Origin of the sequence: Colwellia psychrerythraea 34H, assembly GCF_000012325.1 — a bacterium.
Lineage (GTDB): Bacteria > Pseudomonadota > Gammaproteobacteria > Enterobacterales > Alteromonadaceae > Colwellia > Colwellia psychrerythraea_A.
This window is the reverse complement of sequence record NC_003910.7, coordinates 403,701-461,371: the sequence shown is the minus strand read 5'-3', so window position 1 is coordinate 461,371 and position 57,671 is coordinate 403,701. Positions and strand designations below refer to the sequence as shown.

Below are 57,671 nucleotides of genomic sequence, written 5' to 3'. Positions count from 1 at the left end.
TTCGACATAAGTATTTTCTCTCAATATTCCTATAAAACGCTTTGATGATAACCGCTGTACTTAGTTAGGTTGGATTTGTGTGCCAACACCATGACCATCAAGTAATTGGGTAATTTGCTCTGGCGATTGCCAGCTGGCAACCGCGATACTTCGTCGTAATTGTTGTGCTGCGTGCAAGGCAGCATTTACTTTCGCTGTCATACCACCTGCAATAACACCTTGCTCTATTAGCTTTTGCGCTTGTTCAGCATTAAGTGACGATAAATACTCACCGTCTGCATCTTTAACACCATTCACATCCGTTAGTAACAAGAGTTCAGCATTGAGTAACTGACAAATAGCAACAGCAGCATCGTCAGCATTAACATTAACTAAATCACCATTGTCTAGCGCACCAATAGAAGAAATTACCGGTAGAAATTTGGCTTTTAATAAACAGTCTAATAATTTACTGTTATTAGTTTGTGGAACACCCACTTGACCTAAGTCTTGAGTAGATAGCGTACAACTGATCATATCACCATCATTTAACGATAAACCTACGGCGGCTAAATCCATACTATTAGCGGTGCCAACAATAGCTTTATTAACCGTGCCAGCAAGAGCACCACTTATCAAGCCTACCTGCTCTTTTGGGGTTACACGTAAACCGTGTTTTTTCTCGGTAGTAAAACCAGCTTGAGCCAACATTTCATCAACGACACAACCACCGCCATGGACCAAAACCACTTGTTTATTTTTCAGCTGTGAAATTACGTTTAGTAAGGCATTAAGCGCGGATTCTTTTTCAAGAATGGCGCCGCCAATTTTAATGACTAATGGTTTCAATACTGGGTTATTCATTACTATTCCTTAACTCGGTGCTATCGCTAATTTTTTACGTTTTGCTTCATGAGTATTTATTAATAGGTATATATTAACAAGTGCTGATTAATGAGTATTCGCTGGCCAAGCCAAGTGAAATATTAAAACATTGTACGGCTTGTGAAGCGGCGCCTTTTAGTAGGTTATCTATAGCACAACTCGCCACCACAACTTGCTTGTCTTCATCAAACTGCCAGTGCACATCAGCAAATGGTGTATGAGCAACATTACCTATTTCTGGCCAACTTGCTACTAATCTGACTAAAGGCTTATCACTATATGCCTGTTGAAAAGCCTGCTGTACTTGCGCAGTAGTAACCCCAGCTTTAAGTTGCAAAGTGACCGTTGCTAAAAGCCCTCTTTTGTAGGGCGCTAAATGCGGACTGAAAATAACATCTATAGCGGCTTCTTGTGATATTTCTGGCTGATGTCTGTGCTGTAATACGTTATACGCTTTTAAACTCACTTCATTAAAGTTAGTCGCTAATGATGCGTTTCTTCCTGCACCACTCACTCCGCTTATACCATTAACCACAACCAATGAATTTTCTACCACTAAATTGTTACTGGTAAGCGGTTTTAAACAAAGTAAACTTGCCGTTGGATAACAACCAGGAACAGCAACTAAATTTGTATTAGCAATCTCATCGTGTTGCCATTCAGCTAAGCCATACTTAGCCGATGATAATGCGTCGATATTAGCGTGCTCAAAGCCATAATATTTTGGATAATCTGCAGCATCTTTTAGTCTAAAACCACCTGAAAGGTCAAACACCTTAACACCTGCTTCTACAAACGCTTGCGCCCAATCGGCACTAAATTCATGAGGAGTGGCAAAAAACACTACATCCAATTTCGCTGCGTATTCATCAAACCAAGCGGCAGAAAATGCTTCTAACGGTAAATCACAAATCCCTTGGAATCTGCCGTGTAATTCACTAAATAACTTTCCTTCTGAACTACTATTTTCAGAGACAACTAAATGACAAATGTGTGCTTGGCTGTGTTTATATAATAAGCCCACAAGCTCTGCGCCAGCATAGCCACTCGCGCCTATAATCGCCACTTTTTGTACACTGTTATTCGAATCTAATATAGCCTTTGTCATTTTTGAAGTAGCCTTATGAAAGCATGTTATTTACACTAGTAATATAAAGTAACACTACATGGGTAGTTATGCAACTAATCAGCATAAGTATTTAAGTAAATATTCAATTTATAGGTTCTATATGACACAACTGCCTAATTTCAGTCAAAGTTTAAGCCAGTTAATCGCCTGCCCTTCGATCAGCTCCACACAACCGAGCTGGGATCAAGGCAATAAAGAGGTGATCCAACTCTTGGCAACTTGGTTTGAGCAACTCGATTTTAACATTGAAATTCAAGCAGTACCCAACACCAGTAATAAATTTAATTTACTTGCCAAGTTAGGGAGTGGTGAAGGTGGTTTATTACTAGCAGGCCACAGTGACACAGTTCCCTTTGATGAAAACCGCTGGCAATCTAATCCTCATACGGTCGTAAATCAAGACGATAAATTTTTTGGTTTAGGTACCTGTGATATGAAAGGTTTCTTCGCTTTCATTTTGCAAGTTTGTAAAAATTTAAGAGCTGACCAACTTAAAAAACCTCTATACATTCTTGCCACCGCAGATGAAGAAACAACCATGGCAGGAGCACGCTTTTTCGCTAAAAGTCAGGCAATAAAACCTGATGTAGCCATTATTGGTGAGCCAACCAATTTGGTACCTGTGGTTATGCATAAAGGTCACATGTCACATCGTATTAGTGTCGAAGGTAAATCTGGCCACTCAAGCAAACCAAACCTAGGTATTAATGCCATAGAGATAATGTATAAGGTCATTGGTCAGTTAATAGAGCTAAAAGAAAAATTTCAGCTCAATTATGAAAATCAAGCATTTGATGTTCCGGCACCAACGTTAAACTTAGGTGCTATTTCTGGTGGAGATAATGCCAATAGAATTTGTGGGCATTGTCATTTAGATATCGATTTACGATCACTGCCAGGCATGAGTGATGATGAATTGATTAACTGGCTGAGCGAGGCACTTAAACCACTGGCAGAACTTTACCCAGGTAGAATTAGTTTTGAAGAAATGCATCCAAGTTCACCAAGTTTTGAGCAAAAGAAACCCAGTACATTGATTGATATTGCACAAGAGATTAGTGGCCATAGTTGTTGTGCTGTTAATTACGCCACAGAAGCCCCCTACATTCAGCAACTTGGCTGTCAAACCATAGTGCTTGGCCCTGGCTCAATCGATCAAGCCCACCAACCTAATGAATTTTTAGCGCATAGTGAAATTGATAAAACCGAAAAGCTGCTAACAAAAATGATCCAACATTACTGTTTATAGGTAAGATACATTCCCGCAAAAGTGCAGTCATAATATTGCTATGACTGCGTTTCCTTAGCTTTTTTATAAGTATTTCAACCAAAGTGAATCAGGGTGCTTAACTTTAAAGCTTCGATACCATATACAAAATGGAAAAAGGAGCAACAGTAATACGCCACTAATAATGTAGGTATTTGTAAGGTTAGTAAAATCACTCAAACCTCCATAGGTGGCGGTTCCCGTTAAGAAGATTCGATGCACTAAGTAAAACATCATTGAGGTTTGCCCAAAAACAAGCAATACGCCATTAGGTCGCACACCTATGCGCTGTTCAACTTTAATCATTAACGCTAAAATAACCGCCATAAGTCCTAACTCAAGCATGATAAAACTCGCCGAAGGTGGGTACTTGCTTACATGTAACCATTGTTGCCAGCTATTATCTTCTCTTAATAAGAACATGTTGCCGTAATCATTAAAGTAACGGATAGCAATAAAAGCAGCTAACGCGGTGAAACCTAAACGGAACAGTAAATTGGCAGGGCTAATGGTAACTTTCCCATCACCATAATCTAGAATATACCGACCAAACACCCAACCCAGTATCATCACAGATAGCCAAGGTACGAGGGCGTAAGAAATACTTAAATCTGCTGAGGAATATTTACCGATTAACAAAGCAACAATGATTGATTGCTCCTGTCCTCCAGCAAACCAAAACTGAGCAGTCACTAATTCACCACCTAAAATCCAAGCCATGGCAATAATGAGCAGCTGTGTACTCGATAAACGTCGAAAGAAAGCCATACACATCATGGCAATACCTATAGCATAAAGTACTTGGAAAATAAGCTTACCAGAAAAGAATGAAGTGATTGTTGGATCGAGTAACGCAATAAAAGCACCACGAAGCAAAATATCTTTATCAATCGCTTTGCTGTCAAAACCTCGAGAGAGCTTTCGTTCGACACTTATAGCTAAAGCGGTGCCAGCAAGGAAGACAAATACGGGTGCGCAAATGTGACTTATCCAACGGGTAAAAAATTCAAATGCTGGCAGCGGTGAGCCTATTATATAACTGGCTGCAGAGTCGGTCGATAAATGCTCTTTGTTATAGGCCATTGATACATGATCAAGCACCATGATGATCATGACAAAACCGCGCATCCAATCAATTGCCGCAATACGCTTACTCTTTACTTTATTTGTCATTATTTCATATCCTTATGTAAAATCACTTTATCTCAAAGTATTATGACTCAATGTTATTCCAAAGATTTTGATTGGCCTTAATTGAGAAGTACTCATTAGCATGCCAACAACGCGGTAATAAATCTAACTGTTGCCTCTCTTGGGAGTTTGAACTTAATAACGCTAATATTTCATTCAAGCGCTCTTTACTCAAAGTTGCCAACTTCTTCGCTGTTTGAGTGAAATATAAATTACTCGTATTTTTAATGACACTATTTTGGCCATAGCCAATAAATGTTAATTGTCGTGTGGCCATTCGACAATTAGGCTGCTCTGGATTCTTTGGATAAAGCCTATTTACAATGGCATATTCATAACAATCGCTGTGGTCACCAAATTCCCCTAACGGCATATAAACAACACCAAAACCCTGTGGAAACATACCGGTGATTTTATATAAGGCATCAACAACGCTTTGTGCACAAGCACCAAGCTCAGCATTTTTATTTAATACCTGAAAGACTTTTGGTAATAACTTGTAGTTGTAACTTGCTTTGGTAGATAAAATTATCGAAGTGTAAATTTGCGGTACTTTGAGTATATTACCAATAGTATTTTTTGGATTAACGCTACTTTTCAGTAATTGTTTTATGAAAGCTAATTTATCTTTTTCATCTAAAAAGAATTGCTCTCGCTCTGCCTTTGTATTACCAACAAAAGTAGGAATGCCAATCCCTTCACTGATGTATTTTATAGTCTCACGATAATTAATTTGTAGTAATTCTTTTCTTTGCTTAATTTCTAAGGTGCGAAAAGGGTCTAATCCTCCCTCAGCACCGCACAGTATAGTTTGCGCTTTTGGGTGATAATTACCAATATCTTGTAATAACGCCGCTATAACCAGTGGCACTTTAACTTGCGCGACAAAGCGTTGATATTTTTCAGCATCATGATTAGCAAAATCAATAAATTGCTCAGTAGAGATATCGGTTAAAAACTTATTAATATAAGGCTCACGCATCTGACCATCAATAATTAAACGGTCAAGTAATCGTAAGCATAATAACGCTTTATAAATCGATTTACTCTGCTCATTACTCGTGGCGACACGTTTACCCTCAGTTGGACTTAATAATTGAATAGTACCGAGGAATTGGGCTGATTTTCGGTTATTTTCAGCATAACTATCTCCTTCCGCGAGCTCTATGATTGTTAACGAAATGGCCAATAAACTCGCATGTCTCTCGGTACGTTCCATTAATTTTAAAGGAGACTCTTCTGCAGATTTTTTCTCGTCTGAAGGAGTAAATTCTTCTTGCTCAAAATAGCCAACGGCGCGGTCTAATAAAGAGTCTTTAACCGCACTTCGTCCGTATACTTTGGCCAACAAATGATGAATTTGTCGTGTGTAATGTGTTTGATGGGGGGTATCTTTAGCCATTGCACCGCTAGAGTGAATAAATAATATCTATCATGCTAGGAATTATTACTAAAAGCAATACTTAGAGAAAGGACAATTACCTTGATTCACAATGATTTGATTAACATTATGAATCAAGATAATAACAGTTTACTTTTGAGGATAAACACCTAATGAACGGCATAAAACATTGGTTTTTTCAGCACTTTGTCACTCGTAATCTCTAGTTAATGCCCTTTATCTTCACTTGACTTTGTTTATGAGCAAGCTGCTGACAAATCTTAACGAGATCTGAGTGTAAACCGCCAGCCGTGACGTCACGTCCAGCACCGGGACCACGAATAATCAAAGGGTTATCTTGATACCAATGACTACTGATTTGAAAAATATTGTCACAAGGGGTTAGGTTGGCAAAAGCATCACTTTGCGGCAGCACTTCTAAACTGACTTTTGCACTAATACCTGTTTCTGGATTATGCTGAAAACGAGCAACATAGCGAATGCACGCACCTTTACGATTCGCTTCAGATAACGCGGTAGCAAAATACTCATCTAGCTCATTAGCTCTGGCTAAGAATTCACTAGTTGATAAAGCTTGTAATGCTTCTGGCACTAAGTTTTGACAATCAATATCATCTAATGCTAATTCAAAACCCGCTTTTCGCGCTAAAATGAGTAACTTACGCTGTACATCTCTACCTGATAAATCTTCTCGAGGATCAGGCTCGGTAATGCCTTGTGCCAAAGCATTTAATAACAGCTCTGAAAACTTTGAACTGCCATCATAGGTTTCAAATAACCACGAGAGCGTACCTGAAAATATACCTGATAACTCACTGATGCTATCGCCACTTTGACGCAAGTCATCAATAGCATAATTGATTGGTAAACCCGCACCTACCGTAGTATTGCCTAACCATAAACTATTATGACTATCCGCAGTATTGACTAAATTATTATAATGAGCTGTACTGCTTGAAGCAGCCCACTTATTGGCACCAATCACATGTACACCTAGAGCAAACATCTGTTCATACAATAAACTAAAATCTTCGCTAGGCGTGATGTCTACCACAATTAACTCATCGTATGGATTTTGGGTCAACCAAGAAATAAGCTGTTCGTGATCATAGCTTTGGGCTTCTTGAGCAAACAATGAAGTTGCTTGGTTTACATCAATACCATCATTGTTAATTAACGCTTTTTTCGATGAAAGCAAACCAACTAAATGTAAATTCTCTAACGCGTATACTTTATTAAGCTGCGCGGGTAATAATTCTAAAAAACGTTCGCCTATATTGCCCATACCCGCAACAACTAAGCCAATATGACGAGCATCTTTTGTCATCTCATGGTGCACTGTATTTAAGAGCTCAATTGAACAAGGTTCAGGTAAAATAGCAATCACGCTATGATTATTATCACTACCAACCAAGTTCAATGGTTTAGCGGCTTTTAATGAGCGTTTAAAGCGCGCCCTGATATCACCACGTTCAGCTACGCGATGGCCAACGGTTGCGATAATAGCAACCGGCTTAAAAGTAATTTCAACATCATGACTCGCCAACCAATCACTCAAGGCTTTTTGTTGTCCTTGTGTGATGACCATAAAGCCCTTTTGGTCATCTATACAGATAGGGGAAAACTCAGCCTTCGCCCTAGTTGCAGCTTCACCTATAAAGCTCACCGATTGCGCTAGCAATAAATCATTAAGGTAGGTTACAGATAACTCTTGCTTAGCAATCTGACCAAACTTACCAATTTCAGTGCCGATGACTTGGGCATCAAAACTACTAGCGACATGCAGATGGGTATGATGCTCACTTAATGGGTTAATCAATGGTAATAAGGTTTTAGCATGCAAAACGGGGTTACCCAAGCGGCCTAGTTCTTTTGCGACGCCATTGGGTAAACGATGTAATTTTCTAGCGCTAGGAACAACACGAGGATCGGCACTGTAAATACCATCAACATCTGTCCATAGAGTCACATTTCCAGCGGCAACTAAAGACGCGATAATAGTCGCGGAGTAATCACTACCGTTACGGCCTAAGGTACAGCTTTTACCACGAGAATCTTTACTGATATAACCAGTAATAACCGCTAACTTACCAAACTGACGTCTTTGTCTTAATTGTGCAGCACTTAGCGCAGTATCAACTACGCAACTTTGTTCATTATCGATAACAAGAAAATCACGAGAGTCGATACTATTACTTGGGCAAACTTGCTCATTAAGTAACGCCGACAACAATCTTGCTGACCATACTTCACCTAAGGCTAAAACATCATTGTGATGCTGAACAATATCCGCGGTTAACCAAGTCGTTAATTGCTCAATGTCTTTATGCAACCTAAGCAATAATTGCTTGGTATTATTAGCATTCAATAATTCAGTAATAAGTTGCGCTTGCTCTTTCGCTAACTCATCAATCGCTTGAGTTAATTCATCACTTTTTTGTATTGTATCTTCTGCGATGGTTCGTTCGACCAGAGAATAGAGAGCAAATAAACGGTCAGTTGTTTTACCATTAGCTGAGACCACAACGATATCGTTTAACTGACAATTTTCACGGATAATTTCAAGCGCACGTTTAATACATTTGGGCGTTGCTAATGAACTACCACCAAATTTATGTACTTGAATAGCATGTTTAGCCAATTTATTTTCTGCAGCTACTTCAGCAATAAAATCAATATCTGCAATTTCGTTGCTAGACACTGCTTTATCTTCGTTGACCTTATTTACAATCGTATTCTCTTGTTTCATCTCTCTGCCTGCTAATCTGTTTGTTATTACAGTTGGCTCTGCGTTAAACCATGTGCTAAATCAGCTAATATGTCATCAATATCTTCAATGCCTACAGATATACGTACTAAAGACTGAGTAATCCCCGCTTCAAGCTGATCTGGGATTGTCATACCTGCATGCGTCATAGTTGATGGGTGACTGATCAGACTTTCAACACCACCTAATGATTGTGCAAGGGTGAACAATTCGAGGTTTTCAAATAATTTTTTAACCGCTTCAACGTCACCCTTTATTTCAAAGCTTAACATTGCACCAAAGCCATACTGCTGTTTTTTGGCAATATGATGACCTGTGTGTTCAGGAAAACCTGGGAAATATATCGCATCAATAGCATCGTGATTTTTTAAAAAATCAGCAACTCGTAGCGCATTTTCTTGGTGTTGCTTCATTCGCACCGGTAATGTTTTTAAACCACGTAACGCGAGGAAACTATCAAAGGCACTGCCGGTAATACCAATACAATTCGCCCACCACGCTAACTGCTCACCTAACTCTTCGGTTTTAGCAACGACAACACCGCCCACTACATCACTATGACCATTAATGTACTTAGTGGTTGAGTGAAAAACAATATCAGCGCCTAGCGTAAGAGGTTGTTGCAGCGCTGGAGATAAAAACGTGTTATCTACCGCGACTAATGCACCTACTGCGTGACACGCTTTGGTTACTACTTCAATATCTACCAAACGTAATAAAGGATTACTTGGGCTTTCAAGTAACACCAATTTTGGCTTATGTGCTAACGCATTATCCAGTGCTTGTTGGTCATTTTGATCCACAACAATAAGCTTGAATTGACCACGTTTAGCTAAATGAGTAAATAATCTAAAACTACCGCCATAACAATCATGAGGAATGACGACCGTGTCTTGGGTAGATAATAACTGACAAATTAAATGCACTGCTGCCATGCCAGTACTGGTAACAATACCAACACTGCCTTGCTCTAATTCTGCAATCGCGCCAGCAAAAGTAGCTCGTGTTGGGTTACCCGTACGAGAATAATCAAATTGGCGTTTGTTATTAAAGCCCTTTAATGAATAGGTACTGGATAGGTAAATAGGAGCAACCACAGCGCCATGCTGCTGGTCGGTATTAATACCGGCTCTTACTGCCGAAGTGGTAATATTACCTTTTTTAGTAATCGACATTTAGTTCTCTCCATTAATTATGCTAGGTAATGAAACGCAGTGTTTAATTCGCATGTTTTATCAGTAATAACGCCGATATATAGCAACATCAGCGTTTAGATGTTTGGACGTCTATAACTCTAAACACTTTCATTAATTGGGTCAAGTAATTTTAGACTTCTAAACTTCTACTTGACTGGTTTTATGCAACAGGTAAAATCTATACTATTACATTTTAGAATACGTTATAACAAGATAGAGGAATATCGATGGCTCAGTGGAATGAAGAGTATATAAATCCCTATGCCGAACACGGTAAAAAGAGCGAGCAAGTAAAGAAAATTACCGTTTCTATTCCTTTGCGCGTCTTAAAAGTGTTGACAGATGAACGTACTAGACGCCAAGTAAATAACCTTCGCCATGCTACAAATAGTGAATTGTTATGTGAAGCGTTCTTACATGCATTTACTGGGCAACCCCTGCCTGATGATGAAGATTTAGCAAAAGATAATAATGAGAAGTTACCTGCAAGTGTCAGACGCTTGCTTGAAGCAAAGGGAATTACTGACTTTAGTGCTTACGAAGTTGAGGATGAATAACGTTTAACAATAAGTTAAACACACAAAAAAAAGGTACCTAATAAGTGCCTTTTTTATTGCCACTTTGTATTTGAAAAATCTGAGTAAGGCATGCGCCTCTGTCTACAAAGCTGAAAAAACAAAGCATAGCGCTTAACTGCACTTAAAAATACCGCCAAGAGCAAGGTCAGATAATTTGCTAGTTATCTATATGTGCTAATATATAACTTAGCAATTCATAGCTATTTGGGTTGTGATTCGTTAGCTCTTCTACCTAAGGCGAATACTTTGAGTAAAGAAAAAAACATAAACAACGCTGATGACACCATTAAAGATCAGATATTAGCCAGTATCGATTCCTTTATATATACCAAAGATTTATCGGGAAAATACACCTATGCAAACCAAGCGGTTTTAGATTTATTTGAAAAAAACTTAGCAGATGTTATTGGTTTTGATGATACTCACTTTTTTGATTTAGCTTTATCTAAACAATTAAAAGCAAACGATCGTATGGTGATGGATCAAGTAATCCGCATTGAAAATGAAGAAAGTAACTTTATCAGAGCGAAAAATGAAACCCGTATATTTAAAGTGGTCAAAAAACCACTTTTTGACCATTTAGGTAATGTAAACGGCATTTGTGGTATATCGACAGACATCACAGTAGAAAAACAACTACAAGAACAAGTCAATGAACAAAGTTACTTACTTGAGACCATGCTTAATAATATAGATGCCCATATTTATGTTAAAGACTGTGAACGTACCTTTTTATATGTGAATAATCGCGTTGCCGAGTTATTTGGCGATAAGGCCGAGAACATCATAGGTAAAAAAGATACTGATATTTTACCCAAAGAAATTGCCGAACATTTTTACCAATCAGATAAGCAGGTTTTTGAAACCAATCAAAAACAGGTCATTGAAGAAACGACTCATGGTGAAAATGGTGATAACTGTCACTACATCAGCACTAAAGTCCCCTTTGATCGGCCAGATAAATTACCCGCATTAATCGGTTTTTCAACTGATGTGACCGAACTATTCAAACTTAAAGAAGAATTTAAACTACTTGCCAATACTGACCCATTAACCAATTTATATAATCGACGCTTTTTCATTGAGCAAGCAGAAAAAGAGTATCAACGTGCAAAACGCTATTCATTGTCTATGACACTGATCTCCATTGATATTGATCATTTCAAAAGCATCAACGACCAATTTGGTCACCCTGCGGGTGACCAAGTATTAATAGAAATTGCTAAGCAATTAAAAGCGAGTTTACGGCAAACAGATATTCTAGCGCGCATCGGTGGTGAGGAGTTTTCTATTCTGTTACCTGAAACCTCGGCGATGTCAGCCATGACTTTTGCAGAGCGTATTAAAGAAGAACAAAGCAGGTTAATCATTACTGGTGATTGGCAGGGAGAAATAAACCTTTCGGTGAGTATCGGTGTTTCAAGTCTTATCGCCAGCGACAAGGCCTTTGATGTGTTATTTTCTCGTGCAGACAAAGCCTTATATCAAGCTAAGAATACCGGTAGGAATACCGTTTGTTATCTATAAAAAATGCCAATATACAGGGTAACGAGTACATTGGCATTAACTACTTAATCATCTGATTTAAATATACTTTTAGTGCATAAATCACTCATTATGATTCTTGCTTATTCACTCTAAACCAATAAGTGGTGAATAATAACCCCGCAGAAACCAATACTGTTCGATAATCAATTTGAGAAATTAACATCAGTAATGTTGCTGAGCGTGACGCATCTTGATCGACTGATACATCAGCAAGATGTTCAGGAGTCATAGAGAAATAATCCATCAAGAAATGCCCAAAGAATGGTTGCGATAAGTGTAGATAATGAACCACAATTGCCTCAATGACCAATAACGCGACTATCGGTAATACCGCCCATAAAAAAGGTGCTTTATTCGCGTAAATAGATGCCAACATTAGCCAACTGTACAGAGGTAATAACCAAATAGCGATTGGTACGAGTGTTAACCAAATATAACCTACGCCACTTATTATGTCTGCGCCTGCCAGCATGCCCCATAATGAAATATCAAACCCAATAGATAATACTGAACAAGCAATCACTGCCAGTACCAATATAAATAACATCAGCAATGTCGCTGCCATAAAGAATATCACTGGAATGACAATAGCACCGGTTAATACTTTACTGGCAATAGTCATTTTATCTGACACAGGCAACGAACGCCAAAACATCACTGATTGGTCTCGTCTTTCGTCAAATAAGCAGGTAACAAAATAATAAACTTGCACAATAAAGCCTATTGCAATGAATGGACTAAACAGCGCTATCGCAGAAACAAAAAATACTTCACTGATACGATCAGATGATTGAAATTGAGCTAAATTCTCCAGCCCTACCATCAACTCTTTCATATCAACGCCATTTAATATCACACCAAGTAGAGGAATGAATATAAAGACTCCGGCTAAAGTCACTGGCACCCAAGTCAGCATGCCATTAAATTCCCACAACTCTTTTTTAATTGAGGCTTTCATTATTGTTGTATTCATTAACAAGTCTCCTTATTCATCACACCAACAAAAACATCGGCTAAGCTCGGTATTGATACTTTACCTAAACCTTGTAACGTTTCTTTATCTTGATTATCAAATAACATGGTCGTTAATCCCATCATGCTATTTTTAAATAAAGGATTCAGTTCATCCGCTTGAGGTAACTGTTCATTAGCTACTGCCACTATATTAAAGCGCTGTTTTATCTCCTCAGTACTTTGTGCCAATACTATTCTCCCATCCTGAATAAAAGCAACGTCTGTCAATATGTGTTCAATCTCTTCGATTTGATGAGTAGTAACCACAATACATTTATCTTCGTTATAAAAATCTTCTAATAAATGATTATAAAACTGACGACGAGTTAGAATATCCAAACCTAGGGTTGGTTCATCTAAAATCAACACCTTGGCATCAATGGCCAGAATCAGCGCTAAATGCAATTGCGCCACCATACCTTTAGATAAAGCTTTAACTTTATCGCCTAACGCAATATTGGTTTTTGCTAAAAATTCATGGGCTTTTTCTAGATTAAAATTCTTGTGGATATCTTGCATATAGCTTAAGGCTTGTGAAACTTTTAACCATTTAGGCAATATAGCTACATCGGCAATATAAGCGACATCATTTAACATGTTAACGCGATCTTTTCTTGGATGATGACCTAGAACACTGATATCACCTTCAAAATCGGTCAAGCCCAATATAGCTTGTAAACAGGTAGTTTTACCTGCGCCGTTAGGTCCAACCAAACCAACAATTTGTCCTGCGTTAACAGAAAAGTTCACTGACGAAAGCACCTGCTTGTTGCCAAATGATTTACTGACATTATTTACTGAAATTAGTGAGTTCATAATTACCCGTCCCAGCTGCTGGTTAATAGTTGTTCTGGCGAGAGTTTAAGTCGAGTGATTTGCTTTAATACTTCTGGCCACTGGTGTGACAAGAAGCTTTCACGTTCTCTGTCTAGCATCAAAACTTGTGCTCCAGGCATAACAAACAAACCTTTACCACGTTGTTTTTCTACAACCTCTTCATCCTGTAACATTTGATACGCCTTTGAAATAGTCATTGGGTTAAGCTGATACTCAGCAGCTACCTTTCTAACAGAAGGTAAAGCCTCTCCTTCTTTGATATAGCCATCCAATATACGAGTGACTACTTGCTGATACAGTTGTAGGTAGATTGGTTTTTCTGGATCCCATTGAGGTGTCATGCCCTATTCCTTGAATAATACCAAAAAGATACTAGTGTTATACATCACTAGCACACCGAAACACAAGTACAGTTATTATTAATTTTTAGTTTTTTGTCGTACTACAAGACCTTAACGATTAAACAAAGGCATTCAAGATATTGATAATTAATAGGAAATGACTTTTATATTATGAACGAAGTAACAATGTAACAGAGTATGTTTTTCGGTATTAATTTATGAAATGCTGAGTTTAGAAGGTGTAAATAGACAAACGCAACACACCCCCATTGAAGGATAAGAAGCTTGGCAAGGGAAAAAATTAATAGGGAGTTACAAAAATATAATACCAATCCCATTAAGTTTGTTCCCACTCCGAGCTTACCAGCGGTTTGAGAACAAATAGAATTTTTTTGCCTATAGTTATTCTATATGAAAAAAATCCTGTGCGGTTATCGAATCGCTGAAAAGCTCCACAAGGGCCAGTTTAAAAGGCTTATATGCTGCGTTATTAATTTTGAGAAGGACGCTGCATGGATGCAGCTTATTAGAGAATGCAGGAGCATATTCTCCTGAATAACCATTCACTACAATCAATGCCTTGCCTCTAAGCCTTTTAACTCTCGCTGAGTAATAAGAAACTTATTCGAATTGGTATAATTCTATTTACCGATTAAAATAGAGCAATAAAAAACCGCTATTAATTTACTTAAAGTAAGTTAATAGCGGTTTTTTTTTATTTACTATAAAGCTGGGTTTATATTCCAGCGATAATTAAAGCATCTTATTTATGATAAGGCTTACTTAAACGGTGTACTGATTCAATGAAGTGACCTGCATGATCAGGATTCACATCTGGATGTATACCATGGCCTAAGTTAAATACGTGACCTGTACCACCTTCACCGAAGCCTGATAGTATTTTTGAAACTTCTTGTTCAATACGTGGCAATGGTGCATATAACATTGATGGATCCATATTGCCTTGTAGAGCAACTTTATCACCAACACGTGCTTTTGCATTTTCAATATCAATGGTCCAATCTAGGCCAACTGCATCACAACCAGTTGCCGCGATAGATTCTAACCACATACCGCCATTTTTAGTGAATAATGTCACTGGCACTTGACGACCTTCATTATGACGCGTTAAACCATCAACGATTTTCGCCATATATTGTAATGAAAACTCATTATAATCACGTGGAGATAATACGCCGCCCCAAGTATCAAATACCATTACAGATTGCGCGCCTGCAGCAATTTGGGCATTTAAATAACTAATGACTGAGTCAGCCAACTTATCAAGTAACAAATGTAAGGTTTGTGGCTCAGCAAACATCATCTTTTTAATTTTAGTGAAAGCTTTAGAACTACCACCTTCAATCATGTAGGTTGCTAATGTCCAAGGGCTACCTGAAAAACCAATCAGCGGTACTTCGCCTTTTAGTTCTTTGCGAATAGTACGCACGGCATTCATTACATAACCTAATTCATCTTCTGGATCAGGTACGGCAATTTTATCAACATCCGCTTTACATGTAATAGGACGTTCAAATTTTGGTCCCTCACCTGTTTCAAAATATAAACCTAAACCCATAGCATCAGGAATAGTTAAAATATCACTAAACAAAATCGCAGCATCTAATGGGAAACGACGTAATGGTTGAATAGTTACTTCGCAAGCCAATTCAGCATTTTTACATACCGACATAAAGTCACCGGCATTTTTACGTACTTCACGATACTCTGGTAAATAACGACCCGCTTGACGCATCATCCATACCGGCGTGTAATCTACTGGTTGCTTTAATAGCGCACGTAAATAGGTATCATTTTTTAATTCTGTCACCAATAGTTCCTCTTATCTTATGCTTTGTAATCACTTAGACAAATTACTTACGCGTAATAGTGTCACCATGAATCATTTAATTTAGTGATTTAACAGCTGCTATTTGAAAAGCATCTCGTTAATGGTTTTTATGTTGCGCAGTTTAGCATCGACCAGCCATTTGATCTATGCGCTAAATCAACACTCCTGAAAAAATAAACTACCGTTGAATCAATAATAAAAGTCCTTTGAAATATAAAAGTTCAATTTATATAACTTTTTTTTTGATACGCTAAATTATACTTGATTTTCATCAATGAATTTTGAATCAATAGGTTAGCAGTTTATGCCTGTTGAACAAGCCTACTACGAAGAGCATCGTCGAGTTTATGCTCTACTAAAGTTGTTGCGGTGGTAAAAAGGCTTTGGTATAAAATGCCTGCGCTAAAGAAAAACAATAATAAAAACAAAAAATAAAAACAAAGACAGAAAGAAAACAAAAGTAGCTCAAACTAAAAATAATAAAAAATAGTAGCTACAAAAAATTAATAATAAGAAGCTTGGTAACAAGACCAATATGCGAGCATTTCAGGCCTTTCTCTTCGAGAAGGGCCTTTTTATTTGTGCAACGCTATATACTTTCAATAAACAATTCCTGTAAATTTTTTCAGTAAGCATGTTAAAGTAATCTATTACAAAATTTTAACATGGAGTTAATCGTGAAATTATCAATTATATGCCTATCAGCCTCAGTTGCACTTATTAGTTTAGCTGGCTTTACCTCATTCACAGCCAGTGCCATCGACTTAGGCACCATTACTAAATCTTCATCTGAGCAGCTTAAAACGGCCGCTAAAGATATAGGTGTACCATTAGAAACAAGCGCTATGATCGGATATGCTGCGAAGCAATTAAATTTATCTGAAGCAACTGTAGCAGCTAGCTTTGGCTCACTTCTTAAAGTAGCGCAAGATAATTTATCCCCGGAAAACTTTTCTCTCATCAGCAAAGCTGTACCTGATGCACAAAGCTATGTAGAAAAAGCGCCGAAAGTAACTAAGTCTTCAATGAGTTCTTTATTATCAAGTGCTGGCGAAGCCGGTAAAAAAGCAGAGAGTTTAGATTACTTAAACTCAGCCTTTGACAAATTAGGCATTTCTAGTGAACAAGTACCTGGCTTAATCAATAGCTTTAGCAGTTATTTAGACAAGAGTGGTTATGAAGGCGCTGCATCAGCCTTAAAGAAGGGTTTAAGCTTCCTATAAGCCCTTGGTCGTTCTATATAGCCACGATTGAAAATCGCTGGCTATAACTCCCTCCACTCTTTTTTATCTATGTAGGCGGAAATACCCACAATACTTTTCCTTGTATTTGTGATTTGCCCACCGGGCCTAATTTCTCAATAGGCACGCTAGTTTTATGATGGCCCTTTAGCCAAAAAAAACCATTTCTATCTACTTGCGCCAATGACTTAACAATGTAGCCATAGCGAGGGTGAAACACCTTGAGTAAATTACCTTCTTTTAAGTTAAATATTTTCAACCAAGGCACAACAAAAATATAACTGTTCTCTGGAATAAGAGGTGACATGCTCACCCCTGTCACTTTACAAAAATGAAAACCAAACATAATTTACTCTCGTATAAAATGGTTAACCCTGTAAGTTAGGATATATCAGGGATTCTTCAGGTGGATAGGGACAAATAGCGCTAAATGTAGCGACTTTCTTAGTTGCCCAAAAGATCTCAGCAAAACGGTTTACTTGCTGCAATAATATTTGCGCAGCCTCTTTACTGATATGCTGTTTTGCCTGTGAACTTGCTAACATAATGTTATGCACTAATTCATGTAACTCTGGAAATTGCGTTAATTGTGGCGCTTTAATGTAATCACCCCAGATTACGCTTATTTCTTCTTTCACTTTGATACCATGGTTTTCTTTTTGATTTACCAGTCTTAAGAATTCTGCTTGTTCATCTAAAGTAAGTGATGATTTGGCTTTTAATTCATTGAGTAAGTCCACCATGCGAATGATAGTCAGTACCGAAATTTGTGCTCCGATAGGATCATAAATTTTGCACGGAATGTCGCAGTGCGCCATAACAACTGGAAAGTGTAGTTTTTTATCAAATTTAGCAATAATATCGTAAAGCATCATTCTCTCCTTCTATCATAGTTGCTCACCTTTTTGGGGCAGTGACTTCTTTAAACACCACAACAACGGCGGCAACAATAACAGGCACTAGCCAAAGTAAGTTCACTAAACCTGAGCCAGAAGCACTATGATCATGTCCTGGGTGGGCAAGTAATGGGTTACTTAGTAATGCTCCCAAGCCAGCAAAAATAATAACAACTTTCTTCATCGTAATATCCTATTAGTAAGTAACCTAATGCATTACCGGTTGGCTAGCATTGACAGTAATTTCCATTTTTTTAAGCGATGACAAACATCCATCGCACGCAGGGTATTTTTTACTAAACGCCAGCAAGGGCATTAACGTTATTTTTAATGTACGTAACGCAACAAACTTTAGATCATCACTGTATTGAGATTGCTGTGATAATTCTGTCATGCGTTGATGGGGAATTTGTAAATACCGGAAGGCTATTTTTGGTTGACCTAGCTCTTCATACAGAACAGCCAAATTATGAAAAACACTAATCCATGCCATGAGTAAGTTACTATTTTCAATATCGGCATGCCATTCATGCTCTAGACACTCAATGGCTTGATGATAATATTCTTCAGCTAAAGGTAACGACAGTTTGTTAAAACTATCGTTACCTTTTAATAGCAGTGATTGCCAAACTTCCATAACCCACCAATGCAAATGATAACAGTTCGCATTCTAATTTAATTATTTTGTTCTGTAAATAATTATTTTCTTTGTTATTTAATGGGTATGTTAACTAGTTTGCCAAAACTATTTGAAGGGAATTCAAAAGTGAAAGGGTTCAAAGGTCAAATGAGATAATGATGGACAAAAAAAATCCCTGCTAAGTAGCAAGGATTATCGAGGTATAAATTCTTCAAAAATAAATTATTTTTTAACTGTTTTTCTTCGTGCTAAACCAAACAACGCTAAACCAAAAATAGCAAGCATTGAAGGCTCTGGTACGGCAACGGTACTACCAATGAAGTTATCAACAACTTGACGACTTCTGGCACCACCAGTTCTAGCCCCAAAATTAAATTGACCACTATAAGCAGCCCAATTGGCAACATCGTGAGTAAATAGTGACGTACCATCTAGTGAAACACTAACTAAACCATCAATCATAGAAATTGAAGTACTATGCACTTCACCATTTTCTAAGATAGTAGTCGAGATGTTCTGCTCTACTAATGATACACCGTCATAACGTAAGCTAATATGGTTACCTGATACTTCTCCATTACTCCAAGTATCAAACCCAATAGCTAAACCTGAAAATAAACCTTCTTCACCTGCCGCACCAACATCACCTAAACGGCTAAACGTTAATGAAATACCATCCGCTCCACCATTACCATTCTGATCAATACGGAAATCAAAATTTGCATCCCAAGCTTCAATCAATTGACCATTATCTTGATCAGTAAATGACATTCCACCTAATAAACTATTGCTAGATGGAGTTAATTGCGCTTCTTGGTTAATTACAGAAGATGGTCCGTAAAAGCTCACACCCGCAGGCGAGCCTGAATTAAAGTCTTCAGAAATTAAACCGGCAATAGCTGAGCTAGTAAAAGCAACTGATAATGGTAACGCAATTAAAATTTTTTGTAATTTGTTCATTAAGTAGTTCACCATAAAATTGAATATATGCACTAGTTGCAATAAACGAACCACATTAAAATAACGCTGTTTTTCAGTAGATTAGAAGTAAAACATTTAGCCATAGACTAATTTTGTAAAATTTACTGACAGATATTATTTGCTAATTAACAACTAACAATATATTTTGAGCAATCTTCTTAAGAACCCCACAATTAAACACATTAACGATAAAGAGCACATTCATGAATGCACCACAACGTGACATAACTTTAAGATTTTTAGCCGAGCCACAAGATGTAAATTTTGGTGGTAAAGTGCATGGTGGCGCTGTGATGAAATGGATAGATTTAGCTGCTTATGCTTGTGCTGCTGGTTGGAGTGGTCGTTATTGTGTTACCGCCTATGCTGGTGGTATTCGTTTTGTTGCCCCTATTCATGTTGGTAGTTTAGTTGAAGTAGAAGCTAAAGTTATTTACACCGGTAACTCATCAATACATATAGCGCTAGAAGTAAACGCTTGCGATCCTAAATCCTTAAACCGTCGTTTAACTACTCACTGCATTGTTATCATGGTCGCAGTTGATCAAAATGGTCAATCTGAACGTGTGCCGCAATGGCAACCTCAAACGGAAGCAGATAAAAAACAACATGAGTCCGCGGTGAAACTGATGGAAATGCGCAAACAAATTGGTGAAGAAATGCAAATTTTTGTCGATTAATATCTAATACCAAGTCCATTAAGTTATTTCCCACTCAGCGAGAATTAAAAGGCTTAGAGGCAAGGCATTGATCGAAGAGCATGGTTATTCAGGAGAATATGCTCCTGCATTCTCTAATAAGCTGCATCCATGCAGCGTCCTTATCAAAACCAATAACGCAGTATGTAAGCCTTTATTTTTTATTAGGTACTCGCCCTTGGGAGCTTGTCAGAAAATCAATAACTGCACAAATTTGTTAGATATAGAATGACTATGTCAGCAGAAATTTTATTTGTTATAGCTTCTCTGACATAGCTCTGAGCTGGGAATAAATTTAATGGAATTGGTATAGTCACCACATTGAAATAACTGTTATGCGTTGGCGGTATTATACTCTTTAGCCAACCGAGCTTTGCACTAGCAAAGTTCGGTCATAAAATTGTGTTTTAGCTTGTTTTGAACATTTGTCTTTAGCAAAACAGGACAGCGACTTATCCGAATACTTGAACTGTCTTTATAACCTGAAGTTCAATCACTATTTTATTCTTCTGCTATCTTCTCTTCGACTACTTTTAATTGCGTTTTGACATCAATCCACTGTGACATATATTGGGTACTTTTATGATGATGATGATTCAGCATGCTACCAATAAAATTCGCCTGTCTATGTGAGCTAAGATTAGCCTCCAGTTTTGATAAACAATCAGCTAACTCAGTTAAGACATTATTTTGCTGATACATTAACATGGCATTTTGTTGCCCTAAGTCACTAGAAACTTGCCAAGTGCTTTCATCTTGATAGAGTTTTACCGCAGCATCTGCAATGGCTTGTGGATCATTGGCTATTGCCCCAGCCCAAGGTAAATCAGTTTGCATGCTTTCTGCACCAATATCTGTCGTCACTGATGGCGTAGCGCAATACATAGCTTCGGCTAACTTGCCTTTAATACCTGCGCCAAAACGCAGTGGTGCTAAACACACTTTGGCACTTTGCATGGCAAGTACTGCATCATCCACCCAGCCTTTCACCAAGAATCCTGATTTTTCATCATGCAAGTCAGTCGCTTTGGGTGGCGGATAAGCACCATAAATATTGAGTTTCGCGTTAGGTAATTGTTTACGAATAAGTGGCCATACTTGCTGTTTTAGCCACAATACTGCGTCCCAGTTAGGCGCATGGCGGAAGTTTCCTATCGCCATGAAATCTTCACGCTGTTGAAAACTCGGGTTTTCTTGTGCTAACTGCGCATGGCTTAACATAAAGGGGCAATAGTGAATTAAGCTGGTATCGACTTTAAATAAGCGTTTTAGTAATGCCACTTCAATACTTGAAATCATTAAGCTGATATCAGAACGAAATATAGAGGCAACTTCACGCTTAGCCATGTCACTGGTAAGTAAGTCCTCATCGGTAATATCTCGTTTTAGTTTATAGGCTTGATGACGAGCATTGCGAAGACAAAATAAATCTTCGGTATCTAATAGTCGAAGCGCTTGTGGACATTGTTCACTTACACGCCAGCCAAACTGCTCTTCCATCATAAAGCGATCAAACATCACCGTATTAGGTTGTAACTCTTTAATAAAGTCATCAAAACTAGTGCAGTTGAGGCTAATATTTTCAACGTCAATATTTAAAGCGCGTAAATCGACCATGTGCTCAGTTTGTTGCGCGGGGCTGGCAAAGGTTATGTGATAGCTTTGGGATTGGAAAAAGTGGATTAACTGCATCATACGGCTACCTGCCGCTGAAGAGTTAGGCTCAGGCCATACATAGCCAATAATAAGAAGTTTTTTCATTTAAGTATTTTATACCAATTACAATCACTTTCAATGGCATAAATATACAATAACTTCGTTGCTTTCAATCACAATAGCCCACTATTGCTCAATCAAGCGCCTTGTTCTTGAACATTTACTCACATTGAGTCATCACTCATAGCTAATTGAATTGAATTTAATAAAGCAAATAATAAAGGCCAATGCTAAATATAATTATTCAAATGCAGGAAACAAAAAGCCACCAGTAAATGATTACGGGTGGCTTTAAATTGTTATCTAGTATTGATTATAGATAAGCGAAAGTATTATCTATAATAACTAACTAGTGAGCAGCGTGTTCATCAGCCTTTGGAGCTTCTTCTGCTTTTTGAATTTCTAATAATTCAATTTCAAATTGCAATACTGAGTTACCCGGAATACTTGGTGGGTTACCGTTAGGACCATAGGCTAAATCTGAAGGGATAGTGAACTTGTACTTAGCGCCTACAGGCATTAATTGTACGCCTTCAGTCCAACCTTTGATTACACGATTAAGTGGGAATACTGCTGGTTCACCACGTTTGTATGAACTATCAAAGGTTTCACCGTTTAAGAAAGTACCTTTATAGTGAACTTTAACAGTATCAGTTGCTAAAGGTGTATCACCTTCGGCAGCGGTTAATACTTCGTATTGAATACCTGATTCAGTTACTGTTACGCCTTCTTTTTTAGCGTTGTCTTCAAGAAACTTAGCGCCGTCAGCTAGGCTAGATTCAGAAGCGGCGATTGCAGCTGCTTGCTGTTTTTCTTTCATGCTAGTATCAAGGTTCATCAATAAGGCTTGAATTTCTTCTTTTTCGATAACAGATTTACCGTCAATGCTGTCTACAAAACCGCGTACGATAAGCTCTTTATCTAACGTTAAACCTAGTTTGTCATGCTCTTCTAAGTTACGTTGCATGTACATACCAATTGAGGCACCTAAGCCGTAGGCTTGTTTTTGCACTTCAGTATCTAATACCGGTGCTTTTACTTCTTCAACAGCTTTTTCGTTACAACCAACAACGGCAAATAAGGCAAGGGCTACTAAGGTAGGCTTAAACAATTTCATTTATATCTCCATTTATACAATACAATTGGAGAGTTTCCCCAATTAAAAACTTAAAAATTATAATGTTACCTTGTAAAATTTAACTTTAAGGTAAACTTTACATTTAAGTACAGATAACACTAAACAATTTCAAAAAAGAACTTATACTAACGATAAATGCGCAAATAAAAAAGTATTAATATATTGTTAAATTGTAATTGGATTTTTCCGCTCGTCTTATTGACGACACTCACGGCTTGTAAGCCTGTAACGCAAGAACCACTGCAACGCTGGCAACAGTCTGTTGAAGGTGCCTATGCTGGTCAGATTTCTAGTGATGCCAAGTTTTCAGTCATCTCATCTATTCATCATGGTTTGAGTGTCTGGGATTTAGACAAGAACCAACGCATATATAACTGGGCGCAAGAACAAAACACCAGTGATAATTTAGTACTCTCTATTGATATTAGTGACAATGCTAGCCATGTACTGACAGCAAATAGAGATAACTTTGCCCTGTGGAACTTGCAATCAGGTAAGTCTGAAGGTTATTGGAAAGTGCGAGAGTCTCACATTAGAGATATAGCGGTCAGTAATAATGGTGATTACTTACTTATTGGAAAAAGCAACGGTACCGTGGTGCACGTTGCCGTTGATACCGGAAGACGGTTAGAATTTTTAGGTCACAAAGAGAAAATAAACTCGGTAGATATGCTGCCCAATGGCCGTGTAGCTATATCCGGTGGTAATGATTTTACCGCGTATGTTTGGGATACTCAATCAGGGCAAGTAGTTTATCAATTTAACCATAGCTCAAGGGTATCAAAAGTAGCCTTAGATGCTAAAGCTCGTTATGCCTTTTCTGCCGACAGTATGAAAGGTGCATATATTTGGGATTTAAAAACCGGTAAACGTATTAGTAGCCTGCAAGGTACAAAACGTCATGAGGTTTTTAGTACCGTACGTTTTTCTCCAAACGGTAAAACACTAATCACCGGCGCCGCTACCAGAAAAGTCAGCGTTTGGGACATTGCGACAGGTAAACGCCTTTCACATTGGTTTGTTACGCCTAAAGAGGCAAAAAGACCTACGGGAGCGGTTGTGTATAGTGTCGCATTTGGCGATAATAACGATCTATTAACGATAAGCTCATCAGGATATGTTGAATCATGGCCAATCACGAAATAACTTTAAGTGCGCACAGCACAAACGCCAACTATATTCAGCAACTGGAAGAACGAGTAGATTCATTAGAATCACGCAATGTTTTTCAAGACGATGTCATTGATCAATTAAGTGAAGAGTTAGCTGCACATCAACATGAAATTTCAGAGCTTAAACATCAAATTCAATTAGTGGCTAATCGTTTAAAAGATGCTGGTAGCTTATCGGGTGACGCCGAAGAAATTGAGCCACCGCCACCGCATTACTAAACCAAGACTATTATCCATAAATAGCTAACAATGGTATTTGAAGCGGTATCGTTTAATTAAAGACCTTTAATTAGAAACTTTTAATTTGAGATAACAAAGCACGGAGTTGATGACTATCAATGAGTGTTTTTGATGCGCTAACTGTTGTTTAATCACAACGCCTTAGCGCAATACCACAAAAAAATTCATGTTATCAAGGTTTAAATACACCAATCACCTGTTCGTTTTCACGAACAACCTTCTCAACTTGTTCTTCCGTTTGCACCATTTGTTCGCCACAACTCACACAGGTTACTTTTTCAACACCATTTTCTTTGGTCAATGCCATAGTGTCCATTGCTTTACATTTAGGGCAGACAGCGCCGGCGATAAATCTCTTTTTTAGGGCTTTGCTCATAGTTATCTACTACTTTTTATTAGGCTCTGCTGTTCTTTGTTGATAGTTTTTTCAACATGTAATACCAAGTATATTAATTAATTGCCCACTTAGCGAGAATTAAAAGGCTTAGAGGCAAGGCACTGATTGAAGAGAATGGTTATTCCCTTGTCGAAATAAATAACGACGCATGTAAGCCTTTTAAAATCGCCCTTCGGGAGTTTATTAGCGAACTAATAACGGCTCAAAATTAAAGAAATATAGAATATGTTTAAGTAATTTTGCTTGTTCTAAGCTCGCTAATACAACTCTAAGCTGATCAATTTATTAGTGTAATTGGTATAAGTTCAACAGGCTCGACATTAAATCCAGAATTATCGCTATTTTACCTTGAATTGTGGTCATAGGAAAAGCGACAATGCATCAGCATTTTTTTAGTGGGTATTATCTCTGCCTCACTATGCCATTTTCCCGAGGAAATACCATTGATTATCGCCACAGACTTAAGTTTAGATCGAGGGGCTAAAAACCTAATAAAATCATCTAGCTTTACTATACACCCTAACCACAAGGTTGGCTTAGTAGGCAGTAATGGCTGTGGAAAATCATCTCTTTTCGCCGCACTATTAGGTGACTTATCACCTGACTCTGGCGATTTAGCTTTACCAACAAGTTGGGATATTGCCACCGTAAGGCAAGAAACTCCTTCGTTAGAGCAAACGGCACTTGATTACGTGATGGATGGCGATAAAGAATTTCGCCAATTAGAGCACGAGCTTGAACAAGCCCGCATAATGGATAACGGTAACCTCGAAGCCACTATTATCAATAAAATAGATACCATCAGCGGATACAGTTTACCAGCTCGCGCTGGTGAGTTGTTGCATGGTTTAGGTTTTTTACAATCACAACTTGATAATCCAGTGAAAGACTTTTCTGGTGGTTGGCGCATGCGATTAAACTTAGCCCAAGCGCTAATATCTCGAGCTGACTTGTTATTACTCGATGAACCGACCAACCATTTAGACTTAGATGCAGTTATCTGGCTACAACGATGGTTAAAACGCTTTACCGGTACCTTAGTCCTCATTTCACATGACCGTGACTTTCTAGATACGGTTATTGGTCAAATATTACATATTGAGCATCAGCGCGCTAAATTATACAGCGGCAACTATACCGCTTTTGAACGCCAACGCCGCGAACATTTAGCACAACAAGACGCACAGTTTCAAAAGCAGCAAAAAGAAGCTGCACATCTAACCGCTTTTGTTGATCGTTTTCGCGCGAAAGCCAGTAAAGCAAAACAAGCACAAAGTCGATTGAAGCGTTTAGAAAAGTTACCTGATTTAGCGCCAGCGCATGTTGATAGCCAATTTACCTTCAGCTTTGCAGAGCCTGAAAGTTTACCCTACCCACTTTTATCACTTGATAAAAGTCAGTGTGGTTACCCTAAATCTGATCATGGTGAGCAGGCAATTATTCTAGATGACGTTGGCTTAACATTAATACCTGGTAGCCGCATTGGTTTATTAGGCAGAAATGGCGCAGGGAAATCAACCTTAATTAAATCCCTTGCCGGTGAACTTGCCTTACTTGGTGGTGAACGTTACTGCGCACAAGACTTAACCGTAGGTTATTTTTCTCAGCATCAATTAGAGCAATTGCATGCGCCATCGAGTCCTGTTGATCATATTTTACGTGCTAAACCTGCTTTAGGTGAACCACAAGCCCGAACCTTTTTAGGAAAGTTCGGTTTTAGTGGCGACCAAGCGTTATCACAAGTTTCAACCATGTCAGGTGGTGAAAAAGCGCGTTTAGTACTGGCTTTGATTGTTTTAGAAAAACCACAGTTATTATTACTAGATGAACCGACCAACCATTTAGATTTAGAAATGCGCCAAGCATTGGTGATGGCATTACAAGATTTTGGCGGCGCGATTATTTTGATTGCTCATGATAGGTTCTTATTAGAGTCATGTGTTGATGAATTTTATCTTGTTGCCAACGGCCGAGTGAGTGATTTTAGTGGCAATATCGATGATTACCAGCAGTGGTTAAATGATGATAAAAAACAAGCGATAAAATCAATCAAAACCGATCAACAAAGCGGTGATAAAGGTTTATATAAAAAACAACTTCGTCAGCAACAAGCGGAGCTAAGAAAAAAATCTGCCCCTATGCGCAAAGAAGCTGATAAATTAGAGAAAAAGGTTCATCAGTGGCAAGAAGAGCTAACCAAGATTGAAGCTTTATTAAGTGACAGTGATATTTATCAATCAGAGCGTAAAGCTGAACTAACAGACTTACTGAAAAAACAAGCTAACTTGAAAGGTGATATTGAAGAAAATGAAATGCTATGGCTTGAACTAGCCGAGCAGATTGAAGAGATGATGTCAGTCACTGATTGATTTTTTCATCTACACTTAGCCTATACTCGATAGTTACCGTTAGAAGAGGAAATATTATGCGTACTAAAATATTACTGCTTACCTTCACACTGCTAAGCAGTTTTTCAGTATTGAGCCAAGGTAATGACCTTGAGCAGGGAATGTATGAATTAAACCGAGGGGAATTTAAAGCGGCTATCGAGCAGTTTCGTCCACTGGTTAATGAAGGTTATGCTCCAGCCCAATATCAAATGGCCTTGGTATATCTTCACGGTTATTCTGTTCGTAAAGATAGTATGAAAGCACTGGAGTTATTTGAACTTTCTGCTGCACAAAACTACCCAGATGCACAATTTGAACTGGCCTTAATTTATTCAGACGGTAAGTTAGTAAAACAAAACCTTAAAAAAGCGTTTGAGCTTACTCATAAAGCGGCAAACAAAGACTTACCTAGTGCGCAATTTAATTTGGCAGTAATGTATGCTAACGGTACGGGGATTAAACAAGATGATTTTAAAGCATCGCGTTGGTATCAGCGTGCTGCAAATCAAAATTATGCCCTAGCTCAATTTAATTTGGCGTTACTTTATAGTGAAGGTAAAGGTGTAGAGAAAAGTACTGAACTGTCCTATGTCTGGAATACCATAGCATCATGGAACGGCTACCCTAATGCTGAAAAAAGTCGTTTAATGGATGAAAGAGATTTATCTAAGCTTAAAATTGAAAAAAGTATCGAAAAAGCGAATGATATCTATCAAAAAATAAGAGATCAGCAGGAAATGAAAGCAAAAATGGCAGAAAAGCAGAACTTCTATTGATCTAAATCAGCTTAATCATTGAGCGACTTAATTACACTAGGTATATCAACAATGACTTAGAAAATTATGGAGCTCAATATGAATTTATTATCAATGTTAACCAATGACCCAGTAGTGATGTTCTCTTTTGGCGGTATAGCCATTATGCTCGGTATTTGTGCCTTTTATGTTTATTACTTTATTAAGCATATTCAAGACGATAGTAAAAAAAATTAAGTATTATATCAACTACACTAATTCTCCTTATACAGGCTAGATAGATCTCAATTGTTATATTGTTAAGTAACAATGTTTTAATTTAGTCTGTTAAAATATTATTATGTTGTCGACAGGACTTTCAACAGCCAATTTAAGCCTTTAACTTTGTTATAAGGTAAATGCCCTTTTGAGCGTTGTAAACAAGCTGATAACGCCATCCCTGAAATAGAAATTCATACTGTTTACATTATTACTTTAAGCTCTCGGCTGACGCAATTTTTTGTGCAGTAAATTAATCCGTTTGGGATAAAGTGATTCAGCGGTACAATGACTATTCATTATTTAAAATCCTAAAGTACTCCTTATGATTATCCCCCTAGACCAACTATCACACGAAACCTTAACCGCTATTATTGAAGGCTTCATCTTACGTGAAGGGACTGAATATGGCGCTGAAGATGTGAGTAAGGAAGCTAAGATTGCTCAAGTGAAAAAACAACTTGAACAAGGTAGTGCGGTATTAGTTTATTCTGAGCTGCATGAAAGCATCAATATATTACCTAGCGATCAATTTAAGGTGGGAATGGAAGAAGAAATATAGATTGATGCCTACCATTCAATAACACTGATGATTAACTTTCTCAAGCTATCCGAACCCAATGTCTTCTATAAAGTCTAGATAACAAAAAATTCCCATTAAAAAAGCCAGTAAATTATACCCTTGCTACCTCAAAATGCGGGTTTCAGGATGCCTGAGCGATTCATGCACAAGGCGCATCTTTTTATTAAGGGTTGTTCCCTTAAAAACAGAGGTTACGAAGAGCATGATTTGCTCAGACATCCCCGTAGGGCTGGTTTAGAAACGCTTTATGCTACGTTATTGACTTCGATAAGGGAACAACCATTATCTTCAATCAAGATCTTGCCTAAAGGCGTTTCTAATTCCAGCTGAATCCTGCATCTTGAGGTAGCATGGGTATGGCACTGGCTCAATAATTTAATACTTTTATCACATTGCCAAAAAAGTGGAGTGAAAGGTTGAGCTATTTAGCATTGGTACTGTCGAAAATTTTATCTGCTGAGGCGGCAACAAATCCTGTGTACAGTTCACCACTTGCTAGAGGGTAGCGTTTAGCAAATTCATAGAAACAGCTTGGAATTTCCATTGTTTTATCAGAAAAATCTACTGGTGCTTTATCCGCAAGTGTCGATGATTGCTCTAATTTCACCGCTTCATCACCTTTGATTTCACCGCCATTAGCATTGAGAGCATAGCCAGCGTCCTTAAGTGTTGCATTGACTACTTCTATATCTTCGTAGTTAGCTAAGTGATTAATGCTCACGGTAAAGTGATTTGCACGGTAACCCCAGGCAGCTAACCATGCGGCATACTCACTAACATTTAGCAGAGTATCATAATCCTTTGAACTAATTTCCCACAAGCGACCAGCATAAAGAAAGTCAGCTCGGTCACTAACATCTTCTGGTAACTGTGCGATTAAGCCAGTGATAATGTCTTGTACTTCACTAGAGAATTCTTCAACACGTAATTCACTAATAAACACTTTAGGCATAGTGCTATCTGCATGCTCAAAATGTTTAGCATCCAGTTTTTTAGCCGAAAAATCATATTGGCCACATTCGGTGTAACCCAAAGCCAACAGTCCTTTAGCTAATTGCGCTAAATTAATTTTAGGATGGTTAAAGGTACGGTAAGCAACATGATCGTTAATTACATCATTGCCATTACCTAGTAATTGGTGAATTTTTTTTGCTGACGGAGTCACGCTGAGATATTGTTCCCAGATCTCATTAAAAAGTGCGGTTACTTGCGCTGCCATGGTTTTTCCTCTTACTTATTGAGTGGTTATATATTAGTGATATTAATTAAATAGTAGTGGTTATAACTCAGACAATTAACTTTACAGATAAAAGCATTGATACAGATAAAATTAATAGCTGAAATAGTAGCAGATAGCAAAACGGTCGGGAAAATAACAAAATGATATTTTGGTTGACAGCATGCGCCATCTACCAAAAATTTAGATTTGATCGATACTTTTAAAGAAGCAAGGACGACGTCCTGCTTGATGGTGAGATATATGTTTTTTTAATACGCTTGATAACATAGCTAAAACAAAATTACCTGATCACGAGAGTACGGGAAGTTGCCAGTAAGCTCACTTCGATGAATAGCGCTAATTTAGCACAAATCGTAAGCAAAACGAACTTCTTCATAACAACAGTAATGAAAGGCGATATTAGCCGGAATAATTTAATTTCATAATTAGATCTAGCTGTTTGTTATTCATAAACTTTTCTATGTGCTTTAATTATTTTTTGCCATGGAAAGTCTCTCGCACCTAAACTGACAAAATCAGGATTAAGTAAGCTTTCTCGTTTATTGTAACTTAAAGGATTAAACTCACTATCGATGATATCACCGCCGGCTTGTTCCAAGATACATTGACTAGCTCCGGTATCCCATTCGCCAGTGACTCCTACTCGTATATAACAATCGGCTCCACCTTCAGCGATAAGACAGTTTTTTAATGAACAACTACCTAAAGCAACATAGTCATAATCATAGTCATTATTTAAATATTGTCCCATGAGTTCCAGCTGCTGACGACGACTAATGGCGACTTTAATACGACGGTTTTCTTGATATTCAGCGACACGAATTGCATGACTGGCTTGGCTATTATCTTTGAAAGCACCCAGATTTTTTTGACCATAATAGGTTAGGCAGTGATCCGGCGCGTGAATAACACCCAGTGTTGGCCAACCATTTTCAACGAGCGCGATATTTACGGCAAAATCACCGCTACCGATGATGAATTCGCCAGTGCCATCAATAGGGTCGAGTAACCAATAACGAGACCAATCTTTTCGCTCATTTAACTGCACAGTACCCACTTCTTCAGAAATAATAGGGATATCTGGTGTCAGTGTTTTGAGCTGATCCATCAAGATGTCATTTGCGGCTAAATCGGCACTGGTTACTGGGCTTTCATCAGCTTTGGTTTCTTCAGTATAGTTTCCTTGACGATAATACTTCATTACTTCTACGCCAGCTTTCTTTGCGCTTTCTAAAGCAATGCTCAATAATTTATCTTGGCTCATCGTTATACCTCTTTCTTCCTGCTTTAGTACTATGTCACTTTTCAAATTACTAAAGGTTAAACTGCAAGCAGGTCACGTACCAACATTAATGCTGCAATACTGCGTGCTTCAGTAAAATCTGTTTGTTGTAATAGTTCTTTATAGTCTTTAATGGGCCAAGACACCACTTCTAATGGCTCGGGTTCATCCCCTTCAAGTTCAGAACTGTATAGGTTTTTAGCTAAAAAGATGGTCATTTTGGCATTAAAAAAAGCAGGAGCCATCATCATTTCTGATATCTGATGCATTTGCTCGCTACCATAACCAATTTCTTCTTGGAGTTCTCGGTTGGCAGCCTGTTCTGCAAGCTCACCTTCGTCAATCAGCCCTTTGGGGAAACCTAACAAATAACTGTGCGTACCTGCACAATATTCACGGACCAATAATAGTGTTTCATCATCAATCATTGGCACTATCATCACAGCACCACGCCCAGAGCCCATCATGCGCTCATATTGCCTTTGTTCGCCATTACTAAAAGTAAGGTCGATTTGTTCAATGCCAAATAGTGCACTTTTAGCCACTTGTTGGCGATGAGTAATGATAGGTAACTGGTTTTCATCTGCCATAATTCTAGCCACATTGGTTAATTGCTTTTCCTTAGATATCACTATAATGACACGATAATCAATACTTTTGGAATAGCAAAATGGTATTATTTATTACACTGAATGTTTTTTTGAGGATTGGCTAAAATGGCGAGTATTAATTGGTCAGAAATTTCTACTGTTTTAATTGATATGGACGGTACCATTTTAGATTTACATTTTGATAATCACTTTTGGTTAGAACATCTGCCTGCGCGTTATAGTGAAAAAATGTCAATTTCACTCGATGCTGCCAAAGCAAAGCTCAAAGCTGATTATTTATCTGTTGTTGGTACGATTAAATGGTACTGCCTCGATTACTGGGCTGAGCAAACGCAAATGCCAATTACCGAGCTCAAACGAGAAATACAACATTTGATTCAATTACGCACTGACGCGAGAGATTTTTTAATTGCACTAAAAGCAAGTGGCAGAGATGTGGTATTAGTGACCAATGCGCATCCCGAATCATTATCATTGAAAATTGAACGTACTCAATTAGATCAATATTTTGATGTGCTTTACTCAACCCATGACTTTGGTGTTACCAAGGAGTCACAGTTATTGTGGCAACGTTTGCAAGAAAAGCATGGCTTTGATTGTGATTCGACACTCTTTATTGATGACAGTATAGAGATTCTTCAGTCTGCTCAACAATACGGTATTAAACATTTACTCGCGGTTGCTAACCCTGATAGTAAAAAAACAGCGAATGTCATTACCGATTTCCCTGCTATTACTAGCTTTGATCTATTAACAGCACAGCTGAGTAAAGAATTGATCAACAGCACCAGTAATTAGCGGCATAACTGATAGCTGCCAACAAAAATACATAGCATTATATTGCTCTTCATTGACACTGTTTTAATAGTACTTAAACAGTGTCAATGAGTCTCGCCCGTTCACAGAATTAGCAAGCAAAGCATTACTCACTAAGCTTTAACTATATTGCTCATTACTAATCAATCTTTTATAAGGTTGATATCTATCGTATAGCCAATTAAATATAAAAGTATAAATTAAAATAAACACTAAAAAGCCTGCCTCTAAAAAGGTTGCTTCGAGCCAAGTAATATTTAAATACCATGCTAATAACGGTAAAGTAATTAAAATCATGCCAAACTCAAATGTTATAGCATGAATAATACGTACCGTTAAACCACGTTCTACACGGTTATAGCCTGCTAATTTATCGAAAACGATATTGTATATATAGTTCCAAAACATAGCGAAAATAGATAAAGCGATACCTGCAATCGCCATTTTATCTGTTTCGTAACCAGCGATTAATACTGTCGTTGGTACAACTATCATTAGGGCAATAACCTCAAATAGAACAGCCTGATAAATTCGCTCAATGGTATTCATTTTTAATTTCTCTCTTTAGTGACCATGTGACTATTTTAATCTAGAATAAAGATATTAAATAACTACATACCATCGGTTAAAGCGATATGTTTAGTGTTGAACAACTTCAAGCTTTTATCACAACAGTAGAAACAGGTTCCTTTTCTGCTGCCGCCCGTCGTTTAAATAAAGTTCAATCCGTAGTCAGTCAGCATGTAATTAATTTAGAGGTAGACTGTAATATCCTATTGTTTGACCGCTCAGGACGATATCCAGCACTCACAGAAGCAGGTGAAAAGTTATTACCACATGCGCAGGCAGTGATTGATCAGCATCAGCGTTTAAAAAACTCGGCTTTATCATTAACAGATAACACCCCAAAAGAAATAACAATAGCGTTAGACGAAGGGATCTCATTTAAACTCATCTCAGGCATTATTAGTAACCTACAAAATGAATTTCCAAATATCACACTAGAATTTTTAAGTGCCTCAAGCCCCGATATCATTGATATGTTAAAAAATGAAAAAGCTTTAACGGGCATTGTTTTTAGTGAACTAACCATTCCTAGTTATTTAGACTTTGAATGTATTGGTTCAATAAAGTTTGATTTATACGTTGCTAAATCTCATCCACTGGCAAACCAGGTATGTAAAAATATTGATAGCTTAAGACTGCATCGTCAGTTGCTTATTCGATCTCGAAATACGCAATCAAGTAGTTTTCAGTTAAAGCTGAGCCCTAATGTTTGGTATGCTGATAATTACTTTCTTTTGCTTGAACTGGCATTACAAGGAAATGGCTGGTGTTTGTTGCCTAACCATATTGCTAATGAATCTGTTGAAAGTGGTCAGTTAGTTAAGCTACCACTTGAGTTTGAAGAAATGGGGTGGCAGGCTAATGTCGATGTAGTTCAACATCAACGACACAGTAACTTAGCGGTGTTTAAAGTACTTAGGTTATTATTACGAAATCTTTTATAGGTAAGAGTATTTAAACCTCATTATCTGTTGCTAGTCTCTCTCTTTTACCAAGTTACAGATTGCTAATCAAAAAATAGGTGACTAATAACTTATGTGTTGAAGGGTCTAACTACTTTGATAAATATGCGTAATACGCATAATTTATATAGTGATGTATACTCCAATCATCACAGGGTAATGATTAGGTAAAAGATGGCTTTATTAGAGCAGAAGTTAGCACGAGTCGACCTTAACTTATTGGTGTCACTGAGTGTTTTATTAAAAGAAAAAAATGTCAGCCGAGCGGCTGAGCGTCTTTATTTGTCACAGTCTGCCATGAGCAGAACTTTACAACGCTTGAGAGATCTTTTCGATGACCCGCTCTTTCATCGCACAGCTTCAGGGATAGTGCCGACAGAAAAAGCGCACAGTATTGAGGCTTTATTGCCTGATTTATTACAAAAATTAGAATCAATACTACACGATGACGATTTTTCACCTCAGACTTGTGATAAACATTTCTCTATCTCGTTACCATCGCTGACCAGCCATGCTATTTTTTTACCCTTAGTACAGGCTATAAATAATGAAGCACCCGCGGTGCAATTATCTGAATACTCAGCAAAGATGAGCTCAAACAAATCACTTGAATCAGGTTTTCTAGATTTCGCTATTCATATCGAAAAGCCAACCGATACTGCCTTTATCGCGACTTCTTTAGGAAAATTATCATTATCGATTTTTGCGAGAAAAAGCCATCCTCTCTCGGCACAACATAAAGTTGAACTCGCTGACTGCCTAACTTATCGTTTTCTTGAATTAAATGTAAATGAAGACTCTGGCGCAATTTTTACCAACCCTATTGATAGTATTCTACTCAAGCAGGGCTTCAAACGTGATATACAATTAAAAACTAGTCAATTGAGTATTCTGGTTGAGTTATTAAAATCATCAAACACCCTACTGATAGCACCCAGTTTTTTTATACATTCTTCTACCTATAAAGAAGAGTTGGTCAGTGTTTATCAATTCGAGCAAACAGACAGTAATATGGTTGAATTATTTTTACTTCAGCATCAGCGCACAGTAAATAGTGCAGCACATCAATGGCTAAGAGATAAAGTATTGCAGCAGACTTTATAATTCATCCCTTGCTAATCATTAGTTTCTAGTAGAAGATTGCTGTAATAATAAGCATGTAGTCCAACGTCAAAGTCGGGATTATCACTAATACTTCAAAGAGTAGATCATGACCCTTTTAAAAAAAATCATCTCGCTTATTTTGATACCTCTGTCCTCATTCAGTACTTTTGCAGCTTCAGGAATTTTTACCGATAAACTCGATGGCAATCTTGATGCTTCACGTTACCTTTCAGAAAATGCTTATGGTTTTTTACCTGTGCCTATCATCATTACTGACCCAGCTGTAGATGGGGGTTTAGGCATGATGGGTTTGTTTTTTCATGAGTCAGAAGAAGAACAAGCAGCTCGATTAAAAACAATGCAAGATGAAAGTAATGATAGAGCATCACACAGTTTAATGCCGCCAAGCATTTCTGCCGCTTTTGGTGCTTATACAGGTAACGACTCTTATTTGATTGGAGGTGGTCACCTCGGTTTTTTCAATAAAGGTAGCATTCGCTATATGGGCGGCGGCGGTTATGGCGATATAAACCTTAACTTTTACGGCTTTGGTGATCTAACCCTACCTGCCCCCTTAAAAATCAACACACAAGCGACTGCGATAATGCAAACGCTAAAGTTTAAACTGGGTAACAGCGCTTTTTATTTTGGACCTATGCATCGCTACGTTGATGCGCAAGTTAGCATAGTCAACGCTGGTAATATTATTGGTAAGATTCCAAGTAATTTACGACCAGCACTTTCTACTAACATTGTCACTTCTGGTGCAGGCCTAACATTGGAATACGACTCAAGAGATAATTTCTTTTCGCCTACTGACGGACTAAAGTACGAGCTGAATTACCTTTGGTTCGATGATGTTATAGGCTCGGATGTTGACTACACCTTAACTGAGTTAACCGCACTTAATTACTTCAAGATCACTGATCATTGGCGTACAGCGATTAGAGTTGAAGCTAATTATGTCGACTCTGAACAAATCTTACCTCCTTATGCGACACCCTATATTTCGATGCGCGGTATTCCAGCAGCTCGATATCAAGGGCAATCAGTTGCTTTATCAGAACTTGAAGTGGCATATAGAATCAATTTACGTTGGGAGCTGAGTGCATTTGCCGGCATAGGGAAAGCCAGTGATAGTTTTTCTGATTTTTCAGATAGCGACAGTCGTGTCAGTAAAGGAGCAGGATTTCGTTACCTAATTGCAAGGCGTTACGACTTTAATATGGGCATAGACATTGCCAAAGGCCCCGAAGATACGGTGTTCTACATCCAAGCAGGATCTGCTTGGTAAATTACTAGTTAAAATTCCCAAAAGCTTCGTTATTTTCATTCGGAATAGCGAACTATTACTCAATCAAATGCCTTACTCTTATAAATTTTTTCGTCGTAATTTCCTTCCCCTTAGTAAACAGAAGGTCCCATCTTTGTTAAGACAACGATTAACGGCATTACCATTATTCATCGACCAACTAGCAACTAAAAAATAGCCATAAAAAAATACCGCAATCTCTAGGAGAATGCGGTATTTTGTTTTATAAGCTAAGCAAATGCTAGTTATAAATTATGCTTCAGCGATAACTACAACTTTGATGCTAGTATCAACATCGTGATGTAAGTGAATTGCGATTTCGAATTCACCTGTTTCGCGGATAGCACCTAATGGTAAACGTACTTCAGCTTTTGTAATTTCAACGCCAGCTTCAGTGATCGCATCAGCGATATCACGAGTACCAATAGAACCGAATAATTTACCTTCGTCACCAGATTTTGATGCGATTGTAACTTCAGCTAATGCAACAACTTTAGCTGCACGAGCTTCGGCTGTTGCTAATACGTCAGCTAATTTAGCTTCGATATCAGCACGACGAGCTTCAAAGTGCTCAACGTTAGCTTCTGATGCAAATACTGCTTTACCTTGTGGTAATAAGTAGTTACGTGCATAACCTGATTTAACAGATACCTTGTCACCAAGGCCGCCTAATTTGGCGATTTTATCAAGAAGTATTACTTCCATTTTAAACCCCTATTAGCTTACTTATGTAAGTCGGTGTATGGTAACAATGACAAGTAACGAGCGCGTTTAATCGCACGAGTTAATTGACGTTGATATTTAGCAGCAGTACCAGTGATACGGCTAGGAACAATTTTACCACTTTCAGTGATATAATTTTTTAAAGTTGCAATATCTTTATAATCGATAGATGTTGCGCCTTCCGCTGTGAAGCGGCAAAACTTACGACGTCTAAAAAAACGAGACATGGAGTTCTCCAATATGGTTTTATTTAGTTAACTATTTTGTTAGTAAATAAAGCCTAATTAATCATTTCAATTTGCTGAGCATGTAATGCTAAAAGCGGATTACCGTTTCTAGATTCGTGGCGATTTATAAAACCGGTCACTTTTACTACATTCCCTGCAATTAATTCACGAGTTAAGTGTGATAAATCACCTGTAGCAACTACTTGTATTCGGACAAATGCTTGTCGATTCATACCAGCTTCATTTTGTATAGACTTATGGTCTATTGAAAACTGACTATGACTAATACCTGCAGGGCTGGTTGATTGCTTAGGGGTTCTCACCACCTCACCGATCAACACTAGGCAATTCTCTTGCGAGACAATCACAGATTACTTATTCTTCGCTAGCAGCTTCTTCAGATTTCTCTTCAACAGAGTCTTCTTTAGCTTCAACTGGCGCAGCAGCAACATCTTTCTTAACTTCGCGGCGATCGTCACGACGCTCTTCTTTAGCAGCAGCCATTGGCGATGCTTCAGTTACCGCGTCTTTAGTACGCATAATCATGTTACGAATAACAACATCGTTATAACGGAAAGCAGTTTCAAGCTCATCAATAACTACTTGTGGCGCTTCAATGTTCATAAGAACATAGTGTGCTTTGTGTAGTTTATTGATTGGGTATGCTAATTGACGACGGCCCCAGTCTTCTAGACGGTGGATTTTGCCTTCAGCAGCATTGATCAAGTCTGTGTAGCGCTGGATCATACCAGACACTTGTTCACTCTGATCAGGGTGAACCATAAATACGATTTCGTAATGACGCATTACGAGCTCCTTACGGTTGTAGTCTCATAATCTGGCACAGCCAACACCAGTTGAGACAAGGAACAAAAGTTCAGGCTGAATTAAGGAGGCGTATTGTAGGGAAAACAACCGGTAAAAGCAAGCAATAACGAAGTGATATCAGCTTACCTAGAGAACAGTAGGCTGCACCTACCTTTTAAATTAAAAATGCAGCTAGTTTATTGATTCAATATTGACAATTTCTGAGCGATTCAAGGTTATTTTAAAACGTTGTAAAGATTCTTCACCTTTACAGAAGTGGCGTAAAATAAGATTGATTTGATAACGCTGCTCAACACCTTGGCTTGAGATTTTTTGCCCTTCTAAACTGTATAATCGACCTGCCCCTTTTTTCAAAAAACGGACAAAAGGGGTTAAATTGAAAAATGTTTGCTGCTGAATTTCGTCGTAACCAGGTAAAAACTCTTTGGCCATAACCTTATTGTCACAGCGAAAATGCAATAATTGCGCAGCTTGCTTATTTTGTTGCCTACGCTGCTGAAACAATGCATTAACCGATTTAGGCAAGTCTTTATTGCTTATGTACTCTAACCACAGAATTTGACTCAAAATACGCTTTTTAGTGACGCTATGAGTAAATAGGTTCTGCCACTTGGGCCGACCTTTTTGAATTTTACGCCATATAAGACTGGTTAAGTCTTCTTTAAAGGTTTCCCTTAAACCATAAATAAGGCCCAAGAAAGCCACTAACGCAACCGTTACTTCGGTAAAGTTAGTTCGGGCATTAAGCACTAACAACATAACAAAAGCCATAATAACAGCAGTAACAACACCACGGACAAAACGTTTTAAATTAACATTTAAATACCGAGTTTTCCGCTGAAAGACCACACCGTATTCTATTAATCTTTGTAACAAGCGCATTTTGTTAGTAATGCGGTTAGCATCATCAAGAGTAACTTGTGAGTTATATTTATTTTCAATACGATAATCATTTTCGCTTCGACATAAACTTAAAAGTAGCTCTCGTTCAGCTGTGAATTCTGAGCTTTTAGGGCCTCGAGACAGTAACTTTAAGAAAGATTGTTCGATATGCCAACTTAAATAGTTATCTGCATTTTCAAAAAAGGAATTTAGCTTCTTATCGGAGGGCGTATAACGCCTTAACTTTTTAGTCAGTGAAAGAGTTTGCTCTGCCAATTCAACTGCCGCAGGATAAAATTCCTCTGCCGCTTTTAACTTTAATGTTTGCTTGATATCAGCATCGAGTGCTTTTTTAACTTGATAGGAGTACAAATTAAGGTTTAACCGATAATCACTTTGCTCACCTTTTTTTTGGCTGACAAAACGACTTCTGACTAAAGGCAGGTGTAGTTGGTCTGCATAGTAAGCACTATGATTTTTAATATTAGAATAGAAAAACTCTTCTTCATTTAGAGTACTGGGATTAATACCCATTTCAACCGGCAGTGAGAAGTACAGATCAATACGTTGATAATCTTGCGGTAATAACTGATGGCTAACCTTAAAGGACAAGTTTTCATCTTGGCTAAGTTTAGTTTTATTCACTCGTAAAAAAGATTCCTTATTTTTATGATGATTAATGATTAAAAACCATGAGCTAAGCATAGCAAAAACAAGGACTTTTTGGCAGGTTTTTCAGGCCTTAATTTTAATCTAACATTAAAATTAAGGCCTGAAGCATGACTCTTATATTTTGATAAATATTTTTCGTTGATATAACTTTAATGAAACATACCAGAAAAATGCTACATGTGAAAAAGCAAAAATAAAGGAAGCTAATTTCGGTGTAAACACGCCACTAAGCTGTTTATATAACCAAGCGTACATGGAAACATCGCCAACATTAATGTTTAAGTACATGGTTACCACTAAGAATGACAATACATAAACAAATAATGGGTTAGTCCCATAAACCAGTAAAGGCTCTGCCAATTTCACTTGTTTCATTATATCAATTAACCAGATGAAGGCGGCCAGTAATAAACATGCAAAACCAGTGCTATAAATGACATAAGACGGTGTCCATAACGACTTATTAATAGGTAATACTAAACCCCATAGCGCACCAAACCCCACTGCTAAGCCACCAATAAGCGTTAATTTGATAACACTACTTCTTTTATCTTCAATACTGGTTAAATAACGTGTTAATTCAAAACCAAGTAGCATATTTACTATTGCTGGAATAGTACTTAATAGCCCCTCAGGCTCGAAAGCAACACCACGCATGGTGTACATGTGATTAGCGCCAAATACCGCTAAATCAAGCTGACGAATAATATTGCCCTCAATGGTTAAAGCCCCTTCTCCCATACTAAGGAGTAATGCCCAATAAGCTAATAATATGACTGCTGACGCAATAAAAACTCCTGTTCTATTAAGCGTTAGTACTAAACAAGCGGCCACAGTGTAAGCAATACCTATGCGTTGTAAAATACCCATAATCCGCCAATCTTCAGCATTAACGGTAAATGGAATAACATTTAACATAAAACCAATAAAAAACATGATGAAACCACGCTTAATTATTTTCCTAAATTGCTCAGGGCTAGCAGAGAAGTTACTTTTCTTGAAGGAGAAAAACATGGCTGAGCCAATAATAAATAAGAAGAATGGGAACACTAAATCTGTTGGCGTTGCGCCATCCCACTCTGCATGTAATAAAGGCGCATATACATGTGACCATGTTCCCGGCGTATTCACTAAAATCATTAAAGCTATAGTAATGCCTCTAAAAGCATCGAGCGCGAGATAACGAGTCATGTTAATTTCCTAGCAGAATTTGTAGTTAATCATTGTAAAAGACAGCGCTGTCTTTTACAAGAAAACCTCATTTTAATGTAAGGTGGATAAATACTAAATTACTTATAAGCAGAAATGCATACCTGTTATCAATCATGTTTCAAAATGATCTAGCATGACTTTGCAAGACGACGACTATCGACGTATCTTACTCACCTATATAAGTTTCCTAATCAGCTAGAGCCATTGACTTAACTAAAAATACTTACGCGCATATATCTAGCTATGATACACTGCAAACTCATCCATTCTTAGACAAAACATAACCGAATAGCACCATGACGGCAGAATCTTTATTACAACAAGCACAATTCGTTTGCAAAAAAAAAGGCGCTCGTTTTACTACAGTAAGAGAGCAAGTTTTTTTATTATTAGCTAACCGTCAAGGCGCCGTCGGCGCTTATGATTTATTAGCTGAACTAAAAGAGTTAGATGCTGCTGCTAAGCCCGCTACTATTTACCGTGCTTTAGATTTTTTATCTAAACAGGGTTTTGTCCATAAAATAGAATCTATTAATGCTTTCATTATGTGTCACCATTTTGGCGAGTGTGATCACCCTGTTCAGCTATTAATATGCGATGAGTGTGGTCATGTAGAAGAAATACAATCTAATAACTTTGATTTAGCATTACGTACAATGGCTGATGCTAATGGCTTCACTATCAGTCATCAAATAGTTGAAGCACACGGTAGCTGTAAAAACTGTAATAACGTTTAATTCCACTAAGTTATCTCACCGTTAATCTTATAAATACTGCTTTCTATCGCAAATTTTCACCTTACAAATAACAAGGTGTTTCTGATTGTGGTATAAATCCACGTTCAGTATTAAATATTGTATACCTTCTATAAAAAACCTTAAAAACGTACTCCTTCTCTACTTTGGAAAATTATGAAATATTCAACCTCTACAGCCTTAATTGGCCTAGTACTGGCTTTTTCTGGCTTACTATCAGTCGATAGTCAGGCAAGTAAAGCGGCCTTCGACGATAAATTTCGTCAATTAGGTGAAGTTTTACCAACGCCAAATATTTACCGTACCGCCTCTGGTACGCCAGGCCATAAGTATTGGCAACAACAAGTTGATTATGATATTTCCATTGCCATTGATGACAAAACACAGCGTTTAACTGGCGAGCAAATAATGGATTATCAAAATAATTCTCCTGATACTTTACGCTACTTATGGTTACAGCTAGATCAAAATCGCATGAAACGCGACTCCGCTTATAAGATGACAAGCAGAGCACCCAGCGAGAAGAAAGTTACTTTTGATAGCTTTCGACAATTGGTTGAATCACCTATTTTCGATGGTGGTTATGGCATAACTAAAGTCAGTGCAAGTAATGGTAAAGCGCTACATTATGTTATCAATGGCACTATGATGCGTGTTGATCTACCTAAGCCATTAAAGTCAGGTGCAAGTGTCGAAATAAATATTAATTGGCATTACCAACTACATGAGCAAAAAGTGCTTGGTGGTCGTTCTGGTTATGAATACTTCAAAGAAGATGATAACTATCTCTATGAAGTTGCTAGTTGGTTCCCAAGAGCTGCAGCCTACTACGATGCAAAGGGCTGGCAAAACAAACAATTTTTGGGTAACGGCGAGTTCACGTTAGAGTTTGGTGACTATGATGTAAAAATTACCGTGCCTGCCGATCACATTGTTGCTGCTACCGGGGTTTTACAAAATGAAAGTAAAGTACTCACTAGCACGCAACGAAAACGTTTAAAACAAGCCAAGAAAGCTAAAAAACCTGTTTTGATCATTACACCTGCAGAAGCATTAGCGAATGAAAAGTCACGTAGTAGTAAGACAAAAACATGGCACTTTAGAGCCAAAAATGTTCGTGATTTTGCCTTTGCATCAAGCCGAAAATTTATCTGGGATGCGCAAGGTTATCAACAAGGTAATAGCAATACTATGGCCATGTCGTTTTACCCTAACGAAGGTAACCCGCTTTGGGAGAAGTATTCAACCGAAGCCATAATCCATACGATGGAACAATACAGTAAATATACTTTTGATTACCCTTATCCTGTGTCTATTTCAGTTAACGGCCCTGTTGGTGGTATGGAATACCCAATGATTACCTTCAATGGACCTCGACCAACACTTGATGATGAAACGGGCGAAAAAACCTATTCTCGCCGTACCAAATACGGCTTAGTTGGCGTTATTATTCATGAAGTCGGTCATAATTACTTCCCTATGATTGTCAATTCTGATGAGCGACAGTGGACTTGGATGGATGAGGGATTAAATACCTTTTTACAGTTCCTTGCAGAGCAGGCTTGGGAAGAAGGTTATCCATCTCGCCGTGGCCATGCGACAAATATTACAAGTTACATGAAAAGTGATAATCAAGTACCCATTATGACTAACTCAGAGTCTATTTTACAGTTTGGCAATAATGCTTATGGCAAGCCCGCGACAGCATTAAATATTTTACGTGAAACCATCATGGGTCGTGAATTATTTGACTTTGCTTTTAAAGAGTATGCCCAACGTTGGAAGTTCAAACGTCCTACGCCAGCTGACTTTTTCCGCACTATGGAAGATGCTTCAGCGGTCGATTTAGATTGGTTCTGGCGTGGTTGGTTCTACACCACTGATCACGTTGATTTAGCTATTGATAATGTCTATTTATATCGCCCAAATAGTCAAAATCCTGATGTGGAAGAAGCCTGGGAACGTGCACTAGATAACGAGCAACCTGAATTTATCAGTGATTTACGCAATAAAAACCAATGGATACGCACTCAAGATAAACCTGAGTTATTAGATTTTTACAATGATCATGATAAATTTACCGCCACCAATGCCGACCGTAATAAATACAATGAAGAACATGAAAAATTAGAGTCTTGGCAAAAAGACCTATTAACTAATAATAGCAAATTCTATGTCATCGATTTTTCTAATCATGGTGGCCTAGTAATGCCAATTTTACTCGATATTACGTATGCTGATAACACAACTGAACATATTTACATTCCCGCTGAAATTTGGCGTAAAAATAGTAAAAAAGTATCTAAGTTATTAATTCGTGATAAAGAGATCTCTGAAATTGCACTAGATGCCAAGTGGCAAACAGCTGATGTGAACATTAATAATAATTACTGGCCAGCACGCCCTATCCAATCTCGTTTTGATCTTTATAAAGAAAAGAAAAAAGATATGATGCGCGATTATAATGAAGCGCTTAAAGATATCTCAGCTGAGAAAATCAACAATGAAGCAGAGCATCAAGAAGAAGGGAAATAATGAGCAAAGTATTTAGCAAGTATTTAATTGCTATCGGCTTTTACATAGGACTTGTAGCTTCAGCTACAAGTCATACCTATTTTTTTGGGGTTAGTGATGTATCTATTAATCCTAAAACTAAGCATCTGGAAATAATACATCAATTTACTACCCATGATATTGAAAATGCAATTGCAGAAAAAAAACAGGTTCACTTTTCAGCTGAACATAAAAACTATGATGTATATATCCAGCAATTTTTTGAACAACAATTTTCACTAGAAAAAAATCAAATGAAAATCCCTCTAATTTGGTTAGGTTTTGAAGTAACTTCAGGAAAAATTATTGCCTACCAAGAAAGTAGCCAGCGAAATTTATTACCGCAAACAGTGGTAAAGAATGCAATACTCATCGATACTTACCCTAAGCAAGTGAATACAGTTAACTTTCAAGGTGTAAATGTTAAAGGTGAAGCTCTTTTTGGCAGCTTAACTTTTGACTACAGGATCAAAGAAGCAATAATTACATCGGACACTAGCCAGTAGTTGAGCCACCAGCACTTAACACCATAAATTATAAAACTATTACGCTATTTGATTTACATTTGTAAAATAAGCATGCAGAATCAAATAAAGCACTTTATCTAAACAGTTACGATTCGGAATCTCCATGAATGTAGAGTTTATCAACCCATTTTTATCTTCAATGCTTAATGTCATGTCAACGATGGCTCAAATGGAATTAATTCCGGAGAAGCCACGCCTTAAAAAAAATGAAGTCGCCATGGGTGATGTTTCAGGTTTAATTGGCATGGTGAGTGATCAAGCAAAGGGTTCATTATCCATAACTTTTGAAGGGGCCTTAGCCTTAGCCACAATGAAAAAAATGGTCGGTGAAGCACCCGATGAAGTCAATGAAGAGATTATCGATTTAATCGGTGAAATAACAAATATGGTTACCGGCGGTGCAAAACGTATGCTGAGTGAAAAGGGCATCGAGTTTGATATGGCAACTCCGATTGTGGTGTCTGGACCAAACCACTCCATTCATCATAAGGCTAAAGGCCCTATCGTTATCATTCCACTTAAAAGTGAATTAGGTAGAGCATATATTGAATTTAGTTTTGATGAGTAAAACGAACAAGTAAGTCGACTACCTGTAATTTACTCATAAAAAAAGCGACTATAGTCGCTTTTTTTGTACCCTCAGTATTAATTCACGCTTAACATTTAAATGTTATAACCCCAACGCGGCATAATATCTTGTTCAATACCAAGGTGATCTAATACTCTACCCACCATAAAATCGATGAGATCTTCAATGGTTTCAACCTTATGATAAAATCCAGGGGACGCAGGCATAATAGTGACTCCTTGCTGAGATAAGCTGAGCATATTTTGCAAGTGTAACGTTGAAAAGGGTGTTTCTCTTACCATTAAAATCAATTGACCACGTTCTTTTATCACCACATCCGCGGCACGTTCAATTAAGTTGTCACTCATACCATGACAAATAGCGGCCATTGTTCCAGTAGAACAGGGACAAACAACCATTTGTTTCGGTGCTGAAGAGCCCGAAGCAACAGGAGAAAACCACTGTTCTTTACCAAAAACCGTTATTTGTTGATCTTTGGCCTGATATTTTTCGGTGAGAAATTTACTGGCAGCATCAGGAGAACTGGGTATTTTAACGCCCACTTCAGTATCTAAAACAATACGACCGGCACTTGAGCACAAAATATAGAGCTGATAGTTTGCTGCGATTAAACACTCTATTAGCCGCATAGCATAAGAAGCACCCGAGGCACCGGTGATGGCAAGGGTTATTTTACCATTAAAATCATTGTTCACCTTACCCACCTTGTTCGAATTTTGTAGCATTAATTAACAAACTCACTATGTAGTCTATGACTATCCTTAACCATTTTTAATCGTTTTCTTAACTTTTTTTAGTGCCATTTGTTGTTTAAGCGGCGATAAATAGTCAATAAATAACTTACCTTTTAAATGGTCTATTTCATGTTGCATCACAATCGCAAGAAATTCATCACTGGTAATAGTAAGCTCTTTTCCATTGCGATCTAACGCTTCAACCGTAACATGAGTGAAACGCTCAACATCTGCATAGTAGCCAGGGATAGATAAACACCCTTCTTGCCCCTTGGCTGTTGCTTCTCCGTGAGTTATCACAGGGTTTACTAATACAAGTAGTTCATCACGATTATCTGAAATATCAATAACCACTACGGCTTCACTACGACCCACTTGAGTTGCCGCTAAACCGATACCATCTTCGGTATCGTACATAGTTTCAATTAAGTCATCGATTAACATCTGAATTTGACTTACATCAGATACAGGTTTTGCTTGCTCTATAAGTTTATCATTAGGTGCGGTAAGTATAGTTAATACTGTCATTGTGCTAAGTTCTCTTTACTATTTTGATTAAACTAAATTGGTTAAACTGTTTTATTTCTAAAGGTTTACTGTTTATACGGCTATATACCCGCTCCATTCGAAGATGCTCGTTTCAGGAAGTCTGAACGATTCATAATCAAGGCGCACTTTTTTTATTAAGGGTTACTCCCTTAAAAATAAATGTAACGCAGAGTATGATTTGCTCAGCCTTCCCCAAGGGGCTGGTTTAGAAACGCTTTATGCTACGTTATTGATTTCAATAATAGAATAACTATTATCTTCAACCAATGCCTTGCCTAAAGCCGTTTCTAATTCCAGCTGAATCATGCATCTTCAAGTGGTACGGGTATATTCGCTAAACGGTTCAATAATTTATTATGAATGTCGGCAAAACCACCGTTGCTCATAACAACAATTATGTCGCCAGCTTGCGCTTGTTGGGCAATAGATTCCACTAAGCGTTCAACATTGTCTTCAACTTGACACGCTGGCTTGCATTGTTTGATTAAATCACTCACTGACCAAGTCACCTGTTCACCTTGATAGATAAAAACCTGATCCGCATCAATCAATGACTTAGGTAATGATTCTTTATGAACTCCTGATCTCATGGTATTCGATCTTGGCTCTAATACTGCGAAAATGCGCCCAACTTGTTCTTGCTCACTTTCTTGTTGTGAAAGTTTAGCACGTACACCAGCTAATGTTTTTGCTATGGCCGTTGGGTGATGAGCAAAATCATCATACACACTAATATTATTAACTATACCTCGAAGCTCAAAACGACGCTTAGTATTAATAAACTCGGCTAACGCTTCAATAGAGACTGCGCTTGGCACACCCGCATGGCGTGCTGCCGCTATTGCCATCACTGCGTTATCGATATTAAAATCACCGATAAGATCCCACTTGACCACACCTTGCTCTTTACCGTTAAACTTAACGATAAACTCACTGCCCTGAGCATTTAATTTTTCGACTTGCCAACCTGCATCGGACGGTTCATCTTGTTGAAGCTCTCCATTAGAGAATTCGGTCGGTGTCCAACAGCCCATAGCTAACGTTTCAGTAATAGCTTCTTCATTAGCGGGTGATAAAATCAAACCATTACTTGGCACCATACGGATGAGGTGATGAAATTGTTTTTGAATATCACTGAGATCATTAAAAATATCACCATGATCAAACTCTAAGTTATTAATCACTAGAGTTCGTGGACGGTAATGCACAAATTTAGATCGTTTATCAAAAAAGGCGCTATCGTACTCGTCAGCTTCAATGACAAAGAAAGGTGTATCACCTAAACGAGCTGAACTAGAGAAATTTTGTGGTACTCCACCGATAAGAAAACCTGGCGACATATGAGCATACTCTAAAATCCACGCCAGCATACTACTGGTCGTTGTTTTACCATGCGTACCCGAAACGGCAAGGACCCAACGATCTTTTAATACATTTTCAAGCAACCATTGTGGGCCTGATGTATAAGGAATATTGCGATCTAGCATATATTCCACCATTGGATTTCCACGAGACATCGCATTGCCAACAATAACCAAATCGATATCATCAGAGAAATTATCGACTTGATAACCTGACATTAACTCAATGCCTAACTGCTCTAACTGAGTGCTCATTGGCGGATAGACATTGGCATCAGAACCACTAACTTTAAAGCCAAGTTGCTTGGCTATAGCAGCGATCCCTCCCATAAAAGTGCCACAAATACCTAAGATATGAAGGTGTTGAATTTTATTAGTCATAGTATAATAATCAAAACATAAAGAAGCGCTATAATTGGCGATATCATACCTTAATAACTAAGCTTTATCTGTAAATACGCGCTATAAACTTAGTCGAGTAAAATAATAAATGACTCTATCGAGCAATACTGTCACCAAGCAAAGATTTACCTTAGTCTGCCAAAAAATCCAAATAGAAACCCGTGATGTGAAAACTTTCATTTTCTCTATGCCTAAGCAACAAATAGGTTTTAACTATCACGCTGGTCAATACTTAAATTTTACCGTTAATATGGCCGGTACAATGCAAACGTGCTGTTATAGCCTTTCCTCTTCACCTACAACCTCTGATTATGTCAGCATTACGATAAAACGAATTCCTCAAGGCAAGGTTTCGAACTACTTTCATGATCATTTTAAAGTAGGACAATCAATTGATGTGCAAGGGGTGGCTGGTCACTTTTACTTAACCGACCCAATGCCTAAAAATGTTTTACTTATCAGCGCTGGTAGTGGCATCACGCCAATGCTCTCTATGTTACGTTTTATGGTCGCTACACAATGTAAGAACCAAGTAATATTTGTTCATAGCGCAAAACAGAAAATGGACCTAATTGCTCAAGCTGAAATTAGTAACTTAGCGAAGCAACATGGTAATTGCCAAATAATTTACACCCTTACTCAAGGTGCTAATTCACAGTGGTATGGATATCAAGGACGTCTAAATGAACAAATACTTGGCAATATTGAACAAATTAGTCATTATCAAACTTTTGTTTGTGGACCCAAATTATTTCGCAAAGCCACTCAAGCGCTATTATTTAAATTAGGCTTACAACCTAGTAACTGCCATGAGGAGAGTTTTGGTGCACATGAATATTCAAAAGAACAAACCATTAATACTGAAGAAAGTACCCCTCCATTAGCTCCCGTAATAGAAAGCCAAAAAGTGAGACCACAAAACTTAGAACACCAAAGCAGCAAAGCTAAAGTGTCGATTTACTTTAGTCGATGGAAAAAACGAGTTCAAGGTAATAAACAAGATTCTTTGCTAGATCAAGGAGAGACAGCGGGACTAATTTTACCTTATTCATGTCGCGCGGGGTCTTGTGGCAGTTGCAAAGCAAAACTAATTAGTGGTCAGGTTAAGCAAAACTCAACAGATGGATTATCTGCAAGAGAGCAGCAACAAGGCTATATTTTACTTTGCAGCTGTAGTGCCTTAACTGATGTTGAAATAAGTCATGAGTAATATTTGACTTGCAGAGTAAGGTATAAAATTAGAAGTCATAGCCTAGACTGAGTACTAACCTGTAATCATTTGACTTGGGAGGAGTAGCTCCCATAGGGGCAACTGGATTAGCAACACGATCCAAATACAACATAACATCTAACTCAAAATCATTCTGAAGTTCAAATTCAAAGCCAGTTTTTAAATGCGAATTTCGCTTACCTGATTTTTCTTCTACGAATTGTAACTGGTAATCAAATAAATAATCTAATCGGCTGGAAATACTGTAATCAAATAAAGTACCTAAGGCGACAACGCCACTTTTTTGGTCACTTTCATCAGCAGTATTGTGATACACGGTTTGTTGATAACTTGGCCCTAGGGTTACATCCCACTGTAAACGTTTGTTTTGAAAAATGTGATAACCTAAACTGAGCCCTAGCGTATCTCTAGACTTAATATTTTGTTGTAAATCAGTAAAGTGTTCATAGTCAAACACTCGAAAGAAGACTTTACGACTATAAAACCAATCAAGATTTGAAGTTAAGCGACTGGTATCAGTAATCACTGTCTCATTTTCATCCGCAGTAGATTTACTATAATTATAAGTAAAGTCGACTTTAAAACGCGTAAAAGGCGTTCTTCGTTGAATATTAGCTCTGACAATGTAATCTAACTGATTAACATTACCTGAATTCACATCAATACCTAAACTGACTTTACCATCCCATAACTCTTTTCTGTCATCAGAGGAGGACGTAATCGATAAGAGTTCTGATAAAGGATAATGCTGCTCACTACCTCCACTAATTACAACAAGATGGTTGTCTTTAACGATAAGGAAGCCTTGTTTTACTTCCCCATTAGCAAAACGTATTTGTTGGTTAAATCGACTACGCAGCTCTGTTACTTTTTCCCAGTCAAAAGTAATGGTATCAAACTCGTCACTTTCAAATTCCAATTCATCGTCATACATGGAAATAATATCGCCTTTAAGCCATTCCCCTGAACGTAGTTTAAGCCAATCGAATTGTTGTGAAAAAACAGGCGTTGACGGACTCCATACCTCTGTATGTTGAGACTTTTCTGCCCCATGACTGATAAAGCTAAGTAAGGCTAGCGTTATTAATAAATACTTATTCACAAAATTACCGTGGTTGTTTTCATTACATATGTACAATAAAAAAGGCTTGTACTAGCTGAAATACAAGCCTTAAAAAATGAGGTTAATTAATAACTAAAAATCATAACCAAAACTAACAACTAAGCGGTAGTCGTTCTTGTCGGGGGTATTACCAGCACTGTCTTCTTTTGGGTTTTCCGTGCGATCGGCATAGAAGGTCAACTCAAGATCAAAGTCATTGGCAAGATCAATTTCTAAACCTGTTTGAAAGTGATGGATATTGCCACCAGACTTCTCATCAATCACCTGCACACTATACGATGCATCGTAGTCAATATCACCCGTAACTTCAAAGGTAAAATCGGTACCAAGTGTTACCCCTAAAGAATTCTCACTATCACTATCATCTGCTCCAACATCAATAAATTTAGTTTTTTGATAACTTGGACCGAGATTGATATCCCAGCTAGTACGACTAGTATCGATAATATGATAACCCAATGCGATACCATAATGGACTCGATAATCTATGTTTAAAAAGTCATCGGCCATATATTCAAAATCAGCAGCTCGGAAATAAATTTTAGGATTGAAGAACCAATCATAAGATGACGTTAATCGCTCGCTATCAGCGGTCACTGTTGATACTTCAGTGTCTTGATCTTCATAGCTACTATAATCGCTTGTATAATCGACTTTAAAGCGACTACTAGAGCTTCGTCTCTGTATTCCTGCAGAGAATGTATAATCGAATTGTACTGTATTACCTTCACGTAAATTAATACCCAAATTTACATAGCCATCCCATAAGTCTCGTTCATTTTGTCCTGAAGATGCAATGGATAAAAGGTTACTAAATTCGTAATGGGTGGTCACACCATTTTTCACTAAAGATAATTGCCCATCTTTGAACACTAAATACCCCTCAGCAATAGTGCCATCAAACATTCGAATACTTTGCCATGACTTGCTTCGTAACTCAGAAACGTCTTCTAAATCAATTGTTTGCATATCAAGTTCATCACTATCGAACTCGAGTTTTTCATCATACATCGAAACAATATCGCCTTTAAGCCACTCATCAGATGTCAATTTTATCCAATCAAAATCTTGCTTAAAAACTGGCGTGGGTTTCTGCCACTTACTCTTATCGTCCTCTGCATAGCTGACAGTAGAAAGTGTTAACGAAAGGAGAAAAGTAAAAGTTATTAGAGTTGCTATTGTGTTATTCATAAAACCTCATACCTTTAAGGTATTTCTTAGATTAAAGACAATAAATTATAAATATAGCGAAGATTAATATAAATTGATGATCTATATTGTGTTCTCAGCTAAGTATTTTAAACACAACAAGACAAAAAAAAATATAAATTATTAAAGGCAAGCGGCTAAATATATTCTATAGTGGGATTCTTACAATTACCCACGTGCACCAATATAACGCACCGCAAGCACCACTAAGGTGCAACAAAGTTTATGAACAGAATAAAAAAGCTTATTAATCAATGACCTTCCTCTTGGCACGATTTTAGCTATTAAACGAATAATAATAGATGAATAATGATAATAACCAACCTTTATAACTTCATCCGTTTTACGACTTACTGAATTATTTACAACATTTTATACAATTAACCCCAGTGGAGAGACACAATGTCACAAGCAGTATTCGACTTAATTAAAGAACACGACGTCAAATTTATTGACCTTCGCTTTACTGATTCAAAAGGTAAAGAACAGCACATTTCTATTCCTCATCATCAAGTAACTGAAGACTTTTTCGAAGATGGCAAAATGTTTGACGGTTCATCTATTGAAGGCTGGAAAGGCATTGACGAATCTGACATGGTTATGATGCCTGATGCATCAACAGCGATCCTAGACCCTTTTACTGATGCTGTTACTTTAAATATCCGTTGTGATATTTTAGAGCCAAGCACAATGCAAGGTTACAGCCGTGATCCTCGTTCTGTTGCTAATCGCGCTGAAGAATATCTACGTAGTACTGGTATTGCCGATGATGTATTAGTTGGTCCAGAACCAGAGTTCTTCGTATTTGACGATGTACGTTTCCATACTGATATGAGTGGTTCTTTTTATAAAATTGATGATAAAGAAGCTTCTTGGAACTCAGGTACTGAATACGAAGAAGGCAATATGGGTCATCGTCCTGGTGTTAAAGGCGGTTATTTCCCAACAGCTCCAGTTGATTCATCACAAGATTTACGTTCAGCTATGTGCTTAGTTATGGAAGATATGGGCTTAATTGTTGAAGCACATCACCATGAAGTAGCTACCTGTGGCCAAAACGAAATTGCTTGTCGCTTTAATACACTGGTTAAAAAAGCTGATGAAGTTCAAATTTATAAGTATGTTGTTCATAACGTAGCACATGCTTACGGTAAAACAGCGACTTTCATGCCTAAGCCTTTAGTTGGTGATAACGGCACTGGTATGCACGTACATATGTCTCTTGCTAAAGATGGTGTTAACTTATTCGCTGGTGATAAGTACGGCGGTTTGTCTGAAACAGCGCTTTACTACATTGGTGGTATCATCAAACATGCTAAGGCATTAAACGCGTTTACTAACCCTGCGACTAACTCATACAAACGTTTAGTTCCACATTTTGAAGCACCTGTTATGCTTGCATACTCTGCACGTAACCGCTCTGCATCAATTCGTATTCCACTTGTACCATCACCAAAAGCAATGCGTATTGAAGCACGTTTCCCTGATCCTGCATGTAACCCATACTTAGCTTTCTCTGCTTTATTAATGGCGGGTCTTGACGGTATTAAAAACAAAACCCACCCTGGCGATGCTATGGATAAGGATTTATACGACTTACCAGCAGAAGAAGCCGCATCAATTCCACAAGTAGCAACATCTCTTGATGACGCACTTGATAATTTAGAAGCAGATTTTGAATTCTTAACCGCTGGCGGCGTTATGGATAAAGATATGATTGATGCTTATATTGCTATTAAGCGTGAAGAATCTCGACGTGTAAACATGACTACTCACCCGTTAGAGTTTGAACTTTACTACAGCGTTTAATCTCGCTTAGCTTCACTTTGAAGCGCTTTACGGTCAATAAAAAGCTCACTTAGGTGAGCTTTTTTATGTTTACAACCAAAATAAAAATCACAATTTACTTACATTCCACTCACTAAAGTTACTTATTGATAGAAAAATATTAAAAAACATTTTTTTGTATAAACTATAGATATATACTTAAATTAGCCTACATTATGGAATGATGTAAATATTGACTACCCAAAGCACAGGGAAATATAAGGAACTATGATCAAGTTATTACTATTTATACTACTAGGCGTCACCTTAGCTGCTCCTGTACACCCAAAAACAGCCAAAATTTATGTATGGCGTAATGAACAAGGTGTATTGGTTTTTTCTGATTCTCCAATGCCTGGCGCTGAAGAGGTAAAAACTAAACCTGGTAATATCATTCAATCAAGTACCTCTCTTGATACTGAAGTACTCGATATCACTCCTCAAGAAACGGTAGAAGAATACGAAATAGCGATAAGTACCCCTAAAAATAATGCCACTATACGTGATAACACAGGCTCCATATATATTGGTGGAGGTATCAAGCCAAGATTTAAGCCTGGATTAGAAGTACAATTAGTACTTGACGGTAAACCCCATCAAAAGCCTCAAAAGCACTCTATGTTTTCACTAAGAGATATTGATAGAGGCGAGCATAAAATAAAAATGTTACTACTAGATGAAAAAGGCAAGGTTATTGCATCATCAGCATCAGTAACGTTTTATATGCATAGAGCTTCAACAAACTAGGTTAACATCCATTACTTTTAACCCCTTGCTATTAAAGAGGTATAAAAGAGTTAGCACTTTTGTTCCAAGCAAAATTAACACTGCAAATAAAACCTTTCTTTAGTAAACTTAAATTGCACGCACCAAAACGGTGCATGAAATTATCTTCCTAAGGGTTTTTATGCATAGCCGTAGTTATATACAAGATCACAAGTTGTCTTACCAGCAATCACTTGCCAATCAGTTGGTGACTGCTGTAATTATTCTCAATGAAAAACTCTCCATCGTTTATGTGAACCCAGCCGCTGAAGCACTATTAAATAAAAGCTTGTATCGTTTATTCAATACTGAATCTGAAATGATTTTTGCTAATACCAGTATCAATCGCTCACGTTTAATACAACTGCTTGCCACCGGTCAAGAATTTACAGATTGCGACATTGTTGTAGAGTTAAATGAAAGCCACCGATTTACGGCAGAAGTAACCGCGTCTTCAGTCGAGTTTGAAAGAACTCCCCATGTATTGCTCGAATTCAAACAAATAGATCAACAAAAGCAAATTAGCTTAGAAGTTTTTCAACATCAGCAATGGCTTGCTGCACGTGATCTTATTAAAGGTCTGGCTCACGAAATTAAAAATCCGCTTGGGGGGTTAAGAGGCGCAGCACAGTTACTTAGTAAAGAAGTGACTAGTGAGCAACAAGAATATACCAGCATGATCATTGAGCAAGCTGACAGATTAACTAACTTGGTTGATCGTCTATTAGGTCCAAACCAACTGCCCCAAATGCAGGCACAAAATGTCCATGGCATACTTGAGAAGGTATGCCAGTTGGTCGGCTATTCAAATGGACAAAAAATTCATTTGTTACGCGATTATGATCCCTCACTTCCTGCGGTTGAATGTGATCAAGAAAAACTGCAACAAGCAGTGCTTAATATTGTTAACAATGCTATTCAAGCCATTGATGAAAAACACAATATAACCCTACGTACTCGAATTGCTAGTAATAGAACCATTCATGGCAAACGAATCAAGTTAGCCATTGAAATTAGCATAATTGATAATGGACCTGGTATCCCCACTAAAATTCAAGACACACTTTTTTATCCTATGGTCTCTGGTCGTTCTAATGGTACAGGGTTAGGTTTATCTATTTCACAAACACTAATAAATCAACACCAAGGTAAGCTATCGTGTCATAGCCGCCCTGGTCATACTGAATTTACAATCCTACTACCATTAAAACAGCAACCTTTAAATCGAGCACCTTTATCACAAGAGAGTACATTATGATCACCGAACAAGTTTGGATAGTTGATGACGATAGCTCAATTAGATGGGTTCTTGAGAAAGCTTTTGCTAATGCAAATATAAGTTGTGCTGCTTTTGAAAGTGCTGAAAATTTATTGATTGCATTAGAACATGGTCAACCAGAAATCATTATTTCTGATATTCGTATGCCAAATATCGATGGAATGGAGTTATTAAAAAGGTTAAATAAGCAACATTCTCATATTCCTGTGATTATTATGACAGCTCACTCTGACTTAGACAGCGCTGTTAATGCCTATCAAGGTGGCGCATTTGAATACTTGCCTAAACCATTTGATATTGACGAAGCCATCAACTTAAGTAAACGTGCCCTCACTCATGCAAGAGAGCAAAATGAGAAAAATAAAAATCAAAAAGATATACCTTTAGCCGTCGGCCTAATTGGTGAAGCCCCCGCCATGCAAGAAGTATTTCGTGCTATTGGTCGCTTATCCCGCTCAAGTATTAGTGTGCTAATTAATGGTGAATCAGGAACAGGTAAAGAATTAGTTGCTCAAGCGCTTCATTCTCATAGCCCTCGCGTAAATGAACCCTTTATTCCGTTAAATATGGCCGCCATCCCAAAAGATTTAATTGAATCTGAATTATTTGGTCATGAAAAAGGAGCCTTTACCGGAGCTAATGCTATTCGACAAGGACGGTTTGAACAAGCACATGGAGGGACTTTATTTTTAGATGAAATTGGCGATATGCCATTAGACATTCAAACTCGTCTGTTACGTGTACTGTCTGATGGTCAGGTTTATCGTGTTGGCGGGCATCTACCCGTTCAAGTCGATGTACGGATTATTGCCGCTACTCATCAACATCTTGAGGAACGTGTGAAGAAAGGTGAATTTAGAGAAGATTTATTTCACCGGCTCAATGTTATTCGCATTCATTTACCTAGCCTTAGAGAACGAAAAGAAGATATTCCACAGCTGAGCCAGCACTTTTTAACGCAAGCAGCCAATGAACTAAGTGTTGAGGTCAAAACATTAAGTAAAAAAGCCAGTAACTTCCTCAATAACTGCCATTGGCCTGGGAACGTTAGACAATTAGAGAATATTTGTCGTTTTTTAACGGTTATGGCAAGTGGTCAGGAAATTCTTATTGAAGATTTACCTAATGAATTAGTCGAGAAATCAACATCGTTGAAGAATGATTCAAATGCATGGCAAGACGTACTGAGTACTTGGATGGACCAAGAACTAGCACAGGGGAAAGATGCCATTTTAGAT

General features: G+C 37.8%; 58 protein-coding genes (2 of these 58 cut by a window edge). 24 read left to right on the top strand and 34 right to left on the bottom strand.

Annotated elements, in window-relative coordinates; genetic code table 11:
* The 3 genes from CPS_RS02065 to argC all read right to left on the bottom strand — a co-directional run.
* Window positions 1-8: the beginning of an ornithine carbamoyltransferase gene (locus CPS_RS02065; RefSeq protein ID WP_011041323.1), read on the bottom strand. The gene continues 934 nt to the left of window position 1, outside the view; 8 of the gene's 942 nt are visible here — the first part of the coding sequence; the start codon lies at window positions 6-8; its stop codon lies beyond the left edge, outside the window.
* Between the two features lie 52 nt (window positions 9-60).
* Window positions 61-843, bottom strand: coding sequence for an acetylglutamate kinase (gene argB / locus CPS_RS02060; protein WP_011041322.1), 783 nt, complete (start codon window positions 841-843; stop codon window positions 61-63).
* A gap of 73 nt (window positions 844-916) precedes the next feature.
* The gene (gene argC / locus CPS_RS02055; protein WP_011041321.1) at window positions 917-1,972 is read right to left on the bottom strand and encodes an N-acetyl-gamma-glutamyl-phosphate reductase; all 1,056 of its coding nucleotides are present in this window, start codon (window positions 1,970-1,972) and stop codon (window positions 917-919) included.
* A gap of 121 nt (window positions 1,973-2,093) precedes the next feature.
* Here argC and argE point away from each other — a divergent pair, with 121 nt between their 5' ends.
* Window positions 2,094-3,242 carry an acetylornithine deacetylase gene (gene argE, locus CPS_RS02050; RefSeq protein WP_011041320.1) on the top strand — a complete coding sequence of 383 codons (1,149 nt, stop codon included), beginning with the start codon at window positions 2,094-2,096 and terminating at the stop codon, window positions 3,240-3,242.
* A gap of 63 nt (window positions 3,243-3,305) precedes the next feature.
* Here argE and CPS_RS02045 read toward each other — a convergent pair whose 3' ends face one another.
* The 4 genes from CPS_RS02045 to metB form a co-directional block, all read right to left on the bottom strand.
* Window positions 3,306-4,433 carry a DUF1624 domain-containing protein gene (locus CPS_RS02045; RefSeq protein ID WP_011041319.1) on the bottom strand — a complete coding sequence of 376 codons (1,128 nt, stop codon included), beginning with the start codon at window positions 4,431-4,433 and terminating at the stop codon, window positions 3,306-3,308.
* Between the two features lie 40 nt (window positions 4,434-4,473).
* Window positions 4,474-5,853, bottom strand: a complete 1,380-nt coding sequence (locus CPS_RS02040; protein WP_011041318.1) for a hypothetical protein — start codon at window positions 5,851-5,853, stop codon at window positions 4,474-4,476.
* Window positions 5,854-6,055: 202 nt separating this feature from the next.
* Complete coding sequence (locus CPS_RS02035) at window positions 6,056-8,602, bottom strand: bifunctional aspartate kinase/homoserine dehydrogenase II (RefSeq protein WP_049757715.1); 2,547 nt, start codon at window positions 8,600-8,602, stop codon at window positions 6,056-6,058.
* Between the two features lie 26 nt (window positions 8,603-8,628).
* Window positions 8,629-9,795 (bottom strand): cystathionine gamma-synthase, encoded by a 1,167-nt coding sequence (gene metB, locus CPS_RS02030; RefSeq protein ID WP_011041316.1) that lies wholly within the window; start codon window positions 9,793-9,795, stop codon window positions 8,629-8,631.
* 248 nt (window positions 9,796-10,043) lie between these two features.
* On the opposite strand from metB, the gene metJ reads away from it, so the two are divergent.
* Both metJ and CPS_RS02020 read left to right on the top strand, forming a co-directional pair.
* Window positions 10,044-10,373, top strand: a complete 330-nt coding sequence (gene metJ / locus CPS_RS02025; protein ID WP_011041315.1) for a met regulon transcriptional regulator MetJ — start codon at window positions 10,044-10,046, stop codon at window positions 10,371-10,373.
* Window positions 10,374-10,640: 267 nt separating this feature from the next.
* Window positions 10,641-11,921, top strand: a complete 1,281-nt coding sequence (locus CPS_RS02020; protein WP_041736578.1) for a sensor domain-containing diguanylate cyclase — start codon at window positions 10,641-10,643, stop codon at window positions 11,919-11,921.
* A gap of 88 nt (window positions 11,922-12,009) precedes the next feature.
* Here the strand turns inward: CPS_RS02020 and CPS_RS02015 are convergent, their stop codons facing one another.
* The 4 genes from CPS_RS02015 to hemE form a co-directional block, all read right to left on the bottom strand.
* Window positions 12,010-12,915 carry a hypothetical protein gene (locus CPS_RS02015; RefSeq protein WP_011041312.1) on the bottom strand — a complete coding sequence of 302 codons (906 nt, stop codon included), beginning with the start codon at window positions 12,913-12,915 and terminating at the stop codon, window positions 12,010-12,012.
* Complete coding sequence (locus CPS_RS02010; RefSeq protein ID WP_011041311.1) at window positions 12,915-13,772, bottom strand: ABC transporter ATP-binding protein; 858 nt, start codon at window positions 13,770-13,772, stop codon at window positions 12,915-12,917. The genes CPS_RS02015 and CPS_RS02010 overlap by 1 nt, the downstream gene beginning before the upstream one ends.
* 2 nt (window positions 13,773-13,774) lie before the next feature.
* Window positions 13,775-14,134, bottom strand: coding sequence for a GntR family transcriptional regulator (locus CPS_RS02005; protein WP_011041310.1), 360 nt, complete (start codon window positions 14,132-14,134; stop codon window positions 13,775-13,777).
* 763 nt (window positions 14,135-14,897) lie between these two features.
* Entirely contained in the window at window positions 14,898-15,965 is a 1,068-nt protein-coding gene (gene hemE, locus CPS_RS02000; protein WP_011041309.1) for a uroporphyrinogen decarboxylase, read from the bottom strand.
* Between the two features lie 698 nt (window positions 15,966-16,663).
* Between hemE and CPS_RS01995 the strand changes: the two genes are divergently transcribed.
* Window positions 16,664-17,209, top strand: a complete 546-nt coding sequence (locus CPS_RS01995; protein ID WP_011041307.1) for a DUF2780 domain-containing protein — start codon at window positions 16,664-16,666, stop codon at window positions 17,207-17,209.
* A 67-nt stretch (window positions 17,210-17,276) separates the two neighbouring features.
* Here the strand turns inward: CPS_RS01995 and sodX are convergent, their stop codons facing one another.
* From sodX to CPS_RS01970, 5 genes are all read right to left on the bottom strand, one after another.
* Entirely contained in the window at window positions 17,277-17,573 is a 297-nt protein-coding gene (gene sodX, locus CPS_RS01990) for a nickel-type superoxide dismutase maturation protease (RefSeq protein ID WP_011041306.1), read from the bottom strand.
* Window positions 17,574-17,595: 22 nt separating this feature from the next.
* The gene (sodN, locus tag CPS_RS01985) at window positions 17,596-18,099 is read right to left on the bottom strand and encodes a superoxide dismutase, Ni (protein WP_011041305.1); all 504 of its coding nucleotides are present in this window, start codon (window positions 18,097-18,099) and stop codon (window positions 17,596-17,598) included.
* 25 nt (window positions 18,100-18,124) lie between these two features.
* On the bottom strand, window positions 18,125-18,307 hold the full coding sequence (locus CPS_RS01980) for a hypothetical protein (RefSeq protein ID WP_011041304.1): 183 nt from the start codon (window positions 18,305-18,307) through the stop codon (window positions 18,125-18,127).
* 24 nt (window positions 18,308-18,331) lie between these two features.
* Entirely contained in the window at window positions 18,332-18,760 is a 429-nt protein-coding gene (locus tag CPS_RS01975) for a hypothetical protein (protein WP_049757714.1), read from the bottom strand.
* A gap of 225 nt (window positions 18,761-18,985) precedes the next feature.
* Window positions 18,986-19,723: a lectin-like domain-containing protein gene (locus tag CPS_RS01970; RefSeq protein ID WP_041736573.1), complete on the bottom strand. Its 738-nt coding sequence runs from the start codon at window positions 19,721-19,723 to the stop codon at window positions 18,986-18,988.
* A gap of 224 nt (window positions 19,724-19,947) precedes the next feature.
* On the opposite strand from CPS_RS01970, the gene CPS_RS01965 reads away from it, so the two are divergent.
* On the top strand, window positions 19,948-20,424 hold the full coding sequence (locus CPS_RS01965; RefSeq protein ID WP_011041301.1) for an acyl-CoA thioesterase: 477 nt from the start codon (window positions 19,948-19,950) through the stop codon (window positions 20,422-20,424).
* 519 nt (window positions 20,425-20,943) lie between these two features.
* Here the strand turns inward: CPS_RS01965 and CPS_RS01960 are convergent.
* Complete coding sequence (locus CPS_RS01960; RefSeq protein WP_011041300.1) at window positions 20,944-22,203, bottom strand: glycosyltransferase; 1,260 nt, start codon at window positions 22,201-22,203, stop codon at window positions 20,944-20,946.
* Window positions 22,204-22,507: 304 nt separating this feature from the next.
* Entirely contained in the window at window positions 22,508-23,275 is a 768-nt protein-coding gene (locus CPS_RS01955; RefSeq protein ID WP_011041298.1) for an FKBP-type peptidyl-prolyl cis-trans isomerase, read from the bottom strand.
* Between the two features lie 183 nt (window positions 23,276-23,458).
* On the opposite strand from CPS_RS01955, the gene CPS_RS01950 reads away from it, so the two are divergent.
* Window positions 23,459-24,442 carry a WD40 repeat domain-containing protein gene (locus CPS_RS01950; protein WP_011041297.1) on the top strand — a complete coding sequence of 328 codons (984 nt, stop codon included), beginning with the start codon at window positions 23,459-23,461 and terminating at the stop codon, window positions 24,440-24,442.
* On the top strand, window positions 24,424-24,687 hold the full coding sequence (locus tag CPS_RS01945; protein WP_011041296.1) for a SlyX family protein: 264 nt from the start codon (window positions 24,424-24,426) through the stop codon (window positions 24,685-24,687). Before CPS_RS01950 ends, CPS_RS01945 begins: the two co-directional genes overlap by 19 nt.
* Before the next feature lie 193 nt (window positions 24,688-24,880).
* Here CPS_RS01945 and CPS_RS01940 read toward each other — a convergent pair whose 3' ends face one another.
* The gene (locus CPS_RS01940) at window positions 24,881-25,084 is read right to left on the bottom strand and encodes a YheV family putative zinc ribbon protein (RefSeq protein ID WP_011041295.1); all 204 of its coding nucleotides are present in this window, start codon (window positions 25,082-25,084) and stop codon (window positions 24,881-24,883) included.
* 464 nt (window positions 25,085-25,548) lie between these two features.
* Here CPS_RS01940 and CPS_RS01935 point away from each other — a divergent pair, with 464 nt between their 5' ends.
* The 4 genes from CPS_RS01935 (at window position 25,549) to CPS_RS01925 (ending at window position 29,070) form a co-directional block, all read left to right on the top strand.
* The gene (locus CPS_RS01935) at window positions 25,549-27,474 is read left to right on the top strand and encodes an ATP-binding cassette domain-containing protein (RefSeq protein ID WP_011041294.1); all 1,926 of its coding nucleotides are present in this window, start codon (window positions 25,549-25,551) and stop codon (window positions 27,472-27,474) included.
* A gap of 56 nt (window positions 27,475-27,530) precedes the next feature.
* Window positions 27,531-28,271 (top strand): tetratricopeptide repeat protein, encoded by a 741-nt coding sequence (locus CPS_RS01930; protein WP_011041293.1) that lies wholly within the window; start codon window positions 27,531-27,533, stop codon window positions 28,269-28,271.
* Window positions 28,272-28,349: 78 nt separating this feature from the next.
* Entirely contained in the window at window positions 28,350-28,487 is a 138-nt protein-coding gene (locus CPS_RS23105; RefSeq protein ID WP_011041292.1) for a DUF3149 domain-containing protein, read from the top strand.
* Between the two features lie 346 nt (window positions 28,488-28,833).
* On the top strand, window positions 28,834-29,070 hold the full coding sequence (locus CPS_RS01925; RefSeq protein ID WP_011041290.1) for a YheU family protein: 237 nt from the start codon (window positions 28,834-28,836) through the stop codon (window positions 29,068-29,070).
* Between the two features lie 442 nt (window positions 29,071-29,512).
* Here CPS_RS01925 and CPS_RS01920 read toward each other — a convergent pair whose 3' ends face one another.
* The 3 genes from CPS_RS01920 to nudE form a co-directional block, all read right to left on the bottom strand.
* The gene (locus CPS_RS01920; RefSeq protein ID WP_011041289.1) at window positions 29,513-30,310 is read right to left on the bottom strand and encodes a DUF1338 domain-containing protein; all 798 of its coding nucleotides are present in this window, start codon (window positions 30,308-30,310) and stop codon (window positions 29,513-29,515) included.
* A 463-nt stretch (window positions 30,311-30,773) separates the two neighbouring features.
* The gene (cysQ, locus tag CPS_RS01915) at window positions 30,774-31,595 is read right to left on the bottom strand and encodes a 3'(2'),5'-bisphosphate nucleotidase CysQ (RefSeq protein ID WP_011041286.1); all 822 of its coding nucleotides are present in this window, start codon (window positions 31,593-31,595) and stop codon (window positions 30,774-30,776) included.
* A 56-nt stretch (window positions 31,596-31,651) separates the two neighbouring features.
* A complete protein-coding gene (gene nudE, locus CPS_RS01910; RefSeq protein WP_011041285.1) occupies window positions 31,652-32,203 on the bottom strand; it encodes an ADP compounds hydrolase NudE in 552 nt (183 codons plus the stop codon).
* Between the two features lie 126 nt (window positions 32,204-32,329).
* Here nudE and yrfG point away from each other — a divergent pair, with 126 nt between their 5' ends.
* Window positions 32,330-33,022, top strand: coding sequence for a GMP/IMP nucleotidase (gene yrfG, locus CPS_RS01905; RefSeq protein WP_011041284.1), 693 nt, complete (start codon window positions 32,330-32,332; stop codon window positions 33,020-33,022).
* A 138-nt stretch (window positions 33,023-33,160) separates the two neighbouring features.
* Here yrfG and CPS_RS01900 read toward each other — a convergent pair whose 3' ends face one another.
* Window positions 33,161-33,589, bottom strand: a complete 429-nt coding sequence (locus CPS_RS01900) for a PACE efflux transporter (protein ID WP_011041283.1) — start codon at window positions 33,587-33,589, stop codon at window positions 33,161-33,163.
* 86 nt (window positions 33,590-33,675) lie between these two features.
* Here CPS_RS01900 and CPS_RS01895 point away from each other — a divergent pair, with 86 nt between their 5' ends.
* From CPS_RS01895 to CPS_RS01885, 3 genes are all read left to right on the top strand, one after another.
* Window positions 33,676-34,551 carry a LysR family transcriptional regulator gene (locus CPS_RS01895; RefSeq protein WP_011041282.1) on the top strand — a complete coding sequence of 292 codons (876 nt, stop codon included), beginning with the start codon at window positions 33,676-33,678 and terminating at the stop codon, window positions 34,549-34,551.
* A 192-nt stretch (window positions 34,552-34,743) separates the two neighbouring features.
* On the top strand, window positions 34,744-35,673 hold the full coding sequence (locus CPS_RS01890) for a LysR family transcriptional regulator (RefSeq protein WP_011041281.1): 930 nt from the start codon (window positions 34,744-34,746) through the stop codon (window positions 35,671-35,673).
* Window positions 35,674-35,779: 106 nt separating this feature from the next.
* A complete protein-coding gene (locus CPS_RS01885) occupies window positions 35,780-36,967 on the top strand; it encodes a BamA/TamA family outer membrane protein (RefSeq protein WP_011041280.1) in 1,188 nt (395 codons plus the stop codon).
* 270 nt (window positions 36,968-37,237) lie between these two features.
* Here the strand turns inward: CPS_RS01885 and rplI are convergent, their stop codons facing one another.
* From rplI to CPS_RS01855, 6 genes are all read right to left on the bottom strand, one after another.
* A complete protein-coding gene (gene rplI, locus CPS_RS01880) occupies window positions 37,238-37,690 on the bottom strand; it encodes a 50S ribosomal protein L9 (RefSeq protein WP_011041279.1) in 453 nt (150 codons plus the stop codon).
* Between the two features lie 17 nt (window positions 37,691-37,707).
* Complete coding sequence (gene rpsR, locus CPS_RS01875; RefSeq protein ID WP_011041278.1) at window positions 37,708-37,935, bottom strand: 30S ribosomal protein S18; 228 nt, start codon at window positions 37,933-37,935, stop codon at window positions 37,708-37,710.
* Window positions 37,936-37,988: 53 nt separating this feature from the next.
* Window positions 37,989-38,276 (bottom strand): primosomal replication protein N, encoded by a 288-nt coding sequence (priB, locus tag CPS_RS01870; RefSeq protein WP_101153977.1) that lies wholly within the window; start codon window positions 38,274-38,276, stop codon window positions 37,989-37,991.
* Window positions 38,277-38,310: 34 nt separating this feature from the next.
* A complete protein-coding gene (gene rpsF, locus CPS_RS01865; RefSeq protein ID WP_011041276.1) occupies window positions 38,311-38,742 on the bottom strand; it encodes a 30S ribosomal protein S6 in 432 nt (143 codons plus the stop codon).
* Between the two features lie 192 nt (window positions 38,743-38,934).
* Window positions 38,935-40,290 carry a hypothetical protein gene (locus CPS_RS01860; protein ID WP_011041275.1) on the bottom strand — a complete coding sequence of 452 codons (1,356 nt, stop codon included), beginning with the start codon at window positions 40,288-40,290 and terminating at the stop codon, window positions 38,935-38,937.
* Window positions 40,291-40,431: 141 nt separating this feature from the next.
* Complete coding sequence (locus tag CPS_RS01855) at window positions 40,432-41,508, bottom strand: acyltransferase family protein (protein ID WP_011041274.1); 1,077 nt, start codon at window positions 41,506-41,508, stop codon at window positions 40,432-40,434.
* A gap of 317 nt (window positions 41,509-41,825) precedes the next feature.
* Here CPS_RS01855 and CPS_RS01850 point away from each other — a divergent pair, with 317 nt between their 5' ends.
* The 4 genes from CPS_RS01850 to CPS_RS01835 all read left to right on the top strand — a co-directional run bounded on the left by CPS_RS01850 (window position 41,826) and on the right by CPS_RS01835 (window position 45,932).
* Window positions 41,826-42,266 carry a transcriptional repressor gene (locus CPS_RS01850; RefSeq protein WP_011041273.1) on the top strand — a complete coding sequence of 147 codons (441 nt, stop codon included), beginning with the start codon at window positions 41,826-41,828 and terminating at the stop codon, window positions 42,264-42,266.
* Window positions 42,267-42,440: 174 nt separating this feature from the next.
* Complete coding sequence (locus CPS_RS01845; RefSeq protein WP_011041272.1) at window positions 42,441-44,819, top strand: M1 family metallopeptidase; 2,379 nt, start codon at window positions 42,441-42,443, stop codon at window positions 44,817-44,819.
* Window positions 44,819-45,343, top strand: coding sequence for a DUF6702 family protein (locus CPS_RS01840; RefSeq protein WP_011041271.1), 525 nt, complete (start codon window positions 44,819-44,821; stop codon window positions 45,341-45,343). The genes CPS_RS01845 and CPS_RS01840 overlap by 1 nt, the downstream gene beginning before the upstream one ends.
* A 124-nt stretch (window positions 45,344-45,467) precedes the next feature.
* Entirely contained in the window at window positions 45,468-45,932 is a 465-nt protein-coding gene (locus CPS_RS01835; RefSeq protein ID WP_011041270.1) for a chemotaxis protein CheX, read from the top strand.
* A gap of 95 nt (window positions 45,933-46,027) precedes the next feature.
* On the opposite strand, the gene CPS_RS01830 is transcribed toward CPS_RS01835, so the two are convergent.
* From CPS_RS01830 to mpl, 3 genes are all read right to left on the bottom strand, one after another.
* Entirely contained in the window at window positions 46,028-46,678 is a 651-nt protein-coding gene (locus CPS_RS01830; protein WP_049757713.1) for a flavin prenyltransferase UbiX, read from the bottom strand.
* Window positions 46,679-46,714: 36 nt separating this feature from the next.
* Entirely contained in the window at window positions 46,715-47,215 is a 501-nt protein-coding gene (def, locus tag CPS_RS01825; RefSeq protein ID WP_011041268.1) for a peptide deformylase, read from the bottom strand.
* Window positions 47,216-47,538: 323 nt separating this feature from the next.
* A complete protein-coding gene (gene mpl, locus CPS_RS01820) occupies window positions 47,539-48,978 on the bottom strand; it encodes a UDP-N-acetylmuramate:L-alanyl-gamma-D-glutamyl-meso-diaminopimelate ligase (protein WP_011041266.1) in 1,440 nt (479 codons plus the stop codon).
* Window positions 48,979-49,087: 109 nt separating this feature from the next.
* Here mpl and CPS_RS01815 point away from each other — a divergent pair, with 109 nt between their 5' ends.
* Window positions 49,088-50,209 carry a hybrid-cluster NAD(P)-dependent oxidoreductase gene (locus CPS_RS01815; protein ID WP_011041265.1) on the top strand — a complete coding sequence of 374 codons (1,122 nt, stop codon included), beginning with the start codon at window positions 49,088-49,090 and terminating at the stop codon, window positions 50,207-50,209.
* Window positions 50,210-50,237: 28 nt separating this feature from the next.
* Here the strand turns inward: CPS_RS01815 and CPS_RS01810 are convergent, their stop codons facing one another.
* Complete coding sequence (locus CPS_RS01810) at window positions 50,238-51,332, bottom strand: DUF481 domain-containing protein (protein ID WP_138140223.1); 1,095 nt, start codon at window positions 51,330-51,332, stop codon at window positions 50,238-50,240.
* Window positions 51,333-51,425: 93 nt separating this feature from the next.
* Window positions 51,426-52,544, bottom strand: coding sequence for a DUF481 domain-containing protein (locus CPS_RS01805; RefSeq protein ID WP_011041263.1), 1,119 nt, complete (start codon window positions 52,542-52,544; stop codon window positions 51,426-51,428).
* 420 nt (window positions 52,545-52,964) lie between these two features.
* Here CPS_RS01805 and glnA point away from each other — a divergent pair, with 420 nt between their 5' ends.
* The 4 genes from glnA to glnG form a co-directional block, all read left to right on the top strand.
* On the top strand, window positions 52,965-54,371 hold the full coding sequence (glnA, locus tag CPS_RS01800; RefSeq protein WP_011041261.1) for a glutamate--ammonia ligase: 1,407 nt from the start codon (window positions 52,965-52,967) through the stop codon (window positions 54,369-54,371).
* Between the two features lie 246 nt (window positions 54,372-54,617).
* A complete protein-coding gene (locus tag CPS_RS01795) occupies window positions 54,618-55,136 on the top strand; it encodes a DUF4124 domain-containing protein (protein ID WP_011041260.1) in 519 nt (172 codons plus the stop codon).
* Window positions 55,137-55,296: 160 nt separating this feature from the next.
* Complete coding sequence (gene glnL, locus CPS_RS01790) at window positions 55,297-56,412, top strand: nitrogen regulation protein NR(II) (protein WP_011041259.1); 1,116 nt, start codon at window positions 55,297-55,299, stop codon at window positions 56,410-56,412.
* On the top strand, window positions 56,409-57,671 hold the 5' portion of the coding sequence (gene glnG, locus CPS_RS01785; RefSeq protein ID WP_011041258.1) for a nitrogen regulation protein NR(I). 138 nt of this gene lie beyond the right edge of the window; the window shows 1,263 of its 1,401 coding nt (coding positions 1-1,263); it begins with the start codon at window positions 56,409-56,411; its stop codon lies beyond the right edge, outside the window. Before glnL ends, glnG begins: the two co-directional genes overlap by 4 nt.

Bases quoted from the DNA above. Each gene is read 5' to 3' on its own strand.
- argB (WP_011041322.1), bottom strand. From the start codon at position 843: ATGAATAACCCAGTATTGAAACCATTAGTCATTAAAATTGGCGGCGCC.
- argC (WP_011041321.1), bottom strand. From the start codon at position 1,972: ATGACAAAGGCTATATTAGATTCGAATAACAGTGTACAAAAAGTGGCG.
- argE (WP_011041320.1), top strand. From the start codon at position 2,094: ATGACACAACTGCCTAATTTCAGTCAAAGTTTAAGCCAGTTAATCGCC.
- CPS_RS02045 (WP_011041319.1), bottom strand. From the start codon at position 4,433: ATGACAAATAAAGTAAAGAGTAAGCGTATTGCGGCAATTGATTGGATG.
- CPS_RS02040 (WP_011041318.1), bottom strand. From the start codon at position 5,853: ATGGCTAAAGATACCCCCCATCAAACACATTACACACGACAAATTCAT.
- CPS_RS02035 (WP_049757715.1), bottom strand. From the start codon at position 8,602: ATGAAACAAGAGAATACGATTGTAAATAAGGTCAACGAAGATAAAGCA.
- metB (WP_011041316.1), bottom strand. From the start codon at position 9,795: ATGTCGATTACTAAAAAAGGTAATATTACCACTTCGGCAGTAAGAGCC.
- metJ (WP_011041315.1), top strand. From the start codon at position 10,044: ATGGCTCAGTGGAATGAAGAGTATATAAATCCCTATGCCGAACACGGT.
- CPS_RS02015 (WP_011041312.1), bottom strand. From the start codon at position 12,915: ATGAATACAACAATAATGAAAGCCTCAATTAAAAAAGAGTTGTGGGAA.
- CPS_RS02010 (WP_011041311.1), bottom strand. From the start codon at position 13,772: ATGAACTCACTAATTTCAGTAAATAATGTCAGTAAATCATTTGGCAAC.
- CPS_RS02005 (WP_011041310.1), bottom strand. From the start codon at position 14,134: ATGACACCTCAATGGGATCCAGAAAAACCAATCTACCTACAACTGTAT.
- sodX (WP_011041306.1), bottom strand. From the start codon at position 17,573: ATGTTTGGTTTTCATTTTTGTAAAGTGACAGGGGTGAGCATGTCACCT.
- sodN (WP_011041305.1), bottom strand. From the start codon at position 18,099: ATGCTTTACGATATTATTGCTAAATTTGATAAAAAACTACACTTTCCA.
- CPS_RS01980 (WP_011041304.1), bottom strand. From the start codon at position 18,307: ATGAAGAAAGTTGTTATTATTTTTGCTGGCTTGGGAGCATTACTAAGT.
- CPS_RS01975 (WP_049757714.1), bottom strand. From the start codon at position 18,760: ATGGAAGTTTGGCAATCACTGCTATTAAAAGGTAACGATAGTTTTAAC.
- CPS_RS01970 (WP_041736573.1), bottom strand. From the start codon at position 19,723: ATGAACAAATTACAAAAAATTTTAATTGCGTTACCATTATCAGTTGCT.
- CPS_RS01965 (WP_011041301.1), top strand. From the start codon at position 19,948: ATGAATGCACCACAACGTGACATAACTTTAAGATTTTTAGCCGAGCCA.
- CPS_RS01960 (WP_011041300.1), bottom strand. From the start codon at position 22,203: ATGAAAAAACTTCTTATTATTGGCTATGTATGGCCTGAGCCTAACTCT.
- CPS_RS01955 (WP_011041298.1), bottom strand. From the start codon at position 23,275: ATGAAATTGTTTAAGCCTACCTTAGTAGCCCTTGCCTTATTTGCCGTT.
- CPS_RS01945 (WP_011041296.1), top strand. From the start codon at position 24,424: ATGGCCAATCACGAAATAACTTTAAGTGCGCACAGCACAAACGCCAAC.
- CPS_RS01940 (WP_011041295.1), bottom strand. From the start codon at position 25,084: ATGAGCAAAGCCCTAAAAAAGAGATTTATCGCCGGCGCTGTCTGCCCT.
- CPS_RS01930 (WP_011041293.1), top strand. From the start codon at position 27,531: ATGCGTACTAAAATATTACTGCTTACCTTCACACTGCTAAGCAGTTTT.
- CPS_RS23105 (WP_011041292.1), top strand. From the start codon at position 28,350: ATGAATTTATTATCAATGTTAACCAATGACCCAGTAGTGATGTTCTCT.
- CPS_RS01925 (WP_011041290.1), top strand. From the start codon at position 28,834: ATGATTATCCCCCTAGACCAACTATCACACGAAACCTTAACCGCTATT.
- CPS_RS01920 (WP_011041289.1), bottom strand. From the start codon at position 30,310: ATGGCAGCGCAAGTAACCGCACTTTTTAATGAGATCTGGGAACAATAT.
- cysQ (WP_011041286.1), bottom strand. From the start codon at position 31,595: ATGAGCCAAGATAAATTATTGAGCATTGCTTTAGAAAGCGCAAAGAAA.
- nudE (WP_011041285.1), bottom strand. From the start codon at position 32,203: ATGGCAGATGAAAACCAGTTACCTATCATTACTCATCGCCAACAAGTG.
- yrfG (WP_011041284.1), top strand. From the start codon at position 32,330: ATGGCGAGTATTAATTGGTCAGAAATTTCTACTGTTTTAATTGATATG.
- CPS_RS01900 (WP_011041283.1), bottom strand. From the start codon at position 33,589: ATGAATACCATTGAGCGAATTTATCAGGCTGTTCTATTTGAGGTTATT.
- CPS_RS01895 (WP_011041282.1), top strand. From the start codon at position 33,676: ATGTTTAGTGTTGAACAACTTCAAGCTTTTATCACAACAGTAGAAACA.
- CPS_RS01890 (WP_011041281.1), top strand. From the start codon at position 34,744: ATGGCTTTATTAGAGCAGAAGTTAGCACGAGTCGACCTTAACTTATTG.
- CPS_RS01885 (WP_011041280.1), top strand. From the start codon at position 35,780: ATGACCCTTTTAAAAAAAATCATCTCGCTTATTTTGATACCTCTGTCC.
- rplI (WP_011041279.1), bottom strand. From the start codon at position 37,690: ATGGAAGTAATACTTCTTGATAAAATCGCCAAATTAGGCGGCCTTGGT.
- rpsR (WP_011041278.1), bottom strand. From the start codon at position 37,935: ATGTCTCGTTTTTTTAGACGTCGTAAGTTTTGCCGCTTCACAGCGGAA.
- rpsF (WP_011041276.1), bottom strand. From the start codon at position 38,742: ATGCGTCATTACGAAATCGTATTTATGGTTCACCCTGATCAGAGTGAA.
- CPS_RS01855 (WP_011041274.1), bottom strand. From the start codon at position 41,508: ATGACTCGTTATCTCGCGCTCGATGCTTTTAGAGGCATTACTATAGCT.
- CPS_RS01850 (WP_011041273.1), top strand. From the start codon at position 41,826: ATGACGGCAGAATCTTTATTACAACAAGCACAATTCGTTTGCAAAAAA.
- CPS_RS01845 (WP_011041272.1), top strand. From the start codon at position 42,441: ATGAAATATTCAACCTCTACAGCCTTAATTGGCCTAGTACTGGCTTTT.
- CPS_RS01840 (WP_011041271.1), top strand. From the start codon at position 44,819: ATGAGCAAAGTATTTAGCAAGTATTTAATTGCTATCGGCTTTTACATA.
- CPS_RS01835 (WP_011041270.1), top strand. From the start codon at position 45,468: ATGAATGTAGAGTTTATCAACCCATTTTTATCTTCAATGCTTAATGTC.
- CPS_RS01830 (WP_049757713.1), bottom strand. From the start codon at position 46,678: ATGCTACAAAATTCGAACAAGGTGGGTAAGGTGAACAATGATTTTAAT.
- def (WP_011041268.1), bottom strand. From the start codon at position 47,215: ATGACAGTATTAACTATACTTACCGCACCTAATGATAAACTTATAGAG.
- mpl (WP_011041266.1), bottom strand. From the start codon at position 48,978: ATGACTAATAAAATTCAACACCTTCATATCTTAGGTATTTGTGGCACT.
- CPS_RS01815 (WP_011041265.1), top strand. From the start codon at position 49,088: ATGACTCTATCGAGCAATACTGTCACCAAGCAAAGATTTACCTTAGTC.
- CPS_RS01805 (WP_011041263.1), bottom strand. From the start codon at position 52,544: ATGAATAACACAATAGCAACTCTAATAACTTTTACTTTTCTCCTTTCG.
- glnA (WP_011041261.1), top strand. From the start codon at position 52,965: ATGTCACAAGCAGTATTCGACTTAATTAAAGAACACGACGTCAAATTT.
- CPS_RS01795 (WP_011041260.1), top strand. From the start codon at position 54,618: ATGATCAAGTTATTACTATTTATACTACTAGGCGTCACCTTAGCTGCT.
- glnL (WP_011041259.1), top strand. From the start codon at position 55,297: ATGCATAGCCGTAGTTATATACAAGATCACAAGTTGTCTTACCAGCAA.